We start from the raw sequence: 57,671 nt of genomic DNA, 5'->3' as shown, positions 1-57,671 counted from the left end.
CTTAGCCATACTTCCCTTCTGTATAAATCAGAGTTGACGACTTACGCTTCACAATAACTGCAAGCATCCATGCACATCTGCTCGCTGCGTATTTCTTGCTTCAACCCAGCCCCAAGCTCTACCCTAAGTTAGGTAAAATTCAGGTGTGTATGCTAGTCCACAAATCCTAATTACCGTGCTCCTCACGGCATTTCAAAGTACACTTAGTACTCTTAAATCAATGATTTTGTTCTCCAGATTTGAAATTTACGCTTTTTAATAGATAGCTATTAAATTTATAAAAAAAAATATATATTTTATCATCTAAAAATATTTTAAAAAATGGACAACCCTTCTAAATAGATTAGGTCTACTCGTAGGGTAGAGCTAAGCATTAAAATTTTGCTAATCTGTGGTACTAAACCAAAATGACTCCCTTGACGAATTCTTAGTTTATAAGTGTAGTATCTATAATTGTTTTATTTTTATGGTTTGCCCTCTTTGTATTTATATTTTTATTGAAAAACAAAAGATTATATTAATAGAAAATAAGAAGCTTATTTTTGAAGCACCTATTTCTACGGCTAAAAATGGAGTAGGTGAGCAAATAAACAGTGGATGTACCCCAAGAGGATGGCATCAAATACGAGCTAAAATTGGAGAAAAATGTCCTATAAATACCGTATTTAAAGGAAGACGACCTACTGGTGAAATTTACACATCAGCATTAGGGCAAACATATCCTAATCGGGATTGGATCCTTACTCGTATTTTATGGCTCAGTGGGTTAGAGCCTAGTAAAAACCGCTTTGGTTCTGTAGATACAATGAAACGCTATATTTATATTCATGGTACTCCTGAAGAAATTCCTATAGGCATCCCTAACTCTCATGGCTGTATTCGCATATATAATGAACCATTACTTAAACTATTTGATTATGTTCAGATAGGCACTCCTGTATTTATTGCAAAAAAGGATTAAATAATTACTATGATTGGCCCATTAATGATTGATCTGAAGGGAAAAATTATCACTCCAGAAGAGCGGATTATTCTCGCTCATCCTTTAATAGGTGGTGTGATTCTTTTTACTAGAAATTATGAATCCATAGTGCAATTAGAACGCCTTACTGCAGATATTCATAGTATTAAAAAAGATTCTAAACTTCTGATTGCGGTAGATCACGAAGGTGGGCGAGTACAGAGGTTTAGAGCACATTTTACCCAATTACCCCCAGCTAGAATCTTTGGGGAGATTTATGATCATAATTCTAAATATGCTTGTGACACAGCAGCTACAGTAGGTTGGTTGATGGCTGTTGAACTACAATCAGTAGGTGTAGATTTTAGCTTTGCTCCGGTTTTAGATATAGATTTGGGAATGAGCTCAGTAATAGGGGATAGGGCATTTCATACTGATCCTAAGATCGTAACTATTTTAGCTAAAGCCTATATTCAAGGAATGAAAAATGCCAGAATGGCTACAGTAGGTAAACATTTTCCGGGTCACGGTTCTGTAGTTGCCGATTCCCACCTTGAGTGCCCAATCGATACTCGCACTTTAGATGCAATTAAAGCTAGGGATCTCATTTCTTTTCGAGAACTAATCTCTAAGCTAGATGGGATCATGCCCGCTCATATACTTTATACATCTATAGATTCGCAACCTGCAAGTTTCTCAGAAGTATGGTTGAAAAGTATCCTGCGAAACGAATTGGGGTTTAAAGGAGCAATTATCAGTGATGATTTAACTATGGCAGGAGCTTCTACTATAGGTAATATGGTTGAACGTGTTTATAAAACATTAGCTGCTGGAGGTGATATGGCACTGATATGTAATTATAATGGAGGCTATAGTACCCTACTTAAAGAATTAGATAAAATTACTCCTAATTTAGAATCATCAAATCGGTTAGCTAAGTTTTACTCTCAAGAATTTATGAATCGTACTCAATTACAGCAGAGTCTCGCTTGGCATAAAGCAGTAGAGGCAATCACTAATTTACCTTTTAGGTAAATTAGGACGACGAAAGTTAACTAAAGTATCAGCTATCCCTATAATAGCTATCCCTATTACAAAATAGGGAGATAGAAAAAAAAGCCCTAAGTATACAGGAAATAGCCATAGTCGAGGTAAATTTCGAGCAGCAACTAGTCCATGAATAGCTGAAATCCCCTGAAATAAATACATCATAATCATGATTATCAATAAATCAGTGGTGATATGAGATTCTGCATTATGATCGTTAATTAATGCAACTATAGTCAACAGTATTGCTACCCAGCTTAACTGGTAGGGTAAGTGCAATCCATGGAATTCTCTTATAAATCCACTTGGATTATAAAGTAATCCCTGCCACCATCGTGCTAATAAAATAGTCATCATTAAGTTTAGACCAAAAAACATAGCAACTAAACCGTTCATGAGTACGAGCGATTTTCTTTGAGTGAATTGTTCTGCAGCTGCTCCTTTTATATTTGATTGCTGAATAATTTGTTCAATAATTTGTTGCCACCAAAGAACAACATCTCCTACCGCAAGGTGCATTCCTATAGCAAATGAGCTAGAAATTCCACCAATAGCAAGTAGGGTAAATGTTTGAGAGCGACTGATTCGTAAAATCCAGCAACCTAATAAACTAGGTAACCATAGCCCGATAAATAATAAAAAAGCTAAATCTATTTTTTTAATTACGATTAAAGAGGCTAGCCCTAAAAAAAAGGTAGCTCCAGAAATTACAATCAGCCCTTCTTTAACTCCCCGTTGTAAGGTAACTAACCCTACCGTGGCTCCGCTAAATAAAGATAGCGGGGGAATAATAATAGAGAATCTACCCAAAAGTGCAGCAATGCCTATAGCATAGGCTCTATTTTTCATAATAAACTGGGCAAAAGCATACATAGTTTTCAATCTTCTTTACCTAGAGTTAAATTACTTATTACCATTCTATTATGGAAGTATTTAAGATAAAAAATAATCCTTAATTTTATTTTTAACTCGTATACTTAATAAAACTATAGTGAATATAACTATTCTGATTTACATAATAGATAGGAAGATAAAATGGCTGTACATACCATCTTAAAGATGGGAAATCCTATTTTAAAAGAAATTGCTCAACCTATTACCCGCTTTAATCATAAAGACCTTGTCCAGCTAATTGAGGATATGTTTGAGACTATGGCTATATATAATGGGGCAGGGCTTGCTGCCCCTCAAATTGGTATTAGTCTACGGATTGTTATTTTTGGGGGAGAGGTTAGTTCTCGCTACCCAGAATCAGATCTTATTACTAGAACGGTACTTATCAATCCCGTTATTGAGTATTTAGGAAAAGATATGGAAGATGGCTGGGAAGGTTGTTTAAGTGTACCAGGACTACGTGGATTAGTACCACGCTACCTTAATATTCGTTATCATGGCTACGATCAAAAAGGAAATAAAATTACTCGAGAAGTAACGGGATTTCATGCACGAGTAGTACAACACGAATGCGATCATTTAGATGGAATTTTATATCCTCAACGAATGAAGGATTTTACCCATTTTGGATTTGAAGATGAGCTGAGGGGTAATAAATAAGTATATTAAATAGTACTTTTAACTAGAACTAACGGATTTCTTCTAAGGCTTTTCCTTCAGCGTCATAACCAAAAAACAAGGCAATAATTCCACCAAGAATCATAATACCTGCAGAGAAAAGATACCCAATGACAAGTGGTGTTCTATCAATTTCCCCCCCTGCAAGTAATACAAATGCTATATGCCCTTCCTTTAGCTCCTCAATTCCACCATTAATAAGCACACCAAAAATAAAAGGAGCAATTGCACCTGTTAATTGGGAAACAGAAAAGAAATAGGAAATCGCTTGACCTCGAATATTTAAAGGGAAGATTTCACTTACCGTGAGATAAGCTGATGCAGCGGCAGCAGAAGCAAAAAAGAATAAAGAGCCCCATAAAGCTGTTTGTGTTGCTGCAGAAAGCATATTTTTATAAAAAAGCATTGCAGAAACCGCTAGGATTAATCCAGAAATACTATAAGTAGTAAAAATCATTTTTCGCCTACCTATCGTGTCAAAATATTTTCCTAGAATAAGAGGACCCATCAAATTAGCAACTGCAAAAGGGAAAAAATAATATTGAATTGAGCTAGGATCTAAATCATAATAGTGTTTCAAAACAAGTGCATAGGAGAAAAAAAGAGCATTGTATAAAATAGATTGAGCTACCATTAAGGAAAAACTTACAAAAGTTTGTCGGGGATATTGATAAAAAAATAGCTTAAACAATGTGGTGCTTGAAATATTTTTTCTTCTATATACCGGTAATGCTTTATTCTTAGGCACTCTATTAAGTACGTGCCCTTGAGATTTGATTTGCGCTTCAATACTACTTACAATTTGCTCTGCTTCCTTTTCATAACCACGGCTGAGCATCCACCGTGGGCTTTCTGGAATATAGTATCGTAGATAAATAATTATTAATCCTAGGGCTGGTCCTATAAGAAACCCAATTCGCCAACCAATACCATCTGGGAATATATCCAAGTCAAGTAAAAATAAATTAGCACTCGCACCTAATACGGCACCACCCCAATGAGTCCCGTTAATAGCAAGGCTAGCACGCCCCCGATATTTGGAAGGAATAATTTCATCAATGGCAGAATTAATCGCAGCATGTTCTCCACCAAATCCAAAACTAGTGATAAATTGGGCAATTAAAAATATCCAAATAGAAAAAGATAGACTAACTAAAATACTACCAAAAATACAAATGCCCAAAGTAACTATGAAGATTTTCTTTCGCCCTAACCCATCTGCTAATCTCCCAAAAAATAGAGCACCTATTACTTGACCTAAGAGAAAAATACTTGCTGATAACCCCACTTCTTTAGGAGACATATGCAAAGATTGCTGAAATCCAGCAGAAGCAACCATTTGCGCACCTAACCCGTCTAAGGCCCATGCAGCACCCAGTCCAATCAAAACAATCCAATGAAATCGTACCCAAGGTAGCCGATCCATTCTTGCTGGAATTAAACTAGTCATAGGGAAAAAATTCTTATAATAATTAGTATGATGTATTAATTTATTCATATATGTTTCTAGGATAATAGATAAGCAGCAATCTAAATAATTTCTTCTAGGGATTTTTGCTCTGCATCGTAGCCAAAAGCTAATGCGATTAATCCACCAAGAATCATAATCCCTGCTGCAAAAAGATATCCTATAACTAATGGGCCTCTATCAATTTCACCACTTGCAAGTAATACCAACGCTATATGATCATCTTTTAAATTTTCAATTCCACTATTAATAAGTAAGCCGAAAATAGATGGAGCAATGGCACCTGTCAACTGAGCAATAGAGAAGAAATAGGAAATTGCTTGACTTCGTATATTTAAAGGAAAGATTTCACTTACCGTAAGATAAGCAGAAGATGCCGCAGCAGAGGCAAAAAAGAATGAAGCACTCCAAAGAGTTGTTTGCATCGCTGCTGATAGTATATTTTTATAAAAAAGAATTGCAGATACTATTAGAATAGTCCCAGAAATACTATAGGTAATGAAGATCATTTTTCGCCTCCCTACCGTATCAAAATATTTCCCTAAAACAAGAGGGCCAACTAAATTTCCTATAGCAAATGGAAAGAAGTAATATTGAGTTGAGCTAGGATCGGTATGATAAAAATTCTGCAACACTAAAGCATAAGAAAAGAAAATAGAATTATATAAGATTGATTGAGTAACCATCATAGAGAAGCTAACAAAAGTTTGTCTGGGATATCGCTTAAAAAGTAATTTAATTAATTCAATGACGGAGCTATCTTTCTGGCTAAAGATTTCTAATGCTTTATTTTTAGGTACTTTACTAAGCGTATACCCCTGAGATTGAATTTCAGATTCAATATTATTAACAATTTTTTCCGCTTCATCCTTATAACCATGACCTACCATCCATCGTGGACTTTCTGGAATATGACGACGTAAATAAACAATCATTAACCCTAAGACAGGTCCTAAAAAAAAACTGATTCGCCAACCTATATTGTCTGAAAAGACATTAGGATTTAGTAAAAACAAATTAGCACTAGCCCCTAGTGCTGCTCCACCCCAATAAGTGCCATTAATCGCAATACTAGCACGTCCTCGGTATTTAGAAGGGATAAGCTCATCAATCGCTGAATTAATCGCAGTATGCTCTCCACCAATTCCTAAACCAGAAATAAATTGTGCAATGAATAACTGCCATAAAAAAAAAGAAACTCCCGCTAAAGTACTGCCTACTAAGTAGATTCCTAAGGTAATAATAAAGAGTTTTCTTCGACCGAGTTTGTCTGATAGCCTCCCAAAAAATAAAGCACCGATTACTTGCCCTGCAAGATAGATGGTTGCTGATAGCCCTACTTCTTTTGGAGACATGTGTAAATATTGTTGAAATCCAGCAGAAGCAACTACTTGTGCTCCTAAACCATCTAAAACCCATGCAACACCTAGCCCAACAACTACAGTCCAATGAAACCTTGTCCAAGGTAGCCGATCTAGTCTAGCTGGAATTAGACTAGTTACAGGTAGATTCTTATGGAATAATTTAAAAATTCTTAATGCCATATAGGTAAAAAGTAACACTTATAGGGACTAAAATTAAGTAGTAATAAAGTTTATTCCAAAAATAGGAGACATAATTATGGCAAATAACCATGGCATTGTTTATATGGGAAATGGTAAAGTAGAAGTCCAAAGTATTGAATTCCCTAAGTTAGCTATTAATAATCGTAAGTGTGAACATGGTGTAATTGTAAAACCGATTGCAACTAATATTTGCGGAAGCGATCAGCATATGGTGCGAGGTCGTACCACAGCACCTATAGGTATGGTATTAGGTCATGAAATTACTGGGGAAGTTATTGAGTGTGGCAAAGACGTTGAATTTATAAAAAAAGGAGATATTGTCTCCGTGCCTTTTAATGTCGCTTGTGGTCGTTGCCGTAACTGTAAAGAGCGTCATACTGATGTATGCCTTCATGTTAATACGGAACGGGCTGGTGGAGCTTATGGCTATGTTGATATGGGGGGTTGGATTGGTGGACAAGCAGAATACGTCATGATTCCCTACGCAGATTGGAATGTATTAAAATTTCCAGATAAAGATCAAGCACTTGCAAAAATTCGAGATCTTGCTTGTTTAACCGATATTCTACCTACTGGCTATCATGGCTGCATTACTGCAGGAGTCACTACCGGATCAACCGTATTAATTTCTGGTGCAGGCCCTGTCGGATTAGCTGCTGCAGCCGCTGCTTTTTTATTAGGAGCAGCCGTTGTGATTGTAGCTGATTTTAATAAAGCACGATTAGAGCACGCTCGTTCATTTGGTTGCGAGACGATTAATTTAGGAATCCACGATAGTATTGCCGATCAAATTGAGCATATTCTTGGTGTACCAGAAGTTGATTGTGCGGTAGATTGTGTGGGATTTGAAGCGAAAGGTCATGGCAATACAGAAGCACCTGCAATTGTATTAAACCAATTAATGGAAGTTACAAGAGCAGCAGGAGCAATTGGTATCTCTGGACTTTATGTGACTGAAGATCCAGGAGCTAAAAGTGAAAGTGCTAGGTTAGGTACGCTTAGTTTAAAATTTGGTCTTGGTTGGGCCAAGTCTCACTCCTTTTTTACTGGACAAACCCCAGTAATGAAATATAATCGAGGCTTAATGATGGCAATCTTACATGATCGAATTCAAATCGCAAAAGCAGTCAATGTTGAAGTTATTTCGCTGATGTCAGCCCCGGAAGCTTATCAGGCTTTTGACTCTGGGGTAGCAAAAAAATTTGTAATTGATCCTCATGATATGATTCAGTAATTTTGTTTACCTGAAGTTTATTTAAATAAACTTCAGGTTTGTGTATTCTACAAAATAGAATTAGATGCTAACACCTATCTACCGTTTTCTCCAATCTCTACATGTTTATGTTCAATACCAGTTGGTGCTATGTGAGACATTTTTGTAGATACCTCATCTAATTTATCGCCAAGCATACGGCGAACAAAAGTATAAAATACGGGAATAAGTAGTACGCCAAAGAAGGTAGCAAATAGCATTCCTCCCATCACGCCAGTACCTACTGCATTGCGTGCATTTGCTCCAGCTCCCGTAGAAACAACTAAAGGAAGTACACCACCAATGAATGCAATGGAAGTCATAACAATTGGGCGTAATCGCAAGCGAGCCGATTCTACTACTGCATCACGCAAAGTACGTCCTGCATGTTGCGCTTCTACCGCAAATTCTACAATTAAAATTGCGTTTTTTGCAGCTAAACCAATCACAGTAATCATCCCAATTTTAAAATAGAGATCATTGGGCATATGTCGCAGCATAGTAAATACTACTGCTCCCAATAATCCTAAAGGAACAACTAATAATACTGATGCTGGAATAGACCAGCTTTCATACAGAGCTGCTAGTGCTAAAAACACAATAACGATAGATAAACCAATAAGTAATAAGGCTGCTTTTCCTGCAATAATTTCTTGATAAGATTGTCCAGTCCATTCAAGCCCAAATCCTTTAGGTAAATCATCATTAATAATTTTCTCTATTTCGTCCATTGCTTCTCCAGAAGCATGACCTGTAGCTGGCTCGCCTACAATTTCAATCGCTGAATAACCATTGTACCGAGATAACTTAGGTAGTAAAAACTCCCATTCTTCTCCCACTACATTGGCAAGAGGTATCATTTCGGGGACATTATCACTATCCATTTGAGTACTAGGCATATATACATGTTGAAGTGCCTCTTCTGGATTCATTCGAAAAGGCTCAGCAGCTTGTACATAAACCCGTTTTACTCGACCTGCATAGTTAAAGTCATTAATATATACAGGAGCTAGCACTAAACCAATAGTGTTATAAATATCTGCTACTGACAACCCCATAGATTCTGCTTGTATCCGATCTACTTTTAGCTGTAGCTGGGGGGAAGGATCTAAAGTATTTGGGCGTACTCCAAATAGTGCAGGACTCTGGTTGGCTTTACCCAATAATATATTTTGAGCTTGAAGCAGCTCTTCAATAGGCTGACCTATCCGTGCTTGAAGATATAAGTCAATACCGCCAAACTGGCTTAAACCACGAATGGTAGGCAAATTTACCGTAAATACTTGAGCATCTTTAATCGCTCCGAAAAGAAGCATATTAGTTTGATCGATAAATTGACGTGCAGTTACTTTACGATCCGACCAATCTTTAAGATTAATAAATGCCATACCCACGTTTTCTCCGTTACCTACAAAACTATATCCAGTAATTTGGAAAACGCCCCGAAAACCTTCTTCGTTTTTAACAATATTATAAATTTCAGACATTACCTTTTGAGTACGTTTAATAGAAGCACCTGGAGGTAACTGCACAATGACTAACGCAAACCCTTGATCCTCTTCTGGGACAAAACTTGCAGGTAACCGTGGATATAAAAGACCTACTAGAAGTACGATAATGGAAAATATAACCATACCTCGAGAAGTATGCTTGATCGAACTATCTGTATAACGGATATAAAGCTGTGTGAATTTGTCAAAAATAAAATCGAAGCCACGAAAAATAAAGTTCTTTTTATCCTTATCTCCATGAGTAGGTTTAAGAAAACTAGCACAGAGTGCTGGGGTAAAGGAAAGTGCTAAAAAAGCAGAAAACGCCATAGCGATTACCATGGTTAACGCAAATTGCTTGTAAATGATCCCAGAGGCACCCGGCTGAAAAGCAGAAGGCACAAATACTGCCATTAGCACTACGGTAATGGCAACGACTGCACCGCCAATTTGCTTCATGGCTTTACGACTTGCATCTCTTGGGGATAATCCCTCTTCAGTCATAATCCGCTCAACATTCTCAATAACTACAATGGCATCATCTACTACAATACCAATGGCAAGTACCATGCCAAATAAACTGAGTTGATTAATGCTAAATCCTAGAATTTTTAATCCAATGAAGGTACCGAATAGAGATACAGGAATAACTAAGGTGGGAATTATCGTAGCACGGAAGTTTTGCAAGAAAATCAGCATGACAAAAAAAACAAGTACTACGGCTTCGGCTAGGGTATGAACTACTCCTTCGATAGAACCTTTAATAAAAGGAATAGTGTCATAGGGTGCAAACCATCGTACACCATCAGGAAAGTCTTCAGCCAGTTCATCAAATTTTGCCCGTACTTTCTCACCCACTTCTAAAGCGTTTGCTCCAGGGAGTAACTGAATTCCTAATCCAGCAGCAGGTTTATCACTCCAAGCTGTATCCATTCCATAGATTTGCCGTCCAAAAGAGATTTGAGCTACATCCTTTAGTTTAACTGTTGTTCCGTTTGGATCAGCTCGTAAAATAATATTTTCAAATTGTTCCGGAGAATCAAGGCGTTTTTCAGCAGAGACAATGAAATTTAGTTTACTATCTTCTGTAGGATCTGCACCTAAAGAACCAGCAGAAAATTGCACGTTTTGAGCTTCTATCGCTGTGCGTACTTCTATAGGGGATAGTCCGTAACCTCGAAGTTTATCTGGATCTATCCAGACTCGCATCGCATATTCAGATCCTAGTTGTCTTGTGTTACCTACCCCAGAAATACGCCCTACCTGCTCAACAATCCGGGAAGCTACAATATCATTGAGCTGATCGCTATCAATACTTGGATTATCAGAAACCAATGCAGTAAACATAAGAAAATCAGGGTTACTCTTTACAACCGTGATTCCTTCTCTCGCTACTTGATCAGGAAGACGAGGCGTAGCAATAGTTACTTTATTCTGTACCTGTACTTGAGCAATATCTGGGTTTGTACCCACCTCAAAGGTTAGCGTAATACTTGCTTCACCATTAGAACTAGATTCAGATTGAAAATAGAGTAAATGATCAATCCCGACTAATTCCTGTTCAATGACTTGAGTTACATTTTTTTCAGTGGTACTTGCACTGGCTCCATTATATCTCGCAGTTACTACAACCTTTGGAGGTGCAATATTTGGATAGGATTCTATCCCCAAATTAAGAATAGCAAGCACCCCTGCTATACTAATTAAGATTGAAATAACCCAAGCAAAAATAGGACGATCAATAAAAAAATTAGGCATAGTCTAGAAAATTTTAGGAAAGCTAATTGCTAGAAGTATCAGTGGGTTGATTGTTATTTCCTTTCCAAGGAACTGGATTAACAGGTATTCCTGGCTGCACTTTTTGCAGTCCTGAAACGATTACCTGGTCATTAGTATTTAACCCCCCAGTAATCAGCCAACTGCCTTGGTGCATTCTTTCTGTAGTTACATTATGACGTACTACTTTCTCCTCTTGATCCACAACCATCACGTAAGCACTACTACCATCTCGGAGTACTGCTTCTTGAGGGATAAGAAAAGTATTATGTAATGTACCTAAACCGGCCTTTAAAGTAACATAAGTACCAGGTAATAAATCATAGTTTGCATTAGGTACTATCGCACGTAAATCTACTGCTCCAGTGGATGGATTGACCCTACTTGCAGAAAAATCAACAATACCAAGTTCTGGGTATATACGCTTACTAGGTAAAGTAATTTGTACTGTCACATCTTCTAGTTTTGATAGCGTAGCATCCTCACTTTTGGCACGGCGCATTTGCTCCATTTCGGTAATACTTACTGTGAAATTAGCATATAGAGGATCAATTTGATCCACTGTAGTAAGTAAGGTAGTATCAATTTGACCTACTAATGCTCCCTCAGTGACTTGCTGCCTATCGGCCCGACCCGTAATAGGAGCAACTACTCGAGTATAGTCAAGACTAATGCGAGCAGTGTGTACATTAGCTTTGGCTTCTTCTACTGCAGCAGCAGCAGTACGTTCGTTTGCTTCTGCGTTATCTAAATCAGCTTCAGTGACAAAGCCCTTAGCAACTAACTTACGAGCCCGCTCGGCTGCAATTTTATTATTAGTATAAGTAGCTTGTGCTTGGGCAAGTGCTGCTTTACTGGCATCTAAAGCAGCTTCAAATGGTTCTGGATCAATTTGGAATAATAAATCTCCCTTTTGGACAATATCTCCTTCCTTATAAGCTCTCCGTAAAACAACACCAGCTACCCTAGCTCGGGCATCAGCACTACGATAAGGAGATAAGCGACCTACATAATCTTTAGTTAAAGGGAAATCCTGAGATATAGCACTAATAATATCTACTTCAGGGGGGGGCATTTGAAATTGCTGGGCACCCTTGTCGCTACACCCTACAAGAATTAGAACACTAACACTCCATAAAGATAGACTAAGTGTTCTCTTTAACTTTAGAAGAGAAAAAAGACTAATATAGGATGACGAGGCTATAGGGTGCATATTTAGAGTGACTCAATAAGTAAATATCTTTAATCTTTTGCCCTAGTAGTAAGGGATTATTATTGTTTGAATGTTTGAGGAGATAAGCTACATAATCTCACTTATACATACATGAATGTATGTTACAAATATTTATAACGCTTGTCTAGGACAGAAATTAGATATAATAACCTGCTAAGCTTGGCTGTAACTCTAAATATTAAAAATAAACTACAATTAAAACTATGGGTTTTAAAGAATACGATCATCCTTTCCAAAATCAAACTACCCATGTAGGTATTTTACTAACTAGCCTAGGAACCCCTAATACACCTACCCCATCGGGAGTACGCCAATTTTTAAGGGAGTTTTTATCCGATCCTAAAGTAATAGAAATGCCCCGTTTACTATGGTTACCCATTTTATATGGGTTTATTCTACCTATTCGCCCTTATTATGTAGCTCGCCTATATCAAAGTATTTGGCGGGAAGATGACTCCCCTTTGCGCAGCTTTGCGAACAAAGTAGGTAATAGTTTGCAAAAAGAATTGAATCACCGGGGGCAATCTGTAAAAGTGGTTTTGGGAATGCGTTATGGTTTTCCCTCTATTGCACAAGCCCTTGAAGAATTACATCAATTACATATTAAGCGACTTATTATCCTTCCTCTCTATCCTCAGTACTCAGGAAGTACTACTGGATCTACGTTTGATGCAATTGCAAAAACTATTTCCAAATGGCGATGGTTACCAGAGCTACATATGATTATGCATTATCATAATGATCATGGTTACCTAGATGCACTTACTGAAAATGTTAAAGCTACATGGGAAAAAAGAGGGAGAGGAGAGCGGCTTCTAATTTCCTTCCATGGACTACCTAATCGATATTTTCTTGCAGGCGATCCCTATTATCACCAATGTTGCGAAACAGCACAGCTGTTAGCAGATCGCCTTCAATTAAAACAAGAGGACTGGCAAATTGCATTTCAATCTCGTTTTGGTCGAGAAGAATGGCTTAAACCCTATGCAGATCACCTACTCGTTGAATGGGCTAAGGCAGGGGTAAAGTATATTGATGTAGTGTGCCCTGGATTTGTTATCGATTGCTTAGAAACTTTAGAAGAAATGGCTGAACGAAATAAAAAACTGTTTTTACAAGCAGGAGGAGAAAGCTACCACTATATACCAGCGTTAAATGATAAAAAATCTCACATTTTTAGCCTAGCAAATCTAGTTGAGCAACATATTTAAGAGATAGTTAAGTATTACCTAAAAATATCCCCCTATTTCAATAAATCTTATTTAATGTATTTATTGTACATCTAATGTATTAGATGTATTGTATATATATATTTATAATACATCATCTTACCTCGGTATTTTACAGCTCTTGTATTTTCTTATTTATAGGAGGTAAGCATGGGTATAATACTCTCTAGTTTCAAAAAATGGCTTCTATCCTTAGTGGTGATGGCAATAGGATTTTTCCCATTTCTAGCTACTGCTGGTCCAATGTCATTTAATATTAGTGGACAGGCACAATACTTTCTAAGTGACACTAATAATAACCCTGTTTCTACTAATTTTACAGGTACGATGACTGTTGATCCAACTGGATTAAGTCAGAATTTTGGAGAAATTGGTCAAATTACTGCCATAGCATTTAATTTTCCTGATTTATCTATTCCTGTTTTTGATACGATAACTACTCAAGATCCATTGGTAGCACAGATTGATGAACCACTTGCATATAATGTGAATCTTAAAAATGCAAATAATGAGACAGCTTCACTTTCATTTACTACGCCTAATTCAAGCGGTACTTTGTTTGGCACTCAGTTTGGATCTCTAACTAGCTTTAGTGGTGGAACCATTTTTCAGGGACAAACTGACACTATCAGTACAGCAAGTGGTGATATTATCTTGCAAAATTTTACTGGCACAATTACTCCAAGTAACGCATCTAGTGTACCGGAGCCAGCTACCCTTGGAATATTTAGTTTAGGTTTATTGTTCCTTAGTGTTTTTATGAGCTTACGTCCACGTATGCAAATAAGTTTTTTTGAATAAAAGGAGGGAGGCAATTAATAATGAAAACAAAACTCTTTACAATGCTTATTAGCGGATCATTACTAGCTACACTTGGAACCATAAGCTATGGCTTAACTGGCACTAGCACTGGAGAAGGTGATTCAGGTCCGCTTGATCCAACTTTAGTAGCACAAGGCCAACAAGTCTTCCGTTTTGAGACTTTTGGGGATGAGATTTTCTGGACCAACCAACTGCATATGAATGAGGTGGTTAGCCAAAGCGTAGATCCAAAAACTGCCCTTGCCGTAGGCTTGAAAGTGGATGTGGATGCGCTGCCTCAAGCGGTACAAGAAGGTATCGCCGATGGTAGCGTAGATTTAACTAGCCCTGCCACAACCGTGACCTTATTGAAGCTCAATGCAGTTGTAGGTCTTCAGGGTGAAGTCAGTGATGATGGCACTTTAACTCAACTGGGGGTTAGCTGTGCTTTATGCCATTCTACCGTGGATAATTCATTCTCAGCAGGCATAGGTCATCGATTGGATGGCTGGCCTAACCATGATTTAAATCCTGGTGCGATTATTGCTTTATCTCCTGCACTTACTCAAGCACAAAAAGATGTTTATAATTCTTGGGGGCCTGGGCTATATGATCCTCGCTTTAATATTGATGGTTTGAATAACCATGTGGTTATACCGCCTGCTTACGGTTTAAAAGATATTAATAGTGTGGTTTATACAGGAGATGGCCCTTCTTTGTCTTACTGGAATCGTTATGTAGGCGTTACCCAAATGGGAGGGCAGGGGCTGTTTTCAGATCCAAGAATTGGTACTCACATCAATCCTGATCAACCTGGCCTAAAACCAGGCTGGAAGCCTGGTCTATTTGTAGTAAATGGTACTCAAGATTTAGTCACTGATAAGCTAGCTGCACTACAATCTTATCAGCTTTCTTTACCTGCACCACCTGCGCCTGAAGGAAGTTTTGATCCTGACGCTGCTAATCGAGGTGAGGCGCTATTCAACGGATCTGCTGGGTGTGTAAACTGCCATAGCGGAGAAAAGTTCACAGATGCAAATGAGCGATTACATTCACCTGAAGATACGGTAGCCGATGATAAGCTCTATGTGACTCGTACAGCTACTGGAATGTGGAGAACTACACCATTACGTGGTCTATGGCAACACCCTCCTTATCTCCATGATGGATCTGCTGCAACTCTTCAGGATGTTGTAAACAGATACAATACAAAGATGAATCTTGGACTTACTGAAGCAGAAATGAGCGACCTGGTAGAATATCTGAAGAAGCTATAGATTTTTATAGCTCTAAAGAATCACTAGAGAGATAGGGTTTTATTGTAATAGAACCCTATTGATCCTTCTAGTCATAATTTGCTGCATAAAATTGCAAAATACGATGGCTAATAAGTAAAAGAATTTTGATAGATATTCTTCTCCAAGAATATCTACTTAGTTAAGAGCAATATATTAAATATCTAACCCTAATTTTGACTATATGGCTGCTACCAAATAAACCGAGTAGCCTCGATAGTTCTGTAATAGCAGATAAAATCCATTGTTTTTTTTCATAGTTTCATACTAAAAAAAGCTATTTAAAATTTAATATATATGATAATTATTTAAATATAACTTCAATATATAGCTGAATATATAAAAAAGAAAAGGCAATTTATGGAGAAGCAACCTGCGGATTTAGCTCTTCTCTCACCTTCTCGATCTCAATCATTTACCACTATTCTAGTTATTGAAATGTGGGAGCGTTTCGGTTACTACGGGATGCAAGTACTGATTGTCTATTATATGGTACAGCAACTTGGATTTAGTGATCAGCAAGCTAATTTAAGTTGGAGTACTTGTGCTGCACTTATTTATACTACACCAGTTATTGGCGGATGGATAGGCGATAGGGTACTAGGTACACGTCGTACCTTGTTACTAGGAATAATAATACTTGCCATAGGCTATGGTCTAATGGCAGTACCTATGCAAAATACCTATTTCATATTTCTAGCCTTAGGAGTTATTATTGTAGGGAATGGTTTATTTAAACCTAATGCTAGTAATATGGTACGTAAAATCTACCAACAAGATAGATCTAACATAGAAAGTGCTTTTACCTTATATTACATGTCAGTGAATATAGGTTCTATGATTTCTATGCTACTTATACCATGGGTAAAAGATTATATCAATACCTATTCCCATAGTGATCTTGGGTGGCATATTGCATTTTCAATCAGTACTATTGGTCTTCTCTTAGGGTTAAGCTACTTTTTTATTATGCATCGGAGTATTGCACATATTGGCTCTTATCCAGACTTTCGACCAATAAAGTTGGATAGGCTGATTTTAGTGCTTATCGGAAGCATCATATTTATATTTTTTTCTGCCTTCATTATTAATAATGAATATGTTGCTCGCTGGTTCATATATATAGCTGGGATTAGTGTATTGCTATTTTTAATTTTTTTAATGACCACTAATCAGGGCAGAGAGCGATCTGGATTAATTATCACTTTCCTTTTAACTTTACAAATCGTTTTTTTCTTTATTTTTTATCAACAAATGGCTACCTCACTAGCCTTGTTTATCTTGCGTAATGTAGATTGGAGGTTTTATATTTTTGGAATCCATCTGTTCACTTGGGCACCTGCTCAATTCCAAGCTTTAAATCCTATTTGGATTTTTATTTTAGGATCTGCTCTTGTTTGGCATTATAATTGCGATAACCGAAAAAATGAACCTATTGCCACTAAATTTGTGATTGGTTTTATCGCTATAGCAGTAAGTTTTTTTATTTATAGTATTGCTATACATTTCTCTGATGCTGAAAGTAAAATACCTTCTTGGTTTATTATTTGGGGTTATGGCTTTGGGGCACTAAGCGAGCTACTGATTAGTGGTTTAGGATTAGCTGTTATTGCTCGTTATACTCCAGATCGGATGGGTGGATTAATGATGGGAGTTTATTTTATTATCACGGGTATTTCCCAATACTTTGGCGGATGGATTGCCACCTTAGCGGCTATCCCTAAGAATATAATTGCACCCCAAATTACCTTGCTTATCTATACTAATCTATTTAATTGGCTATGTATTGCAGCAATAATTTGTACTTTAATTGCCTTAGTATTATTACAAGTAATTAAAAGGTATTAATTTAAGTTAAAAAATATAGATTTCTACGAGAATAAATGAAAATACTGCCTAATAAAAATAACGCTAAACTACTTGGTTCAGGAACACTAGGTGGGGAAGGTTCACCTCCATTACCATTATTAGGTGGGGTTTGACCTCCATCGCCTCCATTATTAGTACTATACAAAGTATAACCAAGATCCTGCAAAATCCCTAAATCTACATTACTAAAAGTTCTTTTTTCCATACCAGGATTAATTAAATAGTACATTAAATCGCTTGGATCATTTAGGTGGACTAGGCTAGAGCCTTGTGCCCAAGTAGAAGGATCATAAACTTGAACAGGCATTCCTCCATTAGCTGCATTGGCATACTTACCACTGAAGTAAATATCATTGTCGATTAGATCACTCTGAGTGCCAAGAAAATTTCCTGCAGAATCAACAAGAGGAGTCCCATCTCCAAGTACTAAATAGCTATCATAGGTAGTATAAGCATTAATTCCATTACTCTGAGCAAAAATACTTGCTCCTGTTTCACTAATAAAGGAATCAAAACCTAAATCATGAGTAATCTCATGGAGAGCTACGGTGAAAAGATCGTATTGATCAGAGTCTGGCTGACCTAAACCACTATTCCAGTTTTGACTAAAATTAAATTGAATATCTGCATCAGGAACTCCTGGATAAAGGGTACTACCTGTAGTGATATCTTCAAAAGTAAGCCCACTATTAAATCCATTTTGAATGGCATAGTAAGATCCACCCTGAGCTAATATATCATCAGGACTGCTTTCTATAGATAAGCCATTATAGACTAAAGGGAACTGGGGAGCTACTATATTACTGCTATTAGGGTTATCTGGTAATAAAGAGCTATTAACTTCTAGGTTAAAAGTTCCAGTTTCGTCAATCACTGTGTTGAGGTAATTAAATACGGCTTGGAGGGTATTTTGACGCTCTTGACCTAACGTGAGATCATTAGGACCAACAATTGTTGGATCATCAAACCCAACCCCCGTATTGTTAATTACATCGTCATAAATCGCATTAAACATAATGCTAGCTTGAGCCGTAACGATATTACAGCCAAATAGCAGCGAGAGTAAGCATTTTTTAATTGAGGATAACATCATAATTCATATATATTTTTCTTGTTTTAAAAAACAAAGCAAAATATATGCCATATATTATATCTATAATAATATCAATTAGGTACAAGTATTTAGTTCTTATTGATATTTGATTTTATTCTATTTTTTGTCACATTTGTGCTCATTATTTTCACTTAATTTTCTCTATTTATAAGCTACAGAATAATTTCTTTAGCCTCCAAAAATTCTAGAGGCACATCTGAGTTTTTCCATCCGACTAAAGCAAAATAATAGAGTGGCTCTCCCTCAGTAGAGAGTCGGTGGCGATAACGCTCAATGCAGTAAATATTTAAGTATTTTGAAAAAACTAGCTCTCTTATCATGCGGGAAAATCCAGTATTATCCGTATGTTCAAGAAAGGTTTCTTTGATATTAAAAGCAACCCAACCTTGGTTTTGAATAATATTAAAGGCTTCAATAAATGCTTTAATAGAAATATCTCCAAAACCAAGGGCTGCTACAGATACCAAGCAATCAAGTTGCCATGAAGCAATTTCTTTTCTTGTTTTAGTATCTAAACGGCAAAAATCTTCAATATAATAGGAGTCATATAAGTTGGGTCTATCCCTAATCATTGCTTCATAGGCTTCTGGAATAATATCTACGCCAATCAGTCTAGATACCCCTTGTTTTTTTAATTCCTCCCCCATTATCCCGTTACCTGCTCCTAAATCTAGAGCGCGAAGTTCAGTAAAATTATAAGATGACTTTTGCTCAATGGCACTATGCAATATAGAAGTAACTTTACTAGGAGAATTACACTTTAGTCGATCATAGAACAATTGCTCATATAGGCCTGGAATCTTATAAATTTCATTGTAATCATGAAAGCGAATTTTTCTCTCTTTGTTTTCACTTTGAAGGAAAAAATAAGCCTCATCTTGATTTAAACTATGAGTACTATCTTTTGGAAAACGTATTCTATGTCTTTGCTGCATTATTTATTTTCAATATATTCTTTAGTTAGTTTTGCTTTCTATATAAATTATCCATCCTAACAAATCTGACAACTCATCGCTAAACATAATTGGATAAAATCTAATTATAGTACTAGGATGAGGCAGTAATTTGCTAATAGCTAGTTGTGTTAAAATTATATTTTTAAATTCTTCGCTTCAAAAAGCATAACGCTAGTTTCCATGCCAGATCATATTTATACAGAGCTTGCTTTACGATTGTTTATTGCTCTTATAATAGGAGCTTTCATTGGGCTTGAGCGTAGTTATCATAGCCGACCTGCAGGGTTTCGTACTTATGCTTTAGTATGTCTTTCTACTTGTCTTTTAATGCTAGTTACTACCTATGAAATGTATTGGCTCCCCCATGCGGCTCTAGAATATACAAGAATGGATCCTACTCGAATGGCTCAAGGGATAATCACAGGAATTGGCTTCCTTGGAGCGGGGGTAATTATGCAGCAAGGTGTATCCGTCCATGGATTAACTACAGCTGCCTCTATTTTGGCGACCGCTGCTATTGGAATTCTGATTGGAGTTGGTTTCTATTTTCCTGCATTTTTAGCTGCTTTTCTTACCCTCGGAGTTCTATCCTTCTTCAAATGGCTAGAAGGGAAAATTCCAGTTCAAACCTATGCCTATCTCTCAATTCGTTTTGTACCTCATGAAAAGATACCTGAAGCAGAAATCCGCTGTCTTACTGAAAGTCAGGGATTTTCTGTTTCTAATTTAAATTACCGTCTTAATAATAAAGAAGAATTTTTTGAATACAGTATGGTGATTCGTACTAACTATGTACACAACATTGGTGCTCTTGCTGCCATTCTCAGTCAAAATAAACTAGTTAAGGAATTTGTAATTTCACCCACTCCTACTAGTGATTGATAATCTTGGTTTATGTTATTAATCGTTAGTAGGATAAATTACGTATCACAATTTTTATTAAATCCTGCAAAAAAGTGATTCATCATAATAGGTACTTGCTCTTTTAAATTATAGCAAGCACTATTTCTAATATACTCTTGGGCAATTCCTGTTAAATAACAGAACAGAGATAGGGTAAGGATCTTAGGGTTGGCCTTAGTAGTTAAGTAATTTTTCTGCTGTGCACGCTCAAAATAATGGATAAGCAGACCAAAGCTTTCCTTTTTCTGTTTGTTTTGTTTTTTCAACACCTCCTCCATAGCTCCAGAATAATCACACTTTAGAAAAAAAATAGTTAGAATACGTTTTTTCTGGATGTTTTGTTCTAAATCAATTAATAAATTAGTGCATAGATCGGCAAGTTGTTTTAATGGATTGGGATGATCTTTTTCTAAATCTTGTAAAATCATATTCGTAAATGGCTGATATAGCTTATCATTAAGAGATTGAAAAATATCAATTTTATTTTTAAAATGCCAATATACAGCCCCACGAGTAACGCCTGCTTTTTGGGCAATTTCTTCAAGACTTGCTTTAGCCACTCCTTTTTCAACAAAAATAAGGCTAGCCGCTTCTAAAATATTTTCACGGATTTCTTGGGAATCTGCTTTCGTTTTTCTAATCACTAATAGCTCTTAAATTTAAGATATATAAACATACAACAATGTATGTTACAAACATAAGCTTATTTTGTCTAATAATTTTCCCATAGCTAGCTTTTTTAAAGCTAATCATTTCAACAAACTATATCAATAAATAATAAATTTTATCTGTACACTCTCTTATTTCTTTCTTAAGATTTATATGCAGGTATATTTACCTTAATTAAATTAAATCATTTTAACTAGACGAGACTAGATTATGACGAAAAAAATACTATTTTTAATGTTAGGTGCATTATCGTTTATCGCATTAAATGCAGAAGGTCATGGAGATAATGATAAACAACATGCTAGCCACGGAGGGCATAGCAGTGGCCATGATGAGCATGGTGGACATGAGCATAGTCATGATTCAGCAGCAGGAAAGCCAGGGAGTCCTTATAAAGTCAATCGAATTATTCAAGTAACTATGAATGATAGTATGCGTTTTGTGCCTGATCAAATCACAGTAAAGCCTAATGAAATCATTCGTTTTAATGTGAAAAATGATGGAAAAATCACCCATGAAATGGTGATTGGCACTATGGATGAACTTAAAGAGCATGCAGAAATGATGCGTCAAATGCCAGATATGGATCATGAAGATCCTAATGCAGTCTCAGTTGAGGCAGGGAAGAGTGGTGCACTTATATGGCAATTTAACGAATCTGGCACTGTAGATTTTGCTTGTTTGATTCCTGGACATATGGAAGCAGGTATGAAGGGACAAGTTAAAATAGCAGCTGAGTAACCCAAATTTTAGGCAGGGCATTCTTTATTATGAGGAGGTTTATATGTATGATTTCGACCCTGAAGGAAAACGACTACCTATAAAAATAGATGGCACCTCTAATGGTGAGTTTGCCCCCTATGAAATTACTGATACTCAGGAGAAAATTAAAGAGGAGGCTAATAAAAAAGTCTCTGAATTAGCTAAACACTTAGGCAAAACAAGGCGATCATTTTTAAAATCCGCCTGTGGGGCAGCGGCAACATTATTTGTAATGAATAAAGCTCATGCTTATTTAGGGCTTACTGGAGGGTTTTTTAATGTTTCTGCAGAAACCATCACTGATTCAGCATTAGCGGAAAAAACAGTGAATAGCCCTTATTTAGTGGTAGATATGCAAACCCATTGTGTAGAGCCTTCTGGAGATTGGGCAACAGGCAAAGAAGGGAAAATTTGGATTCAAACCTTAACTCAGGTCTTTGATCAAGCCCCTAAATGCTTAGGAAAATCAGCGGAACAAGAACGATTTCATTGCTATTCTGCTCAACAATTAGTTAAGGAAGTATTCTTAGATAGTCAAACAGATATTGCAGTAGTCTCTGCACTATGGGGAGCAAAAGGTCATAATCCCACCCCTACGGACTATGCAGCTGAAGTGAGAAACCTGACTGAAGCTCTTGGGGATCGTAACCGAGCATTAATCCATGGCGGTGTATTGCCTAATGAAGCAGGTGCTCTTGATTTTATGGATGAACAGATTGAAAAATACCAAGTAGATGCTTGGAAACTCTATCCCCAATGGGGACCTAGTGGGGTAGGGTTCTTTTTAGATGATCCAAAATACGGGATTCCAGCTATTGAGAAAGCCATTAAACTAAAAAAATCAATTATTTGTGTTCATAAAGGCTTATCTTTACCGGGGCTTGAATATAAATATTCTTCACCGGAAGATATGGGAAGAATTGCTAAGATGTTTCCTCAAGTAACCTTCATTACTTTCCATTCTGGGTTTGAAAATGAAGTGGCAGAAGGTCCTTATAATCCAAATAATCCTAAAGGTGTAGATCGTCTCATCAAAGCCCACCAAGATAGCAACTTTAAACCTAATCAAGGTAATTTATATGCAGAGCTAGGCAGTGTATGGCGCCATAGTATGTCCCATCCAAATCGGGCAGCTCATTTAATGGGGAAGTTATTGAAGTATTTTGGGGAAGATCGTATTTGTTGGGGTACAGATAGTATTTGGTACGGTAGCCCCCAAGATCAAATTCAAACTTTTGCTAGCTTTGAAATTTCAGAAGAATTTCAACAAAAATATGGTTACCCTCCATTAACAAAAACAGCAAAAGAAAAAATCTTTGCAGGTAATACACTGCGGATTCATAGCATTAATCCTAGTCGTATCCAGAAATTACAGCAGGACAAAGTCAAAAATTTCCGAGAGCAGTATGCTCTCTCTCCTAATCCAAGTTTTACAACTTTTGGTCCGAAAACTAAAGAGCAGTATGAATCTCTATGGAAAAGTAGAGACGGCTATCCTACTTAATTTTCACTCTCCTTTGAGCTGAACTAGCTTCGATAGGTGCCTTATGCTGTACAATTAAGGCACCTTTTTTTATCTATTATAACTAACCCTATGATAAATAATCCTACTAACTCATTAGGTCGGATACTGTTTGCAAGTATGGTAGGCACTACCATTGAGTTTTTTGATTTTTATATTTATGCTACTGCTGCAGTACTGGTTTTTCCCAAGTTGTTTTTTCCTGCATCGGATCCTACCTCGGGGGTATTACAATCTTTAGCCACTTTTGCTTTAGCATTTTTTGCTCGACCTTTAGGATCCGGATTATTTGGTCATTTTGGCGATCGGATAGGTCGTAAAGCTACCTTAGTAGCCGCTTTACTCACGATGGGTATATGTACTGTGTTAATAGGCATGTTACCTACTTATGAACAAATTGGAATTTTCTCACCCTTATTGCTTGCTCTATGTCGTTTTGGCCAAGGATTAGGATTAGGTGGAGAGTGGGGCGGTGCAGTATTATTAGCTACTGAACATGCTCCCTTAGGTAAGCGGGCATGGTATGGGATGTTTCCTCAATTAGGAGCACCTATTGGTTTTATAGCTGCTAGTGGTATTTTTCTAGTTTTATCTGCCTTATTAACAGATGATCAGTTTTTTAGCTGGGGCTGGCGAATTCCTTTTGTTGCCAGTGCAGGATTAGTAATTATTGGTTTATGGGTTCGATTAAAAATTACTGAAACCCCTGTATTTCAAAAAACTCTGGATAAAGAGGGGCGAGTACAAGTTCCTATGGTTTCTGTGTTTCGTTATCATACTCGTGCTTTAATTTTAGGTACAGTCATTTCTCTTGCAACCTTTGTTTTATTTTATTTAGTGACTGTATTTGCTTTAACTTGGGGTACTACCCAGCTAGGATACTCTCGAGAACAATTTTTGTTAATGCAGATTTTTGCAGTAATATTTTTTGGAGCCACTATCCCGCTTTCAGCACTCCATGCGGATAAACATGGTCGGCGCCATGCTCTTTTATGGATCAGTGGAATTATTGCTATCTTCGGAATGTTATTTGCTCATTTATTCTCAACAGGAATCTGGGGCGTATTGTTAGGGTTAGTGATTGGTCTTTCTTTAATGGGCTATACTTATGGTCCACTAGGAACTGTACTCTCTGAGCTCTATCCTACCCATGTACGCTATACGGGTACTTCTCTTAGTTTTAATTTATCTGGAATTTTTGGTGCTTCTTTAGCCCCTTACATCGCTACTTGGCTTGCTACTCACTATGGTCTTCAATTTGTAGGCTATTATTTAAGTATTGCAGCACTGCTAAGTTTTATAGCTACGCTCATGATTGGAGAAACAAAAGATATAGATTTAGCCTGATATTATTTTTCTTAAACTAGGTAATGGTAAAAAAACACGAACCTGTAAGCCACCCTCTAGTTTATTGTTTAAAAATAACTCTCCTTCATAGGCTTCTACTAAATCATTGACAATCCCGAGCCCAAACCCTTGTCCAGGTACTTGCTGATCTAAGCGAGTGCCTCGCTCAAGCATGGTTTTTTGATGTATAGGATCAATTCCGGGACCATCGTCCGTTACTGTGATCATTAATCCCTTAGGCTGACTCTCTAAAGTGAGGTTTACTGATTGATTTGCCCACTTACAGGCATTATCTAATAAATTACCTAGTAGCTCTAACATATCATCTCGATCAAAGGGAAGAGGTTCAGGTAATTTCCCTTCTATTTTCAGTTGTACCTTATTATCATAAGCTTGTCGTAGAGTACGAAATAATAGAGGAATATCTTCAGTAGGAATAAAACGATTTTTTGGAGCAAGCTCTGCAGCAATTCTCGCTCGACCTAATGCTCGCTTAATACTGGATTCCATTTGCTGAATTTGTTCACTCATATTTTTTGCAAGAGTTGGAGCAGTACCTTGTAACTGAGTTTGGCATTGGTTTCTTATTACTGATAGTGGTGTTTTTAATCCGTGACTTAAATCTCCTACCGCATGCCGAGATCGACGCAGTTGTCTTTCTGTATAATCTTGTAATCGATTTACTTCATCTACTAATGGTTTTAATTCTTGTACTACATTAGTATCTAACATAGTACGTTGACCATCTCGAAATTGCTTCAACTGTTGGTGAACAAGATTAAGGGGAGTTAAGCCACGGCGAATAAGCCACTGCTGAAGTAATGCTAAAAATATAAGAATAAAAATCCAAATTAAAATACCACGGGTTTTAATATAGGTAAAATCCTCCAACTGGGGAGCATAATCTAAAGCAACAACAATAGTAACAGGCTGATCAGCAATTTGGTAATGTGCTTGGTAGCGAAGTAGCTTCTGCTTTTGAGGACCTAGTACTAAATCAACACTGAGTCCATCTTCTTCAAGTGCCTCTAGTTGAAAATCCCATAAAGAGCGAGAACGCCAATACATATCTTTTGAAGATATAGTAAAGTAATGCCTAGAAAAAGGACGATGGTAGATAGGATTAATTGCTTGTTGATTTAAATAAATTTTTTTACTTTCTGGCAGGTGGTGTAAAGCAGCCAAAATGTTAATAGCTTCGCTATGTAAACTTGTAATTAATGATGTGCGTTGTCGTTGATCTAGCCACCAGATTGCTATTTCTCCCATGAGCACTCCAGGAATAAATAGGCTAATAAATAAGCTGATTCCTAACTGGCGCTTCATGGAGATCATAGCTTTATCCTAAAAAGCAGTAACCTTGACCTCGACGTGTTTCTATAATTTGCTCTCCTAACTTGCGACGTAAACGACTGACGTGGACTTCTAGCACATTGCTGTCCCGCTCACTTTCTCCATCGTATAGATGGTCATTGAGCTGCATACGGGTTAATACTCTGCCTGGGTTTAGCATAAAACAACGCAGTAAACGAAACTCACCACGAGTAAGCTCGTATTCTTGCCCTGATTGCCAGACACTTTGGCGTGACTCATCTAAGGCTAATTCCCCTACTTCAAGCCGTGGGTTATTCACGGTACCATGACTACGGCGTAATACTGCTTGTACTCGAAGTAGTAATTCATCTGGATGAAAAGGTTTACTTAAATAATCATCAGCACCTGCTCGTAACCCCTCTAAGCGCTCTGCCCAAGAATCTCGAGCAGTTAAAATAAGTACAGGTAAAGTTAACCCCTCTGATCGCCAACACTCTAGTACTTTTAGTCCATCTAAGCCAGGTAATCCTAAATCAAGAATAGCTAAATCAAAAGAATTATCATGGGGTGCAAGCACTGCATCTCGACCATCGACTAACCAATCAATAGCATAACCATGACCTTTAAATAGTGGCAGTAGTTGATCAGCAAGTGCTATATTATCTTCTACCAATAATAATCGCATCAATCATCTATTTGATCTTTAACAATTTGCCCATCACTTGCATTAATTTTAAGCTCCCGCACTACACCTGAGGTAGTAAGAATCTCTAACTCATAAATAAAGATATTTTTCCTTCTCTGCTCAAGATCTGATTCTAGCAATAATGCCCCTGGGTAACGCTTTAAGGCTGCTCCTAAAATCTCTTCAAAAGATAAAATTTTTCCTTCTTGGCGCAAGCGAAGCGCCTCATTATGCCCTAGATCCGCTTTTAAACTCCATGAGGCAGAAAAAAGGAGAGCGGCTAAAGCTACTCTCCATTTTATGGAATAATTCTGGCTTATCATTTTGCTATGCTATTACTTTCTTTTGATTTATTTTTTGGAGCTTTAGATTTTTCATTTATGACAGTACCATCTGCAGCGTTAATTTGAATTTTCCACTGCACCCCCTGATCATCCGTTAATTTAGTTTTATAACTGTAAACACTTCCTTTTCTCTTTAAGCTAGAATCACTCACCTTTGCATTAGGGTGATTTGCTAAAGCTGCTGCATCTAACTTCTTAAAAAGAGCTTCTATCTCTTGAGTATTATTTTGTCGGGTTTGTGCTACCTGCTCTTTACTAGAAATATTTTTTTCAATAGAATCAGCCACGTCAGCTTGAGAAAAATTCATAGCTAATCCTAAAAAAGCAACTATAAATAATTTATTTTTTTTCATAATATTATCCTTCTTTATTAAATGTTAATAATTGTTTAACCTTAAAAGGTTAAAACACTATTGGCAAATTAAATATAAACAAAATTATAATTATTTTTAGCTTTGCAGATTAAAAAGTATAGACAAATCGCATTCCTGTATTAAGAGAATCCTGATGCTTAGTTCGCTCTAATCCAACCCCAAACTGTAAGTTAATATGCTCTGTTAGTTCTTTATGTACTTCAGGCATAACAATAAGATTATCAGAATTACTAGGAAAGTTGGGTTTGTATACCCAATTTACCTCTAACCCCAATATTAATCCTGATGAAAATGTATAAAAAAGATTCTGATTAACTATCCCTTTATAAAATACATTAGAAAAAAAATCACTACGGCGTACGCCAGCCATACTGAAAATACTCCAATGTTTATTAAATTGGTACTCCAATAGGTATATTGCTGTATTTGAAAAACCCTTACCATCTGTAAAATACTCCCCAGTAAATTGCCACCCATGAGCAAAGTGGCTATTATGATAGCCAAAGGTACCTTGCAATGAAGGCTTATAGTCGGCAATTCTCATATTTCCTTCCGAATGACCAGGGCCTACGGGGATATTCGTATCTACTTCAAGTTCTACCGCATAACCATCCCAAAAAGCATATTCTATTTCAGGGCTAGGAGTTACCCCACCATCACTAGGATTATATTGAGTCAATGTATTGATTTCTAACTCTCCTCGAGAAGGGCAAAGCCCACGAACTAAATCATAAATCATAGGTTCAGGTACATGGGGGCAAGCTCTTCTAGGTTCGCTACCAGTAGCAAGAGACAGGCGAAAGAGCAAGATGGCTAGACCAATACATTTAAGTACCGTATCTCTTTTATTGTGTGTAGCACTTCGCCCCATAAGATGACTCCAGCTATAATTTATCCTTAGTTATAAGCCTAACGATCCAAGCTGAAGAAAAAATGAACTGAAGCTGAAAATTAGCTGAACCATAATTTCTTAAATGGATAATATCTAAGAAAGTGCGATTTCAGATCTAAAAAACATGTAATAGATCGCGGGGAAGTTTATACTGGATTAAAGGAAGTCCAAGCTATACTAAATTTAGTGAAGCAAGAAACCCAAAGAATTGATTCTTGGCTCTTAGAACCTGCCTGCGGTAATGGCAGTTTCTTAGCTGAGATGTTACGTAGAAAATTGAAAGCGGTTATAAAGCACTACCGAAGATCTCAGCTTAAGTTTGAGCGTTACGCTATTCTTGCTGTATTATCAATCAATGGTATTGATATTCAAAAAGATAATATAGAGCACGGCTAGGGAAAATATTTCATAGCCACTATGAATTTTTGTTTAAAACTAAAGTAAAAGCTGAATACCCTGCTGGAGTTGAATTTATTTTAAGTCTGAATATGATTTAGGGAGATGCACTTACTCTAATGACAGTAGAGAATTTCCTACAATCTATTGTGTTTCCAGAGTGGCCCTTCCTTAACTTCTTGATCTAGGAGGAAGATATATTTATTCCCGAATCTATAAATCTATAATAGAATATCTCTCTATTTATTTTTAACCTTTATCTCTTTTTACCAAGAGCTTATTACATAATTCTGATATTTTCCTTCGTTTAGCTAATTTAAGTAGTGATGAAGTTTTTACTCTACCCGATATTGCTAACAAAATTTTAGATTTACTATCTCAACATCTTTTTGAAGATAAAACGCTAAAGTTTCCTAATTTTTGCTGTAAATCTGGGATTTTTCTATCGTGGAAAATGTAAGAGGTAGAGACAGGAGAAAAGCCTTAATCATTACTCACCACACCTTAAAGGCTTTATTTTTGAGTCTAACCTGCAATATTTAATCGATTATACAGAAGCTCGCTGATGCAGAATATCGCAGGGATAAACAAAAACGACTCAAAGAGGCCGAAGTCGTGCATTTGTGCATCCTACAAATTAAAGAGCAAGAAACAATAAAAAAGCATTTTTTTTAATGAGGAATTTGCTTATATGCAAGGGTGTAAAACAGTCAAAAATCCACCGCTAAAAATTCCTGTAGAGTATAGTATAGAGGGGGCAATACTTGAGGTAAAGCATAGCAAACGACTGGACAGCCCAAAACTAAGCTGTTAGTTCTGGGTTTTGTTAAACTGATTCTCAATTTTTACAACCACATAAATAGGTTAGGTAATTAAAGGAGAGTTATATTGAATAAAAGGTTTTTAGCACTAGATGCATTTAGAGGTATCGCAGCAATTTGCATTGTTGTTTTTCATATGCATTTAGTTGGCGCTATTACAGAGCTAGGTTTTTTTAGAGGAAGTGATTTATTTGTTGAGTTTTTCTTTGTATTGAGCGGATTTGTTTTAGCTCACGCTTACGGCTTTAAAAATGTTTCTTTTAAGAGATTTTTTATAAGCAGAACATTTCGGCTGTATCCATTACATTTATTTATGTTCTTTTTATTTGTTCCTTTAGAGCTTGGGAAACTATTTGCTTTTAAAGCAGGCATTGTATTTAATACCGCACCTTTTACTGAATTAAAAGCACTAGATGAAATACTCCCAAATCTATTGTTTTTGCAGTCTTGGCTTCCTATGTATGAAGCATATAGCTGGAATTACCCCTCTTGGAGTTTAAGTGTTGAATACTATATGTATATGCTGTTTTTTTTAACCCTCTTCATTAAGCATCCTATTAAGTATGTTGTTTGGTTTATTATTTCAGTTGTATCTTTTTTTCTTTTAATGAATAAATTGGGTTTGAAAGAAGAAGCATTAAGAGGCTTGTCTTGTTTTTTTGCTGGCAGTCTTGCTTATCTTTTATATAAAAACATTTCTAACAAGTTAGATAGTCTAGGTGCTATATTTTTCAATATTGCAGAAATAGCTTTATTAATAATAATTTTCTTTGTGATTTCTTATGTTCAAGAATTAAAAGGAGTGATTGCTAGCTTTGTATTTGTAATAACTGTTTTTATTTTTGCTTTTGAAAGAGGATTTTTTGGAAAGTTGCTAACAAAGTCTATTTTTCAGGCTTTTGGTAGGTTGTCTTATTCAATTTATATGACACATGTGGCAATACTATTCTGTGTAACATCTATACCAATAGTTTTAGCAAAAATTACAGGTAGCAATATTGCTCCAATGATTGAAGATATAAGATATCTAGATTTCGGCTCTTCAATAGCTAACAACTTATTTATAGGCATTACAGTTTTAACTGTTATTGGATGTTCAGCCTTAACTTATAAATATATTGAAGTTAAAGGGCAGGAGCTAGGAAGAAAACTGCTTAAAAAATAATTTTTACAGTGTATTTTACTATAAAAAACGAAAATCAGCTTTTACAAACGCGACAAAATAAAGACTGCCAAAAGTAGAGTAAGTAATAAATAAGTTAGGATAGGAAGAGAGAGGGGAGTTCCCTCTCTTTGTTGGTTATTACCAAGGAATTTCTTCCCCTGTGTAGTTATAGAATTTTCCGCTATTTTCTAGCGTAAGCCGATTAATAACTTGACGTATTCCTGCTACACTTTTTTGGGCAGTAATTAAAGCATTAGCTCCACCCATTTCTGTTTGTACCCATCCAGGGTGAAGGACTGCAGTTGCTATTTTCTGAGAAGCTAAATCAATGGCTAGGCTTTTAGTAATCATATTAAGTGCAGCTTTGCTAGATCGGTAAAAATAGGATCCACCACTGGTATTGTCTGTAATGCTACCCATTTTACTCGTAATATTTATAATCTTCTTTTGTTGGCTTTGGGCAATTTGAGGGGCAAATAGCTGTGCTAGCTTAAGTGGTGCCATTGTATTAATTTTAAATCCTAATATCCAATTATCATCAGTAATATCTTGGGAAGATAGATTACTTTCTGGATAAACACCTGCATTATTAATAAGCACATCAATTTCTTCATCAAAAAGATCCGCAGCCAATTCTTCAATTTCTGTAAAATAGGAAATATCTAATTGATAGATACTTAATAAGTCAGAGTGTTTTGATTCGATCTGATTAAGTGCTTCTGCTTTATCTGGATTGCGGCAACAGGCGAGTACTCTCCAACCTGCTTGAATATATTGTGTAACAAACTCTAGACCAATTCCCCGATTAGCACCTGTAATTAATAATGTGGACATAGTGAGATTTCACCTAAAATTCTAGTATTTAACTCAATAACTATTTATTCTAGTTTATACCATATAGGTTTTTGGTTTTTATTTTTCCTAAGAGGGTAGGAGTAACTCATTGTGAACCATCAAGATTTTTTAGCACGAACTATAGCATTAGCCAGAGAAAATGTAGAAGAGGGTGGACGACCTTTCTCTACAGTCATTGTTCGTGATGGAGGAATTATCGCAGAGAGCCCAAATAAAGTAGCCCAAACTTATGATCCTACTGCCCATGCAGAAATATTAGCAATTCGAGAAGCTTGCACCAAGCTTAAGACAGAGCACCTAACTGATTGTACTATTTATATACTCACTAGCCCTTGTCCTATGTGTCTAGGTGCTCTTTATTATTGTAGTCCTAAACAGGTAATTTATATGACAACTCGAGAGGATTATGCACCATTTTATCGAGATAATCGTAAATATTTTGAACTAGAAACCTTTTATGATGAGTATACTAAGCCCATAGGGCAGAAAAGATTACCTATGGTTCAAGAACAATCTAAAGAAGTAATTGGAGTTTACAAACGTTGGAGTGAACTAAATAAACTTTAATGATTTATTCATTATATTAATTAAGAGGGGTTGAGAATGAACTGGGATTTAGGTATTGCTATTGGATTACATCTTTTAGGAGTAGTTTGGTGGATTGGTGGACTTGCTTTTGTCACTTTTGTATTTCTTCCCCTTGCTCGAGCTGGAAATTTAGGAGATATATTAGAAGTATTTCAACATATTGAATCTAGATTTGCACCTCAAGTAAAAACAGCCATTATTATTGTTGGCATTGCTGGCTTTTATTTACTTTATCGTTTGAATTTATGGAGCTCTTTTCATGATCCCCATAAGTGGTGGCTATCTTTAATGGTGTTTTATTGGCTTTGGTTTATGATGATGTTGTTTGTGTTACGCCCTATCGGGTTACTAAAGCGAATTATGAAAGGTAGTGGTGGCAATGCGGATAAAGCTTGGCGAAGACTCCATATCATTCATGGTGTACTGTTAACTATTGGATTAGTTATTATTGCAGGAGCTGCTGGAGGTACTTTAGGTTGGTTTTAATTATGGATGGCGCTCCCAAGGGGAATTGAACCCCTGTTACCGCCTTGAGAGGGCGATGTCCTAACCGCTAGACGATGGGAGCTAAGTATCTGCTATTATACATATCCAAGTAAATTGCTTAAAGGGTTAAGTTACTTAGTTATCGATCACTTTATATAATACAGGGCTACTATTCTTTAATTTATAAAAGTAAAGAGCTATCACTATTAATTCTCCAACAATTGTTTCTCAAATTAAGTACAGTATTTTCCGTGAGTGCATTAGTGAGTCTGCTTGCAAAGTTTTAGAGCATCTAAATAAATCAGGATTTAATGCTTACTTAGTTGGGGGATGTGTACGGGATTTATTGCTAGGTTATAAACCCAAAGATTTTGATGTAGCTACTGATGCTACTCCCGAGCAAGTTCGTGAACTATTCCCTAATAGCCGATTAATTGGGCGTAGATTTCGTCTTGCCCATGTACGATTTAAGCGAAATATTGTTGAGGTATCTACCTTCCGAGCTCCACCTTCAGAGAAATTATTAGATCATAATGGGCGGATTATAGACGATAATATTTACGGCACTTTAGAGCAGGATGCTTGGCGGCGGGATTTTTCTATTAATGCACTTTATTATGATATTAGAACTAATTCTGTAATTGATTATACGGGTGGCATAACAGATTTAGAAAATCACCAACTTCGCTTAATTGGCGATCCAATAGTCCGTTATCAAGAAGATCCAGTACGGATGCTACGAGCGGTACGATTTATGTGTAAGCTGAGTTTTCATCTTCACCCTGAAAGCAAAGAAGCTATTTATCAGCTTGCATCTACTTTGCAGAATATTCCTCCGGCACGGCTATTTGAGGAAGTGATTAAGCTATTTTTAAATGGTTATGCTGTACAAGCTTTTAATTTACTTCGTAACTTTGGATTATTTCAATGGCTCTTTCCAGAAACAGAAGCATATTTGGTGCAAGGAGATAGGTTCTCCCAATTTTTTTTAGAACAAGCCCTGATTAATACAGATAACCGAGTCCTAGAAGAAAAACCAGTAACTGCTGCCTTCTTATTTGCTGTTTTTTTATGGGTACCGATTAAAAAATTAATTGATCAATATCCGGATTCTAAAAAAATTGGAGAACTCATTAGAAGATCGGTTGAGAATGTTTTTATCAACCAATCTCGTCATATTACGTTACCACGACGAGTTTCCTTGCCTATGAAAGAAATATGGTATTTACAATCCCGTTTTAAATATCAACAAGGTATGCGAGCAGTGCGTTTATTGCAGCATCCTCGGTTTCGAGCTGCTTATGATTTTTTACTACTTCGTAATCAAGCCGGTGAACATCCCAATGGGCAAGATACAAACTTATGCCAGTGGTGGGATAAAGTCCAAAGTATGGAAGAAAAAGAGCAGTTAAACTATTTAAACCCTAAAAAAAGTAGATCAAACTGTAGCAAAACTAAAAAATTTAAACCTAAGCTAAACCAGCCGATAAGTGTAGATGGCTAGCGTATATATTGGGCTAGGAAGCAATCTTGATTGCCCAAAATCTCATATATCTCAGGGATTACTTGAATTAAATAATTTACCTAATACTAGATATATAATTTGCTCTAGTTTTTATCAAAGTAAGCCTATGGGTCCCCAAGATCAGCCTGATTATATTAATGTAGTTACTAAAATAGTGACCAATCTATCCCCAAAGGATTTATTACTTTCTTTACAGAAAATAGAGCAAGATCATCAACGGGTAAAAACTCGCTATTGGGGAGAGCGTACTTTAGACTTAGATATACTTTTATATGAAGATATAGAGCTACATACAGTACAACTTACGATTCCTCATCCTAAAATGTATGAACGGGGATTTGTGATGTACCCACTTGCGGAAATAGCCCCTCATCTTATAATACCTAGTATGGGGTACATAAGAGAACTAATACCCCATTGTATCTATACTGATGTAACAAAATTGGATGAAACGCCTTACCCTACCCCAACTTAAACAGCTAAAGCAGCAAGGTGAAAAAATTGCCATGCTTACCGCTTATGATGCAAGTTTTGCAATTCTATTAGAGCTTGCTGGAGTAGATGTGCTCCTAGTAGGGGATTCATTAGGAATGGTGATTCAAGGGCAGGAAAGTACAATTGCAGTGAATATAGAGGACATAATTTATCACTGCAAAAATGTAGTAAGAGGTAGTCAACGATCCTTTATCATTGCTGATATGCCTTTTATAACCTATGCAACACCTAATCAAGCGCTTCATAATGCTGCACGGCTTATGAGAGAGGGAGGAGCACATATGGTTAAGTTAGAAGGAGGATCTTTTTTAAAAGAAACTATTTATCAGCTAAGCACCTATGGTATTCCAGTATGCGCTCATTTAGGATTATTACCTCAATCTATTTATCAATTAGGTAGCTATCAAGTACAAGGTAAGGATCAGATTTCAGCGGATCGTATTTATGAAGATGCCGTCACTTTAGAGCAAGCAGGAGCAGATATGCTTATTCTAGAGTGCGTGTCTGCAGTCTTAGGAAAAAAAATTACTCAAGCTTTAGAAATACCAGTGATAAGCTGTGGTGCAGGTCCAGAATGTGATGGACAAGTGCTTGTTCTCTACGATATGTTAGGGATTACCCAAGGAAAAACTCCTAGATTTAATTATAATTTTTTAACTAATAAAGGGAGCGTACTTGATAGTGTTAAATCCTATGTGCATGCAGTAAAAAATAAGCAATTTCCTAGCTCAGCACAAAGCTATTGATGGAAATTATTCAAACTACAGCACTGATGGTAGAGCGGGTAAATCAGTGGCGATCTACTCACAAAAAAATTGCTCTAATCCCTACCATGGGCAATCTCCATGCCGGTCACTTAGCTTTAGTAAAAAATGCTACTGTTCTGGCTGATAGAGTAGTTGTTAGTATTTTTGTGAATCCTTTACAGTTTAATAATGCAAAAGATTATGAGTGTTATCCTAGAACTCTAGAAAACGATTTAAAAGTTTTAGCACCCTATAATATAGCTGCCGTATTTGCTCCTTCAATTTCAGAAATATATTCTCAGTCCTTAGAGCAAACTACTCAAGTTAGTGTACCTATCCTTTCAAATATTCTTGAAGGTGCTTATCGTCCAAGGCATTTTCAAGGAGTGACTACCATTATAGCGAAACTCTTTAATATCACTCAGCCTAAAATAGCTCTGTTTGGAGAAAAAGATTATCAGCAATTATTAATTATTCGCCGTATGGTGCTTGATCTAGCTATTCCGGTAACTATTAAAAGTATCTCTACAGTACGGGATTCAAATGGCTTAGCTCTTAGCTCACGAAACAGTTATTTGTCCGATCAGGAACGAACACAAGCTCCTTTCTTATTTAACACTTTAGATTACATCACTACAGAAATTAAGAAAAGAAAACAAAGCTTTATCCATTTAGAACAAGAAGGCTATAATTTATTAGCAAATCATGGCTTTCAACCTGACTATGTTAGTATTAAAAATATGAACCTACTTGATCCAAATAAAGAGGATCGCAATCTAATTGTTTTAGGAGCAGCTTATTTAGGTAAGACGCGCCTTATTGATAATATACCCATTCAGTTAGGATAAAACGAAATAAAGATAAACTCTCTATGTATTTAACTTTATTAAAATCAAAATTGCATCGAGCTTGCGTAACTCAAGTTGAGCTAGAATATGAGGGATCCTGTGCAATTGATAGTATTTTGTTGGATACCGCTGGAATTAAAGAGTATGAACAAGTGCATATCTATAATATAAATAACGGAGAGCGATTCATTACTTATGCAATGAGAGCTGATCCTAACTCTCAAACAATCTCCCTTAATGGGGCTGCTGCACGAAAGGCTTGCCTTAATGATCGGCTAATTATATGTACCTACGGCATGATCGATAGCGTGGAGGCTGAGCTTTTTAAGCCTGCCCTAGTCTATTTAAACCATAACAATAAAATTGTGGGTACCCACTATATACCTACTACAGAAAGATCGGTAGATAAGGGGTAAAAATATTTACCCCTTCTTGAATTTTTTAATACTCAATCAACCTTATCTTTAGGCTTTGCTGCAGTAAGGGTTGGATAATATTGGGTGAATACCCAATCATCCTGAGCGTTTTTCTCGTGGCAAGTATTACATTCAGCTGTAGGCTGAGCAGCAGTAGTTTGAGGCAAAGGATATTTGGTACCGAACATAAAATAAGCCCAATTACCTGGCTCATTTGGAAAGCGCTTTGAATCCTTAATAGCTGCTTCTAGTCCTGTATAGTTACCCATAAAGTAGCCATTACCAGTTAAGGCATTTTTAGTGCCTATATCTAGTAATTCTTTAATCACGACCGTACCATCACGAAACTCACCGGTTTTTTTCCAATAAGCAAAACTTTCTGGATCCACATAGACATTATGAAATCCATGAATAGCTGCTTTACCATCATTCATATCATTTGGGGTAACTTGAGTGCCTACATGAACCCATTCACGATAATCTTTGGGCTGGATAAGTTCACCTTTACTGGTGAAATGAACGGAAGTAGCAGGGGCACTGTAGGCAGTGCTAATACTTATACTTGTTAGGATTGCTGCTGAAATAAAAACTGCTTTTAGATTGAAATTAGATTGTTTCATTTAAGACTACCTTTTAAAAAATCTTACTATTCTATTTTCCACAAATAACTATATAGAACTATAAAAATATAACCTATCTAAGCAACTTATTATAAGTTTCCTATGTACTTGAGTGTATAAAAAAGTAATTAAAAATCTTACGGAAATAAATATAAGGGATACAAAGTACGATAGTGTCTTTGCTATCTCTAGCGAATCTTATTAATTAATACTCCCTCTCTCTAAGAAATTTAAATCATCCTGTTGAGTTTTAGAGCTTCAATTTTGCTGAGATAGATTTGGTAATTCGGTTTATACCTTCTTGAATCTGAACTTCATCGAGGGAAGAGTACCCAAGTACTAAGGTATGCTTGCTATATTCTTGATACCCAAAATCATGAGCCCCTCCTTTTTCTAAGGTATAAATTCCTACCCCTACTTGTTGGGCAATTTCTTGCATTTCAGCAGCTGTAGGAAGGTAAGAAGGTAAATGCCACACAATATGCATTCCTCCATCTAGCCCTGATAGAGATACTTTACCAAAATGGGATTTTAAAGCTGCGATGAGACAGTCTCTACGGCGAAGATAGGTGCGTCGTATTTGACGTAAATGCCTTGCATAACTTCCATTTGCAATAAAATCAGCCAATACTGCTTGATCAAGCCATGGATTACCGTTATCCAAAAGGGCTTTTACTGTCTTTGCAGGTGTTACTAATACTTCTGGAAGCACTAAGTAACCTAGCCTGAGTCCTGCCCCAATGGATTTAGAGACTGTTCCCATGTAAATAACACAACCATAGGGATCTAAGCCTGCCAAGGCAGTCAATGGTGAGCCATTATGGCGAAAATCGCTATCATAGTCATCCTCTATTAAATAAGCTCCTGTTTCTCCTGCCCAATCTAATAATTGAACCCTACGTTTTAGGGATAGGGTGGCACCTAAAGGATACTGATGAGAGGGGGTAACATAAGCTAGGCTTACTATTGTCGTATTAGGGAGTTTTTCTGTCTGTAATCCATGATGATCAACTGGAATAGGACAAAATTTTGCACCATAACTTTCAAATACATACATAGCCCCCTGATAACAAGGACATTCAGTAACTACAATACTTTCTTGGTTAATTAATAATCGGGCAATAATATTTAAAGCTTGCTGGCTACCACTAACTACAATGATCTGATCTGGGCTAACAGAAATCCCTCGGGCAGGACCTAGGTGATTAACAATAGCTTTTCTCAAAGCCATCAACCCAGTAGGATCACGATATTCAGTAATACCTCCACCGCTTTTATCTAAGTGTTTTAAAATTAGGCGTCGCCAAATCTTGACAGGAAAGGAATTAGGATCTAATCGACCTACTTTAAAATCAATCTCAATTTTACTTCGCTCTGTGTTAGTGAGTTTCTGAGCTCGGCCTTCAAATAATACTGGATGTCTTTTTTTATATATCTTAGTAGGTATTTTTGAGGATTGATTTGGTGTTTTTAACACTACAGAATCTATAGGTAGATTTAAATTAACGTAAGTACCTGCTGCTTTTTGGGTCTGTAAATAATCCTCAGCAATCAGCCGTTCGTAAGCAAGCATAACGGTATTGCGAGAAATACCTAGTTGTTCACTTAAAATACGACTAGCAGGCATCACCATTCCTGGTCTTAGTTTTCCACTTAGGATCAGATTACGAATCTGATCAAAAAGCTGATTTTGTAGCGTTTGGTGACTTCTATGTTTTAGCTTTAAAGGAATCTGCATACTATGCCACTAGTGCCTGTACTTATTCTTTACTACTTTTAGATACCATTATGTATTATTGAGCAACATAAATTTATCTTTTATACGATATAGTTTTGTGGAATTCCCTCTTTTATTGCTATACTGATGCCAATTACAGATATAGTGCATAGATGAAATTTTTAATCATTTTGTACAACCACTACAATAGCTACTGAATTGATTGTCTCTATTGTAGATACTATCTTGTAATAGTATTCTGATTTTGTGGTCTCCTCGCTTTTCAAGCAGTGCTTTACCATTAAAATCTAAACTAAGCGTTTTATACCTCGAGAATTCATGTGCGAGGGAGGTCAATTATGAGTGACAGTGCAATTTAGAGGTCAATATATGAGTAAGAACATAATTAAAAGGCTTTTGCAAGCTGTCGCTGCAATGATAGGCATGGGTCTATTATTTGCAGGAAGTGCAAATGCTGAAATTCCTGTAGAGCTTTACAAAGCTTTAGGAGTAGAACAGGGAGCTTCACCTAAAACACTATATGAAGCAATTACCAAGCGGTATTATGATCCAAAACAAGGTCATGGGGAAGGGAAATACGCCGAGTATTGGTCTCCACTTCCATTTATGCAATATTTGGATCCTGATAGCTACTATAGACCACCACGGGCTCCAGCAAAAGTTGCTACCAGAGAAGAGTGTATAAAATGCCATAAGGATGAAACTCGTGGTTGGGTTCATTCTTGGAAACAAAGTGTTCATGCTAATTTAGATGAGATTCGTAAACTCACTAAAGATGATTCCCGCTTTTACAAAAAAGAGCTCATTAAAAAAGTAGAAACTAATCTTCGCTCTTTAGGGAAACTTGGAGAAGGAGAAGAACTTAAAGAAGTTTCTTGTATTGACTGCCATATGGGTGTTGGTGTTCAAAAGGGTAGTCACAAAGAAGATTTAAGACTTCCTGATGCTGCAGCTTGTGGTGCTTGTCATTTAACAGAGTTTGCTGAAAGAGAAGCAGAGCGTGATACCTTAACTTGGCCAGATACAGATGTACATGGTAAAAAAATGGATCCTATTTGGCCACCAGGTCGCCCTTCCCATGCTTTGGATTATCAAGCAAATGTAGAGCTAGCCACTTGGGCAGCAATGGAAGATCGGGAAATCGCAGATGGTTGTACTATGTGTCATATTAACCAAAATCGCTGTGATACCTGTCATACTCGTCATCAGTTCTCATCTGCAGAGGCACGCAAACCTGAAGCCTGTGCCTATTGTCATAATGGTGCAGACCATAATGAGTTTGAAAACTATATGATGTCTAAACATGGTGCAGTCTATGAAACTCATGGTAGTGAGTGGGATTGGGAAGTGCCCCTTGAACGTGCTATTAGCGATAATAAACAAACTGCTGCTACCTGTGCTTTCTGCCACATGGAGTACAAAGGTAAATTTGCCCATAATTTAGTACGGAAGGTTCGCTGGGCATTCAACCCTCAAGAAGGCATTGCTAATAATCTTGAGCATCCATGGTACAAAGAACGTAGGGATGATTGGGTCGATACCTGTAGAAATTGTCACTCTAAGAAATTTGCTGAAAGTTATTTAACATTCTCAGATAATGGCACAATTTCCGGACTTAAGAAGCAGATTGAAGTAAAAGGAATAATGGAAGCCTTATATAAGGATAAATTATTACCTGGTCAAACTACCAATCGTCCAGCACCTGCAAAACCAGAAAAAGATGGTCCTGGTGAATTTTTCCAACTCTTCATGGCTAAAGATAATAATCCAACAACTGTTGAATTAGCTTATTCTAAGCTGTGGGAGCAAGATTTACTCCAAAACTATAAAGGGCTTTTCCATGCTTTCCCAGGTGGGTTTACCTATACTTGGGGTTGGGCACCTTTAATACAACACTATACTGAAATTCAAACTGAAAATACCAAACTGAGAGATTTTGCTAAATTAAAATCTCAAGTTGCTTCTTTAGAAGCTACCGTTGGTAAATTAAAAACTGCAAGCTTGTTAGAGTTAGATAGCAAAGTGAAACAAGCAACAGTAGGCGGCTTGGGAAGCGGTATGGTGCTTGTAGGTTTAGGATTAGTGGCTTGGCGTCGTAAACTGAAAACAGAAGGTTAATATTCTGTGTCTGTAGCGAATAAAGCTATACCATCACTTTCAGGAGTATATAAAGCACCTCTGCTTATTGGGAGTATCCTAATAACAGGGGGGCTTTCCCTCCTTATATGGCTTGGGTGGTCATTACTTCACCCCACCAGTAGTGAAGGTGCTCCCTATCAATATCAAAAAGTAGCAGAAGGAAAAATCGAGGATTTTTCAGATTTAGAAGATCTTAAAAACTATGAGAATCTAGGGATCAGTATTCTTAAGTATGAATTAACTGCTGAAAAGGTCCAAAAAACACCCCTAGCAGAGTTTTACACTGGTACTAGAGATAAAAAAGATTCACCTGTATTGCTTTTATGGAAAAATAATCTTAGAGAACCAATTATCACGATTACAAGTGGAGCTAAAGATCTAAATGATTTAGCTCAAGCTGTAATACAACATGTTCCTAAGACAGGAATGGTATTGAGCTGGTGGGATACTTCTCGCCGCCTTAATCTATTAACAGATATAACTACCTTGTTCCATACAAATAATATAGCTGAACCAATTATTATACCTGGTCCGTGGACTAATCAATCGAAAGGGATTAGAAAATTCGAAAATGAGTTCTGGCAAGTAAGTGACTCAAATAAGGAAAGAAAACAGCTAGGTGATCTTGTAGATGCTTTTTTGGCTGATGAAACTACAGGGGTTTCTATGCTAAGAAGCTTTACCAAGAATAAAGATGTATACATTGTGGTTCACTATTCTGATATATACAAAATAGGGGTCATGGAACCAAATCGATTAGGTATAGGGTTTAAGGATTTTCCTAATCAAGGACAAACCCATGCATTAATTCCCCACGTAAAAGAGTGGGTAGAGAAAAATGGTTATACATCTTATTTAGTGGAACGGCTGGATAAAGATGTTATTCGTGCCTATTTTCTCACTGATAATTCTTCTAAAGATACTTTGATAGCAAAAATGCTACCTTTTAACTCTTCAAATCCAGCGAGACTTCAAGAACTTCGTCTTCTTGCTCAGTATGGAGGTTATTGGGTGTATTCCTTGCCTATGGATAGCAACAAATAAGAAGTCCTATGTTGGATATTCTATATTTTTATTGTTGAGTGATTACCTTAAGTTGATGAGTATACGCTTTAAGCCTAAGTAACTAATCTAGGTTAAAATTTATAAACAATTTTTGTAGTGTGTTAATGATAAAGCAATATAAAACGTTTTGAGCAAGAGGCAATAAATATATTTTTGTATGGTTTATCCTTATCTAATCTATAAGAAGTGTAAGAACACACTATATCGCCCAAGGAGTAAATAGCTATGTTGTTGTCTAAGTTAACGCAATGGTGGCAAGCCATTCGTGAATATCTTGAAGTAAATTGGCGACCTGTACTAATTGGTGCAGGAAGCCTACTTGCTTTACTTATTGTGGTTTTTGGTGGAGAGGCAGCACTATCAACAACTACTTTCTGTACCAGCTGTCATTCTATGTCCTATCCTTATAAGGAATTAAAGGAATCCCCTCATTATGGATCCTATGGGTTAGATCCAGGTTGTAAAGATTGCCATATTCCTCGCGGGTTATCTAATTTCCATAAAGCAGTAGCTACTCATGTAGTTGATGGTGCTAGAGAGCTCTATCTGGAAATTTTTGAAGATTATTCTACGATTGATAAATTCGATGAGCGTCGCCAAGAAATGGCACAGCATGCACGTATGAATATCAAAAATTGGGATAGTCTTACCTGTAAAAGTTGTCATGTAAATCCACAACCTGTGCCAAAATCTGGGCAAAAAGCTCATAAAAAATTAAAGCAAGGATGGACCTGTATTGATTGCCATCAAAATCTTGTACATAAACACGTGAAGTTTACTGATCTGAATGAAAGTAAGAAACAAGGTAAAATGGTGATTATGGATAAGCCTATTGATTGGACAGATAAATACCCTCAGGATGATCGCTATTAGGAAAAAGCTATATTTTAGTTTATTTCTTAATTTGTTAGGAATAAAAAACCCCGGGACACCCTGGGGTTTTTGTTTTTTATAAGCCTAGGTTATTTATTAAGACGAATAGCTTAGATTTAAATGAGTTTTAAGTATTGAAGTTAAATCAGTTAGCTTTATTTGAATGCTTTCTTTATCTTGCCTTCCCTTATACTCTACGGTACCGGATTCTAATCCTCGTTCACTAATGACTAAACGATAGGGGATACCAATTAAATCCATATCAGCAAACATAACCCCTGGTCGTAATTCACGATCATCTAGCAGGACATCAAAACCAGCATCTTGAAGTTCTATATACAACTTATCTGCTGTTTCTCTCACTTGATCTGATTTATGCCTATTAATGGGAATTAAAGCTAGCTGAAAAGGAGCAATTGCAGCTGGCCAAATAATTCCATAATCATCGTAGTTCTGCTCAATAGTAGCAGCAACTATTCGAGACACTCCGATACCATAACAGCCCATAGTAAGACCTATAGCATGTCCAGTTTCATCGAGCACTGATACATCCATTGCTTGGGTATATTTATTGCCTAGCTGAAAAATATGACCCACTTCTATTCCTCGAGTAATAGATAAATATCCTTTTCCATCAGGACTAGAATCCATATCAACCACATTACGAATATCAGCAGTAACAGGTTTGGGTAAATCCCGACCCCAGTTTGCTCCAGTAAAGTGTTTACCTTCTATATTGGCACCGCATATAAAATTGATTAATGCTGCTGCACTATGGTCTGCAATAACAGGAATATTTAAACTTATAGGACCTATAGATCCTACTTTAATTTGACACATATCCCATATTTCCTCTGAAGTAGCAAATTTTAAGGGGCTGGCAATTTGAGGGAGTTTTTGTGCCTTGATTGCATTAAGATCATGATCACCTCGAAACACTAAAGCGACTAATTGGCTATCGATACCATGCACTAACAAGGTTTTGAGACATTGTTTTGGGGAAACATTTAGGAATTGGCTTACTTCCTCGATCGTATGTTGATTTGGTGTATCAACTAAAGTTAAATTCTCCTTAGGCAAGGTATTTTCTAAATTTGAAGGAGGTAATGCCTCCGCCAATTCAACATTGGCCGCATAGTCACTTTGATTTGAGACAGCAATGGCATCTTCACCAGAATCAGCAAGGACATGAAATTCATGGGAAGTATTACCCCCAATAGATCCTGTATCTGCTTGGACTGCTCGGAAATTTAAACCAATTTTAGTAAAGATGCGAGTATAAGTCTCATACATTTGCTGGTATGTATGATCTAATGATTCTTGATTTAAATGAAAGGAATAAGCATCTTTCATTAAAAATTCTCGAGCACGCATAATACCAAATCGAGGCCTGATTTCGTCTCGAAATTTGGTTTGAATTTGATAAAAAAGTATAGGTAATTGTTTATAGCTTTTTAACTCTTGGCGTGCTAAATCAGTAATAATCTCTTCGTGGGTAGGACCAAAGCAAAAGTATCGTTGATGCCGATCAATTAATCTTAGTAGCTCAGGTCCATATTGATCCCATCTGCCTGTTTCCTGCCAAAGTTCAGCTGGCTGTACCGCAGGCATAAGTACTTCTTGAGCACCTATCCGATTCATCTCTTCACGGATAATATTTTCAACTCTACGTAATACTTTTAATCCTAGAGGTAGCCAAGTATAGACTCCTCCTGTGAGGCGACGAATAAAGCCTCCTCTAAGCATCAGTTGATGACTAATAATTTCTGCATCAGTAGGAATTTCACGAGTAGTTGAAAGTAAGTATTGGGAAGCTCTCATAGTTTTTTAAATAAAATTTAATCTTTTTGTTGATTTCATTATGTATTTACTGCCAGGCTATCATTAAGTTTAATGATAGTGGTATCATTTTTATGTTTTTTTTGAAAAGCATAATGAAGTACTTAAGTTTAATGGAGTGTTTTACATAATGGCAATTGAACGTACGCTTTCTATTATAAAACCAGATGCAGTTGCAAAGAATGTAATTGGAGAAATTGATGCTCGCTTTGAAAAAGCTGGCCTTAGAATTGTGGCAATGCGAATGCTTCAGCTTAATAGAGAGCAAGCACAAAAATTTTATATTGTACATGCCCAGCGCCCATTCTATAGCGATCTTGTAGAATTTATGATTTCAGGACCTATTATAGTACAAGTTATTGAAGGAGAAGATGCCATTACAAAAAACCGTGAGCTTATGGGTTCAACAAATCCTAAAGAGGCAGCACTTGGCACTATTCGAGCAGATTTTGCAGAGAGCATCAATGCAAATGCAGTTCATGGCTCTGATGGACCAGATACAGCCAAAGTGGAAATTGAATTCTTTTTTAAGCCAGAGGAAATTTGTTGTAGAACTTAATTTTTAAGCTGTTGTGGTTAATAATCCAATTAATATTTTCGATTTAGATCGGATAAAGCTGGAGTCTTTTTTTATAAATCTTGGTGAGAAACCTTTTCGTGCTCGTCAAGTACTCAATTGGATACATCAGCGCTTTGTCACTGACTATAATCAGATGACAGATTTAAGCAGGTCTTTACGGGAAAAGTTGGCAGAATATACTGTTACAGATCTTCCTAAAATAGAGCACCAGTATGATTCAACAGATGGAACTCGTAAATGGTTACTACGTTTATCTTGTGGAAATTGTATTGAAACTGTTTTTATTCCTGAGGAGAACCGAGGGACACTTTGTATTTCTTCTCAAGTAGGGTGTATTTTAAATTGTTCTTTCTGTTCAACGGGGAAACAAGGATTTAATCGTAACTTACGAACTTCTGAAATTATTGGTCAATTATGGCTAGCAAATGAGTCATTAAAGCAGTCTAAGGCTAATTCTCAAGCGATTACAAATGTAGTAATGATGGGCATGGGAGAACCACTTGCTAATTTTAATAACGTAGTAACCGCTATGAATCTCATATTAGACGACTTTTCTTATGGACTATCTTGGCGGCGCGTCACTTTAAGTACGGCAGGTATGGTACCTGGAATCGATCGATTACGGGTAGTTTGCCCTGTCAGTTTAGCCATTTCCCTTCATGCATCTGATGATAAATTACGGGATGTGCTTGTCCCTATAAACAAACAATATCCTTTGCAAGAATTACTTGCTGCATGTCATCGTTATGTTATTGGGAATAACAAACGAATTATTACCTTTGAATACGTTATGTTGGCAGGGGTAAATGATTCACCATATCATGCCCAACAGCTTGCAAAGCTTTTAAAAGATTTTCCAGCTAAGGTAAATTTAATTCCCTTCAATCCTTTTACAAATAGTCTGTATCAACGCTCTAGTATGGATGTAATTAATGTATTTAGAGAAGTGTTATTAAAAAAGGGAATTGTTACTGTAACAAGGAAAACTCGTGGTGATGATATTGCTGCTGCCTGTGGACAACTAGCTGGTCAAGTAAAGGATAGAACTCACCGTTTCAATTAAAGAATAAGAATTAAACAATAAATGATGTCTTACCATGAAATTTATACGCATTTTTATTACTATCGTAGTAGTTACTCCCCCTATAACAGGCTGTTTTACCCCCTCTACTAAGATGAAAGAGGCTGCTGAGATTAATACCCAAATGGGAATTGAGTATTTTAAACAAGGGGATCTTAAGCAAGCATTTCAAAAACTAAACCGAGCGATTGAGGAAGATCCCACTCTAGCAAATGCTTATAGCAGCTTGGCTTTGCTTGATCAACGATTAGGAAAAAATAAAGAAGCAGAAAAAAATTTCTTAAAAGCAATTAAATTAGATTCGGATAGTCCAGAAACTCAAAATAATTATGGGGTTTTTCTTTATCAGCAAGGACGTTATCAGGAAGCTGAAAGGCATTTCTTAAATGCAGTAAAAAATCCATTTTATAGTACACCTGCCTTAGCCTATGAGAATGCTGGAATAGCCACTCAAAGATTAGGAGACTATAAAAAGGCTGAGAAACACTATTTAAGTGCACTTCAAATTCAAAAAAACCTTCCAGTTTCTTTATACCATATGGCAGAAATTAAATTTCAGTTAAAGCAATATAATGAAGCCCAAGAGTATCTGCAACGTTACCAGAAAATTGCTAATAATACAGCACAATCTTTATGGTTAGGAATAAATATTGAAAGAAGTCTTCATAATGAAGGGATGGCTGCTCAATATGCCTTATTTTTAAAGCAGAATTTCCCAGATTCGGTAGAAAATCAAATGGCTCAGCAAAGTATAGAGCAAGTGCCATAGTTTTTACATATTGTTAGGATATATTAAGAATTTAGCTAACTGATAAATTGTGACTAAAAAAATACAAGCTATTCGAGGCATGAATGATATCTTGCCAAAGCAAACTAAAGACTGGCAGAAAGTAGAAGATACTCTGCATAGAGTGTTAGCTAACTATGGCTATCAGGAAATTAGATTGCCTCTACTAGAAATGACTGATCTATTTCAACGTTCAATTGGTGAAGTAACTGATATTGTTGAAAAAGAAATGTATACTTTTCAAGATCTTAATGGGGATAGCTTAACATTAAGACCTGAGGGTACAGCAAGCTGTGTTCGTGCAGTACTACAACATAATTTACTTACACAAGGAATACAAAGGCTTTGGTATTATGGTCCTATGTTTCGTCATGAACGACCGCAAAAAGGTCGATATCGCCAATTTTATCAGTTTGGGGTAGAAGCCTTAGGTGTACCAGGACCTGATGTAGATGCAGAATTGATATTTATGACTGCTCGATTTTGGCAGGAACTTGGGTTAAAAGGGTTGCAGCTTGAACTTAATTCTTTGGGATCACCAGAATCAAGGACAAATTATCGAGAGGCACTGGTTGCATTTTTTACTAAACATCAATCTGCCTTAGATGAAGACAGTCAGCGTCGGATGCGTACTAACCCTCTAAGAATATTAGATAGTAAAAATCCACAAATACAAGATCTAATTAATGAAGCTCCACGAATTCTAGACTATTTAGATGATAAATCTCGTGAGCATTTTGATTTATTGCAAAACTTACTTAATAAGGTTGGGATAGCCTATAAAATTAACCCACGATTAGTGCGAGGCTTAGATTATTACACTCGAACTGTATTTGAGTGGACAACAGATCAATTAGGAGCTCAAGGCACTGTTTGTGCGGGAGGGCGTTACGATGGGCTAATCGCACAATTAGGTGGTAATACTACTCCAGCTGCAGGATTTGCTCTTGGTTTAGATCGATTAGTTGCTTTGCTCAAAGATAAAGGATTGATTGAGTCACAAACATCCGTCGATGCTTACTTAGTTGCTGTAGGTATACAAGCAGAAAAGCAAGCACTATATTTAGCCGAAGAGCTACGAACAAAGATACCTACTATTCGATTACAAACTAATTATAATGGCGGTAATTTTAAAAATCAGTTGAAAAAGGCAGATCGCAGTGGTGCTCGCTGGGCATTAATTCTTGGCGAGGATGAAATTACTCAAAATACTGTAGGTATAAAAGATTTACGTGGTACACAACCCCAGCAATTTATTCCATGGAATAAATTGCCTGATCATATTAACCAGCAATTGAAAGGTTAAATTTTATGAATACTCCTGTAACACATACTTCCACTTGGGAAAAACTCTCTAAACATTATGAAGAAGTAAAAAACCTCCATATGCGGGATTTGTTCGCTTCTGATCCTCAAAGATTCGAGCGATTCTCTTTAACACTTAAGGATATTCTTTTTGACTATTCAAAAAATAGAATTACTCAAGAAACTATTAATTTACTGGTTGATCTTGCCCGTGAGCGAGATATAAAGCGATGGATTGCACGGATGTTTTCAGGTGAGGCAATTAACATTACAGAAAATCGATCTGTGCTTCACATTGCTCTGCGTAATCGATCTAATACACCCATCATTGCTAATGATGGTGAAGATGTAATGCCAAAAGTGAATGAGGTATTAAAACGTATTCGAGAGTTTTGTAATGAAATTCATAGCCATAAATGGTTAGGTTTTAGTGGGGCTCCTATAAAAGATATTGTAAACATCGGAATTGGTGGCTCAGATTTAGGACCGGTTATGGTAACTGAAGCATTACGTCCCTATGCTAAACAAGGAATTCGTGCTCATTTTGTTTCAAATATTGATGGTACTCAATTAATTGAGGTGCTCAAGAATATTCAACCAGAAACTACTCTATTCATTATTGCATCAAAAACATTTACAACCCATGAAACACTGACTAATGCCCATAGTGCAAGAGAATGGCTACTGCGAGTAGCACCAGATGAGAGTGCGGTTGCGAAACACTTCGTCGCCATATCTACAAATAAAAATGAAGTAGAAAAATTCGGTATCGACTCTCGTAATATGTTTGAGTTTTGGGATTGGGTAGGTGGTCGCTACTCTTTTTGGAGTGCCATTGGTTTATCTATTGCCCTTTATATTGGTATGGATAACTTTGAATCTATATTGGAAGGAGGTCATGCAATGGATAAACATTTTGAAGAAGCACCTCTTGAAGAAAATATGCCAGTAATTGCAGGTATGTTGGATGTCTGGAATATAAATTTTTTAGGGGCAAGAAGTCATGCTGTTTTACCCTATGATCAATATCTACATCGACTACCTGCTTATCTACAGCAATTACAGATGGAAAGTAATGGTAAAAGCGTGACTCGAAATGGAGAATTTGTAGACTATGCTACAGGAGATGTTATCTGGGGAGAACCAGGTACTAATGGACAACATGCTTTTTATCAGCTTTTACACCAAGGAACTCCTTTAATTATAGGAGATTTTTTGGCACCCATTGAGACTCATAATCCAGTAGGCGTACATCATAAAATTTTGCTCGCGAACTTTTTTGCCCAAACTGAATCTCTAATGAAAGGAAAGACGGCAAATGAAGTCAGGGCTGAATTAGAGGCAGCACATTACGATAAAGACAAGATAGATCAATTAATCCCTCATAAAGTATTTAAGGGTAATCATCCAAGTAACTCTATTCTCTTCTCTAAATTAACTCCCTACATGTTAGGTTCTATTGTTGCTTTCTATGAACACAGAGTATTTGTGCAGGGTATTATTTGGAATATAAATTCATTTGATCAATGGGGTGTGGAGCTAGGAAAACAATTAGCAAAGGTTATTTTACCAGAGCTTCAAACAGAAGGTACGGTAACTAGCCACGATTCTTCTACTAATGGGCTGATTAATTATTATAAATATATGACCCAAGATTAAAAAACCTTCTAATAAGATATACTATTCAGTAGGTATTGGAGTTTTCTGATGCCTACTGATCTTTTATTTTCTGTAATTGCTAATTATAGGGGAGGCTAGAGTCATGGTTGAAAATTATAATGCACGGTTTATTAGCCGCTTAACTCGAGATACGGTAGCCCTTGTATTAGCGGGAGGGAGAGGATCACGACTTAAGCAGCTAACGAATTGGCGTGCTAAACCGGCTGTACCTATTGCAGGTAAATTTCGTATTATTGATTTTCCTCTTTCTAATTGTATAAATTCCGGTATTAGAAAAATTGGCGTACTTACTCAATATAAGGCTCATTCTTTGATCCGCCATATTCAGCAAGGCTGGGGATTTATGCGAGGTTATTTTGGTGATTTTATTGAATTATTACCTGCTTCGCAACGTACTGGAGAAGGTAGTTGGTATGTAGGTACTGCAGATGCAGTTTACCAGAACTTAGATATTATTCGCTCCTACCAACCTAAGTATATCCTGATCCTAGCAGGAGATCATGTCTATAAGATGGATTATGGGGAGATGCTTGCTTATCATGTAGAGCGGGAATCTGATGTTACTGTAGGGTGCATCCATGTACCACTTAAAGAGGCTTCAGCTTTTGGGGTAATAGAGATAGATGAAAATTTACGGGTAACCTCGTTTATAGAAAAACCTGAAAATCCTCAACCATCACCAGGGAAAACTGATGAAACCCTTGCTTCTATGGGTATTTATATCTTTAATGCAGATTTTTTATATGAACAATTAGTACGAGACTCCGATTTTACGAATACTTCCCATGATTTTGGAAGGGATATTGTACCTAATATTATCCGCAATAATTATCGAGTTATGGCTTTCCCTTTTCGAGATGTACAGGGAGGTGACCCTGGTTATTGGCGAGATGTGGGTACTATAGACGCTTTTTGGAAAACCAATATAGAACTAGTAAGTGTTAGGCCAGAGCTTAATCTTTATGATAAAGATTGGCCTATATGGACTCACCAAGTACAGTTACCTCCAGCTAAATTTATTTTTAATACAGCAGATAGATGTGGTATAGCTATAGATTCTATGGTATCTGGAGGGTGTGTGATTTCTGGATCTAAGGTGTATCACTCCTTGTTATTTTCTAATGTCTCTATTCATTCTTATAGTGAAATTAGAGATAGTGTGATATTACCTGATGTAGTTATAGGTCGGCATTGCCGTATCAGCAAAGCAATTATAGATAGAGGTTGCTATATTCCAGATAATACAATTATTGGAGAAGATATAGAAAAAGATAAGGATCGCTTTTATGTGAGTGAAGAAACCGTAGTTTTAGTAACCCCAGAGATGTTAGGACAAAATCGTATTTATTAAATACTATTTTTTTCTTTATTGCTAAAAACTATAGATTTACGTTTAATCTGTTTGGTAGATTGGTGCTCCTTTTATTAAAAAGTAACTTTTATAAAGGAGTATGTACTATATGAATGATGGTACACTCCAGAAAAGATGTGCTGGAGTCTTACTTCATATTACCTCCCTTCCCAATAGAGATTTAGGAGCAGATGCTTATAGGTTTGTAGATTTCCTAGCCCAATCAGGCATGAGTCTATGGCAGATTCTTCCACTTGGGCCTACTCAAGGTAATTTATCCCCATATCAATGTTTGTCAGCTCATGCAGGCAATCCAAAACTTATTTCACTACAGAATTTAGCAAATGAGCCTTGGTTTAACTTTAAACAATCTACATCATCCCGTAATCGGAGGAAAATTCTAAAACTAGCCTATCAAGTGGCTAATCAAGATAAAAAGATTCAACAAAATTTTCTGTCTTTTTGTAATGAGCATGCTTTTTGGTTAGAGGATTATGCAATATTTAGTACGCTATTAGAGATTCATGGTAATAAACCTTGGTTTAAATGGCCTAAAAGATTACGAAATCGGGATATAAAATACTTAAAAGAGATCAAACTAGAGTTTACTGATCGTATAAACCAATTTTGTTTTGAACAGTTTATATTTTTTCAACAATGGCTGAAGCTAAAGGCTTATGCTAATCAAAATGGAATTTTTATTATTGGGGATATGCCTATCTTTATTGCTCATAACTGTGTTGATGTATGGGCACACCCAGAATATTTTACTTTAGATCAAGACGGTCAGTTAACCTCAGTAGCAGGTGTACCTCCAGATTCTTTTTCTAAAATGGGGCAGCGTTGGGGAAATCCTTTATATTGCTGGGATAAAATGGAAGCTGATGGGTTTCAATGGTGGATCCAGAGAATGGGTACTCAATTTAAACTCTATGATATAGTAAGGGTCGATCATTTTCGTGGTTTTGAGTCTTATTGGGAAATTCCAGCAGCTTATAGAACAGCAATGAAAGGGCATTGGGTAACTGCCCCTGGAGAAGCGTTATTTACAGCATTAAAGTCCTATTATGGTACTTTGCCTATTATCGCTGAAGATCTGGGATATATTACCCCTGAAGTAGAGACGTTGCGAGATCAGTTTTATTTACCTGGAATGCGAATTTTACAATTTGCATTTGATGGTAATCCGAACAATTCATATCTTCCAGCTAATCATATTGAAAACTGTGCTGTGTACACAGGCACTCATGATAATGATACTACCTTAGGATGGTTTAATAGTTTATCTAAAAAAAAGCAGCAAACTATTTATAAGTATCTAGGAGATTCCAAAAAATCTATGCCATGGGATTTAATTCAAAGTGGATTAAATTCAATAGCTCAATATATTGTTATTCCTATGCAAGATATTCTAGAACTTGGTAGTGAAGGACGTATGAATGTACCGGGCACCATTAGAGGTAATTGGCGATGGTATTTTAATTGGCAGCAAATTAAGTCAGGATTACAAGAAAAGCTTTATGGCTTACTAGCGAATAGTAATCGATTATAAACAACAGATAAGGGTTAAAAATAAATTAGGGAGAATTTTAATGAGTAATGTTCCTTCAGAATTAAAATATAGCAAAACCCATGAATGGGTTAAAAAAGAAGGAGGAGATCAAATTACAATAGGTATTAGTAATCATGCACAACAATTGTTAGGAGATATAGTATATGTTGAATTACCTGCTGTAGGCACTAATATTCAGAGTGGATCAGAGTGTATGGTAGTAGAGTCAGTAAAAGCAGCTTCGGATATTTATGCTCCTATAGATGGGGAAGTTATTGAAATTAACACGCTGCTTGCAGATCGTCCTGAACTTATTAATCAAGATCCTTATGGCAATGGTTGGTTATTTCGATTGCAAATAAATAATATGGAAGGCTTTGAGCAATTATTAGATTCTGAGGCTTATATACAATTTGTTGCTGATGAAAATCATTAATTAAGAGAGATATTGATTATGCCATTTATTCCTCATACTCACGATGATATTCAAGCAATGCTCACTAAGATTGGTGCAGCTAATATAGATACTCTCTTTGATGAAATTCCTGCTAATTTAAGAACTACAATTAGCCATTCAGTACCTCAAGGATTAAATGAAATAGAAGCTACTCAGCTGCTGATAAAAAAAGCGACAGAAAATATACCGCAAATATGTTTTGCTGGAGGAGGTGCTTATCAGCATCATATTCCTGCCGCTGTATGGGAAATTGTCTCCCGTGGAGAATTTTATAGTGCATATACACCTTATCAGGCAGAAGCAAGCCAAGGTACTCTGCAAATTATTTATGAATATCAGAGTATGATTACCTCTCTAGCCGGTATGGATGTGAGCAATGCTTCAGTTTATGATGGAGCCTCTGCATTAGGAGAATCAGTATTAATGGCTGTTCGTCTTATGCGAAATAAACCAGCTACTATTTTACTACCTGATACTATCCATCCAAACTATCGTAAGGTAACAGCCACTTTAGTAGAAGATCAAAAGATTACCTTGCAAAAGGTACCCTATAGTTCATCAGGAACGATTGATTTTGATACATTAAAATCTTATGGAAATGATTTTGCGGCTCTAGTAATTCCTCAGCCAAACTATTTTGGTTCTTTAGAAGAAGTAGACACACTAACTAATTGGGCACATGATCAAGGTAGCTTAGTAATTAGCGTAGTCAATCCCATATCTCTAGCATTGCTTAAGCCACCGGGGCAGTGGGGTAATAAGGGAGCAGATATTGTCTGTGGAGAAGGGCAACCTTTAGGTATACCCCTAGCAAATGGAGGACCTTATTTTGGATTTATGGCCTGTAAGCAAGCACATATTCGTCAAATGCCAGGTCGAATTGTAGGGCGTACTGTAGATATGGAAAATAAGCCGGGATATGCCCTTACTTTACAAGCTAGAGAGCAACATATTCGCCGTTCAAAAGCAACGTCAAATATTTGTACAAATCAAGGATTAATGGTTACTGCTGCAACCATACATATGTCTCTTTTAGGCTATAAAGGATTAGCACAAGTAGCCATATCTTGTCATAGCAACATATCTTATTTAGTGAAAAAATTAGCAGCTATTTCAGGTATTCAATTAGTATTTAATAAGCCATTTTTCCATGAAGCGGTACTAAAACTTCCAATTCCTGCTAGAGAGATTTTATCTTACTTAGGTCAGAGAGGGATTTTAGCTGGAATAGCACTAGGAGGAGATTATCCTGAATTAGGTGATAACGCACTGTTAGTGTGTGCTACTGAGATGCGTACACATGAGGAGATGGATCTTTATGCAAAAGAACTAGGTAATTTTTTAGCAGGATAAATAGCTCCTAAAATTACTGACCTTTTTGCACCAGTTACAGTAGGTATGTTCCCGGGTAGTCCTTCTAGGGTTTGTTTGGCTAACCAAGCAAAAGCACAAGACTCTACCCATTTAGGAGGAATTCCATAATCTGTGGTGGTAGTAATTTTGCAGTGAGGTAATACCCTTTGTAGATTCTCCATGAGAGTTTTATTATATGCTCCGCCCCCACAAACTACTAGCTCATTAGGCTGAAAGTGAGAACTAGTGACTGCTAACTGAATGCTCTTTGCAGTTAAAGTGCATAGAGTAGCTTGAACATCTTCAGGAGAAATTTTTTTATTTACTTTATTTAAGATGTCTTGTAACCAAAATAGATTGAAATATTCCCTACCTGTACTTTTAGGTGGCTTTAAAGAAAAATATGGATCGTCCAACAGCATATGTAGTAATTCATCATTCATTCGTCCAGAGGCTGCCCAGATTCCATTTTGATCCATAACTTGATCTTGATGCTCGGCTATCCATTGATCCATAAGGGTGTTACCAGGACCCGTATCGAATCCCCATATTGGAAGATCTTGATTAGCAGGTAATAAGCTGATATTGGCTATACCACCAATATTTAATACAGCAATATCTTGATTAAATATTTTTTTCTGTAGGAGAGTAGCATGAAAAGCGGAGGTAAGCGGTGCTCCTTGCCCTCCAGCAGCCATATCACGACGACGAAAATCAGCTACTGTAGTAACTCCTGTAATCTCTGCGATTATATTAGGATCTGCTAATTGTAAAGTAAAGGGATAAGAAGTTTGGTTAGGATAATGATAGATAGTTTGACCATGGCTTCCTATACCTTGAATTTTAGTAGGAGAAGTATTTGCTTTTTTTAGTATTTCTGTTGCTGTTTCTGCAAACAAGTATCCAAGCTTAATATCTAAAGTACCTAGGTCTTTTAGGGAAATTTTATGATTTTTTACTAATTCAGAAAGCTGATTTTTTAAAGATTGAGGAAAAAGAGTAGTATGGGTTGCCTGAATTTCAAAAGATTCTGATTTAATTAATACACCGTCTATAGAGTCCATACTTGTACCAGACATAAGACCTATATAAAGGGGCATAATAAATTTACTTTTTAATCTAATATTGCAAGATCTGTATCTGCCATTTCTAACTGCGTGATAAGTTCATGGGCAGTATTTTGAAAATCCTCCATAAAAGCGGCAGGAATATTCTCTGCTTTAGGTAATTCTACAGTAAGAGGATTACGTGGAATACCATTTACTTGAATTTCATAATGCAAGTGAGGTCCGGTTGCAAGCCCAGTTTGACCTACATAGCCTATAGTTTCTCCCTTTTTAACCTTTTTGCCTCGCTTTAACCCTTTTTTAAAACGAGATAAATGGGCATAGAGTGTACGATACTTTTCGTTGTGTTTTAAGATAATAGCATTACCATATCCGCCTTTTTTTCCGAAAAAAATAACTTTACCATCACTAGCAGCCTGAATTGGTGTGCCTGAAGGAGCAGCATAATCTACACCATTATGTGCACGAACTTTTTGTAAAACAGGATGTTTACGTTTTGCATTAAAGTAGGAACTAATACGAGTATAGTGAACCGGTGCTCTAGAGAAATCCCTACGTAGACTCTCCCCTTCTGGAGTGTAGTAGCTACTATTACCATAAAGATCAGTATAGCGAATAGCACGAGAAATTTTACCTCGATTAATAAACTCAGCGGCTATAATCGTTTCTTTTCCTATTACTTTATTTTGTAAATAGCTTTCTTCTAATAGGACCTTAAATGTATCCTTAGGTTGCAAATCTGAGGTAAAATCAATATTTTCTCTAAAAATATGTGCTAAATTCATGATCTGAGTATTTTTAAGCCCAGCATGAAGTCCATCTTTAACTAGAGAATGCTTAATAGTTCCTATAACTAGTTTATGATGGATCTCTGGCTCTTGTGTTATTTTATGAGCTTGGAGCTTATTATCCTTTAGATAAATCTCTAAGTAATCAGTAGTGTTAATACTAGTATGTAATTTAGATAACTTACGAATACCTTCACTTTCTGTATATGCTATTTTTAATAGATTCCCAGGCATTAAATAAGCTAGCGGAGAAGCTATTTTTCCTAGAGCAATAATCTCATAGGATTCACGTGGATCTAAGCCTAAATTTGAAAAAATGACCGATAAGCTATCGCCTTTACCAACAATAACTTCTTGCCAAATCTCACTATTAGCTACCCTCTGTACAGGAGGGACAGTAATCGCATTTTCCCTGTCTTTAGGAAATGGAGAGGTGGATTCTCCGGTATTAGTTGATGGATTTAGCAGTGTTTCAGGCTGAGTTTGAATATTGTAATCTAGATTCTTAGAGAGATCTCTATCATAGAGTGCTAAACTAGCTCCAGTGCCTAAAATACCAATACACCCTAATAGAACCAGCCAAGGTGTATGGTTTCTTTTACGCCTATAAGTTT

Annotated in this window: 52 protein-coding genes, 1 tRNA gene and 1 pseudogene (2 of these 54 running past the window's edge); 33 read left to right on the top strand and 21 right to left on the bottom strand. The window is 36.6% G+C overall.

Features of this window, described 5'->3' with window-relative positions:
- Window positions 1–9: the beginning of an MFS transporter gene (locus tag NSCAC_RS05720; RefSeq protein ID WP_197743882.1), read on the bottom strand. The gene continues 1,617 nt to the left of window position 1, outside the view; only the first 9 of its 1,626 coding nucleotides appear in the window; the start codon lies at window positions 7–9; its stop codon lies beyond the left edge, outside the window.
- A gap of 382 nt (window positions 10–391) precedes the next feature.
- Here NSCAC_RS05720 and NSCAC_RS05715 point away from each other — a divergent pair, with 382 nt between their 5' ends.
- Window positions 392–961 (top strand): L,D-transpeptidase, encoded by a 570-nt coding sequence (locus tag NSCAC_RS05715; protein ID WP_232085895.1) that lies wholly within the window; start codon window positions 392–394, stop codon window positions 959–961.
- A 9-nt stretch (window positions 962–970) separates the two neighbouring features.
- Window positions 971–1,996 carry a beta-N-acetylhexosaminidase gene (gene nagZ / locus NSCAC_RS05710; protein WP_232085894.1) on the top strand — a complete coding sequence of 342 codons (1,026 nt, stop codon included), beginning with the start codon at window positions 971–973 and terminating at the stop codon, window positions 1,994–1,996.
- Here the strand turns inward: nagZ and NSCAC_RS05705 are convergent.
- Entirely contained in the window at window positions 1,982–2,881 is a 900-nt protein-coding gene (locus NSCAC_RS05705; RefSeq protein ID WP_197743881.1) for a DUF2232 domain-containing protein, read from the bottom strand. The two genes, nagZ and NSCAC_RS05705, sit on opposite strands and share 15 nt — an antisense overlap.
- Before the next feature lie 162 nt (window positions 2,882–3,043).
- On the opposite strand from NSCAC_RS05705, the gene def reads away from it, so the two are divergent.
- The gene (gene def / locus NSCAC_RS05700) at window positions 3,044–3,562 is read left to right on the top strand and encodes a peptide deformylase (protein ID WP_197743880.1); all 519 of its coding nucleotides are present in this window, start codon (window positions 3,044–3,046) and stop codon (window positions 3,560–3,562) included.
- 28 nt (window positions 3,563–3,590) lie between these two features.
- Here the strand turns inward: def and NSCAC_RS05695 are convergent, their stop codons facing one another.
- Together NSCAC_RS05695 and NSCAC_RS05690 are read right to left on the bottom strand one after the other, a co-directional pair.
- Window positions 3,591–5,030: an MFS transporter gene (locus NSCAC_RS05695; RefSeq protein ID WP_197743879.1), complete on the bottom strand. Its 1,440-nt coding sequence runs from the start codon at window positions 5,028–5,030 to the stop codon at window positions 3,591–3,593.
- An 80-nt stretch (window positions 5,031–5,110) separates the two neighbouring features.
- Entirely contained in the window at window positions 5,111–6,592 is a 1,482-nt protein-coding gene (locus NSCAC_RS05690) for an MFS transporter (protein WP_197743878.1), read from the bottom strand.
- A gap of 76 nt (window positions 6,593–6,668) precedes the next feature.
- On the opposite strand from NSCAC_RS05690, the gene fdhA reads away from it, so the two are divergent.
- On the top strand, window positions 6,669–7,847 hold the full coding sequence (gene fdhA, locus NSCAC_RS05685) for a formaldehyde dehydrogenase, glutathione-independent (RefSeq protein ID WP_197743877.1): 1,179 nt from the start codon (window positions 6,669–6,671) through the stop codon (window positions 7,845–7,847).
- A gap of 74 nt (window positions 7,848–7,921) precedes the next feature.
- Here fdhA and NSCAC_RS05680 read toward each other — a convergent pair whose 3' ends face one another.
- Both NSCAC_RS05680 and NSCAC_RS05675 read right to left on the bottom strand, forming a co-directional pair.
- Complete coding sequence (locus tag NSCAC_RS05680; protein ID WP_197743876.1) at window positions 7,922–11,113, bottom strand: multidrug efflux RND transporter permease subunit; 3,192 nt, start codon at window positions 11,111–11,113, stop codon at window positions 7,922–7,924.
- A gap of 22 nt (window positions 11,114–11,135) precedes the next feature.
- The gene (locus NSCAC_RS05675) at window positions 11,136–12,206 is read right to left on the bottom strand and encodes an efflux RND transporter periplasmic adaptor subunit (protein WP_197743875.1); all 1,071 of its coding nucleotides are present in this window, start codon (window positions 12,204–12,206) and stop codon (window positions 11,136–11,138) included.
- Window positions 12,207–12,568: 362 nt separating this feature from the next.
- Here NSCAC_RS05675 and hemH point away from each other — a divergent pair.
- From hemH to NSCAC_RS05655, 4 genes and pseudogenes are all read left to right on the top strand, one after another.
- A pseudogene (gene hemH, locus NSCAC_RS05670) lies at window positions 12,569–13,573 on the top strand (ferrochelatase); the annotation flags it as partial.
- 171 nt (window positions 13,574–13,744) lie between these two features.
- A complete protein-coding gene (locus NSCAC_RS05665) occupies window positions 13,745–14,395 on the top strand; it encodes a PEP-CTERM sorting domain-containing protein (RefSeq protein ID WP_197743873.1) in 651 nt (216 codons plus the stop codon).
- Between the two features lie 20 nt (window positions 14,396–14,415).
- Complete coding sequence (locus NSCAC_RS05660) at window positions 14,416–15,672, top strand: c-type cytochrome (protein WP_197743872.1); 1,257 nt, start codon at window positions 14,416–14,418, stop codon at window positions 15,670–15,672.
- 378 nt (window positions 15,673–16,050) lie between these two features.
- On the top strand, window positions 16,051–17,538 hold the full coding sequence (locus NSCAC_RS05655) for a peptide MFS transporter (protein ID WP_197743871.1): 1,488 nt from the start codon (window positions 16,051–16,053) through the stop codon (window positions 17,536–17,538).
- Window position 17,539: 1 nt separating this feature from the next.
- Here the strand turns inward: NSCAC_RS05655 and NSCAC_RS05650 are convergent, their stop codons facing one another.
- On the bottom strand, window positions 17,540–18,652 hold the full coding sequence (locus NSCAC_RS05650; protein ID WP_197743870.1) for a PEP-CTERM sorting domain-containing protein: 1,113 nt from the start codon (window positions 18,650–18,652) through the stop codon (window positions 17,540–17,542).
- Between the two features lie 173 nt (window positions 18,653–18,825).
- On the bottom strand, window positions 18,826–19,608 hold the full coding sequence (locus NSCAC_RS05645; protein WP_197743869.1) for a class I SAM-dependent DNA methyltransferase: 783 nt from the start codon (window positions 19,606–19,608) through the stop codon (window positions 18,826–18,828).
- 201 nt (window positions 19,609–19,809) lie between these two features.
- Here NSCAC_RS05645 and NSCAC_RS05640 point away from each other — a divergent pair, with 201 nt between their 5' ends.
- Window positions 19,810–20,511 (top strand): MgtC/SapB family protein, encoded by a 702-nt coding sequence (locus tag NSCAC_RS05640; protein WP_197743868.1) that lies wholly within the window; start codon window positions 19,810–19,812, stop codon window positions 20,509–20,511.
- Window positions 20,512–20,549: 38 nt separating this feature from the next.
- On the opposite strand, the gene NSCAC_RS05635 is transcribed toward NSCAC_RS05640, so the two are convergent.
- Complete coding sequence (locus NSCAC_RS05635) at window positions 20,550–21,176, bottom strand: TetR family transcriptional regulator (protein ID WP_197743867.1); 627 nt, start codon at window positions 21,174–21,176, stop codon at window positions 20,550–20,552.
- Between the two features lie 235 nt (window positions 21,177–21,411).
- Between NSCAC_RS05635 and NSCAC_RS05630 the strand changes: the two genes are divergently transcribed.
- The 3 genes from NSCAC_RS05630 (at window position 21,412) to NSCAC_RS05620 (ending at window position 24,832) form a co-directional block, all read left to right on the top strand.
- On the top strand, window positions 21,412–21,942 hold the full coding sequence (locus NSCAC_RS05630; RefSeq protein WP_197743866.1) for a cupredoxin domain-containing protein: 531 nt from the start codon (window positions 21,412–21,414) through the stop codon (window positions 21,940–21,942).
- Between the two features lie 43 nt (window positions 21,943–21,985).
- Window positions 21,986–23,467 carry an amidohydrolase family protein gene (locus NSCAC_RS05625; protein ID WP_197743865.1) on the top strand — a complete coding sequence of 494 codons (1,482 nt, stop codon included), beginning with the start codon at window positions 21,986–21,988 and terminating at the stop codon, window positions 23,465–23,467.
- A 90-nt stretch (window positions 23,468–23,557) separates the two neighbouring features.
- Window positions 23,558–24,832, top strand: coding sequence for an MFS transporter (locus tag NSCAC_RS05620; protein WP_197743864.1), 1,275 nt, complete (start codon window positions 23,558–23,560; stop codon window positions 24,830–24,832).
- On the opposite strand, the gene NSCAC_RS05615 is transcribed toward NSCAC_RS05620, so the two are convergent.
- The 5 genes from NSCAC_RS05615 to NSCAC_RS05595 all read right to left on the bottom strand — a co-directional run bounded on the left by NSCAC_RS05615 (window position 24,824) and on the right by NSCAC_RS05595 (window position 28,420).
- Window positions 24,824–26,167, bottom strand: a complete 1,344-nt coding sequence (locus tag NSCAC_RS05615) for a sensor histidine kinase (protein ID WP_197743863.1) — start codon at window positions 26,165–26,167, stop codon at window positions 24,824–24,826. The two genes, NSCAC_RS05620 and NSCAC_RS05615, sit on opposite strands and share 9 nt — an antisense overlap.
- Window positions 26,168–26,171: 4 nt before the next feature.
- Window positions 26,172–26,831, bottom strand: a complete 660-nt coding sequence (locus NSCAC_RS05610) for a response regulator transcription factor (protein WP_197743862.1) — start codon at window positions 26,829–26,831, stop codon at window positions 26,172–26,174.
- Complete coding sequence (locus NSCAC_RS05605; protein WP_197743861.1) at window positions 26,831–27,154, bottom strand: PepSY domain-containing protein; 324 nt, start codon at window positions 27,152–27,154, stop codon at window positions 26,831–26,833. The genes NSCAC_RS05610 and NSCAC_RS05605 overlap by 1 nt, the downstream gene beginning before the upstream one ends.
- Window positions 27,151–27,528: a PepSY domain-containing protein gene (locus tag NSCAC_RS05600; protein WP_197743860.1), complete on the bottom strand. Its 378-nt coding sequence runs from the start codon at window positions 27,526–27,528 to the stop codon at window positions 27,151–27,153. Before NSCAC_RS05600 ends, NSCAC_RS05605 begins: the two co-directional genes overlap by 4 nt.
- Before the next feature lie 109 nt (window positions 27,529–27,637).
- Window positions 27,638–28,420 (bottom strand): hypothetical protein, encoded by a 783-nt coding sequence (locus tag NSCAC_RS05595; protein WP_197743859.1) that lies wholly within the window; start codon window positions 28,418–28,420, stop codon window positions 27,638–27,640.
- A 207-nt stretch (window positions 28,421–28,627) separates the two neighbouring features.
- Here NSCAC_RS05595 and NSCAC_RS05590 point away from each other — a divergent pair, with 207 nt between their 5' ends.
- Window positions 28,628–28,837, top strand: coding sequence for a hypothetical protein (locus NSCAC_RS05590; protein WP_197743858.1), 210 nt, complete (start codon window positions 28,628–28,630; stop codon window positions 28,835–28,837).
- A gap of 888 nt (window positions 28,838–29,725) precedes the next feature.
- Window positions 29,726–30,823: an acyltransferase family protein gene (locus tag NSCAC_RS05585; RefSeq protein ID WP_197743857.1), complete on the top strand. Its 1,098-nt coding sequence runs from the start codon at window positions 29,726–29,728 to the stop codon at window positions 30,821–30,823.
- 138 nt (window positions 30,824–30,961) lie between these two features.
- On the opposite strand, the gene NSCAC_RS05580 is transcribed toward NSCAC_RS05585, so the two are convergent.
- Window positions 30,962–31,657, bottom strand: a complete 696-nt coding sequence (locus tag NSCAC_RS05580; RefSeq protein WP_197743856.1) for an SDR family oxidoreductase — start codon at window positions 31,655–31,657, stop codon at window positions 30,962–30,964.
- Window positions 31,658–31,768: 111 nt separating this feature from the next.
- Between NSCAC_RS05580 and NSCAC_RS05575 the strand changes: the two genes are divergently transcribed.
- Window positions 31,769–32,245 (top strand): nucleoside deaminase, encoded by a 477-nt coding sequence (locus NSCAC_RS05575; protein ID WP_232085893.1) that lies wholly within the window; start codon window positions 31,769–31,771, stop codon window positions 32,243–32,245.
- A gap of 36 nt (window positions 32,246–32,281) precedes the next feature.
- Entirely contained in the window at window positions 32,282–32,752 is a 471-nt protein-coding gene (locus NSCAC_RS05570) for a hypothetical protein (RefSeq protein ID WP_197743855.1), read from the top strand.
- 7 nt (window positions 32,753–32,759) lie between these two features.
- On the opposite strand, the gene NSCAC_RS05565 is transcribed toward NSCAC_RS05570, so the two are convergent.
- Window positions 32,760–32,834 (bottom strand) — tRNA-Glu (locus NSCAC_RS05565).
- Between the two features lie 117 nt (window positions 32,835–32,951).
- Between NSCAC_RS05565 and pcnB the strand changes: the two genes are divergently transcribed.
- The 5 genes from pcnB to panD are packed head-to-tail and all read left to right on the top strand — an operon-like array spanning window position 32,952 to window position 36,782.
- On the top strand, window positions 32,952–34,256 hold the full coding sequence (pcnB, locus tag NSCAC_RS05560) for a polynucleotide adenylyltransferase PcnB (protein ID WP_197745315.1): 1,305 nt from the start codon (window positions 32,952–32,954) through the stop codon (window positions 34,254–34,256).
- A complete protein-coding gene (gene folK / locus NSCAC_RS05555) occupies window positions 34,249–34,752 on the top strand; it encodes a 2-amino-4-hydroxy-6-hydroxymethyldihydropteridine diphosphokinase (RefSeq protein ID WP_197743854.1) in 504 nt (167 codons plus the stop codon). Before pcnB ends, folK begins: the two co-directional genes overlap by 8 nt.
- Window positions 34,724–35,518, top strand: coding sequence for a 3-methyl-2-oxobutanoate hydroxymethyltransferase (panB, locus tag NSCAC_RS05550; protein ID WP_197743853.1), 795 nt, complete (start codon window positions 34,724–34,726; stop codon window positions 35,516–35,518). Before folK ends, panB begins: the two co-directional genes overlap by 29 nt.
- A complete protein-coding gene (panC, locus tag NSCAC_RS05545; RefSeq protein ID WP_197743852.1) occupies window positions 35,518–36,366 on the top strand; it encodes a pantoate--beta-alanine ligase in 849 nt (282 codons plus the stop codon). Before panB ends, panC begins: the two co-directional genes overlap by 1 nt.
- 23 nt (window positions 36,367–36,389) lie before the next feature.
- Window positions 36,390–36,782 carry an aspartate 1-decarboxylase gene (gene panD / locus NSCAC_RS05540; RefSeq protein ID WP_197743851.1) on the top strand — a complete coding sequence of 131 codons (393 nt, stop codon included), beginning with the start codon at window positions 36,390–36,392 and terminating at the stop codon, window positions 36,780–36,782.
- 32 nt (window positions 36,783–36,814) lie between these two features.
- On the opposite strand, the gene NSCAC_RS05535 is transcribed toward panD, so the two are convergent.
- Both NSCAC_RS05535 and pdxR read right to left on the bottom strand, forming a co-directional pair.
- Window positions 36,815–37,402, bottom strand: coding sequence for a cytochrome P460 family protein (locus tag NSCAC_RS05535; protein WP_197743850.1), 588 nt, complete (start codon window positions 37,400–37,402; stop codon window positions 36,815–36,817).
- Window positions 37,403–37,652: 250 nt separating this feature from the next.
- Window positions 37,653–39,140, bottom strand: coding sequence for a MocR-like pyridoxine biosynthesis transcription factor PdxR (gene pdxR, locus NSCAC_RS05530; protein ID WP_197743849.1), 1,488 nt, complete (start codon window positions 39,138–39,140; stop codon window positions 37,653–37,655).
- A gap of 369 nt (window positions 39,141–39,509) precedes the next feature.
- Between pdxR and NSCAC_RS05525 the strand changes: the two genes are divergently transcribed.
- From NSCAC_RS05525 to NSCAC_RS05515, 3 genes are all read left to right on the top strand, one after another.
- Window positions 39,510–41,258, top strand: coding sequence for a multiheme c-type cytochrome (locus NSCAC_RS05525; RefSeq protein WP_197743848.1), 1,749 nt, complete (start codon window positions 39,510–39,512; stop codon window positions 41,256–41,258).
- 6 nt (window positions 41,259–41,264) lie between these two features.
- Window positions 41,265–42,323 carry a hydroxylamine oxidation protein HaoB gene (gene haoB / locus NSCAC_RS05520; protein ID WP_197743847.1) on the top strand — a complete coding sequence of 353 codons (1,059 nt, stop codon included), beginning with the start codon at window positions 41,265–41,267 and terminating at the stop codon, window positions 42,321–42,323.
- A gap of 246 nt (window positions 42,324–42,569) precedes the next feature.
- Window positions 42,570–43,217 carry a NapC/NirT family cytochrome c gene (locus NSCAC_RS05515; protein ID WP_232085892.1) on the top strand — a complete coding sequence of 216 codons (648 nt, stop codon included), beginning with the start codon at window positions 42,570–42,572 and terminating at the stop codon, window positions 43,215–43,217.
- Between the two features lie 96 nt (window positions 43,218–43,313).
- Here NSCAC_RS05515 and NSCAC_RS05510 read toward each other — a convergent pair whose 3' ends face one another.
- On the bottom strand, window positions 43,314–45,038 hold the full coding sequence (locus tag NSCAC_RS05510; protein ID WP_197743846.1) for a proline--tRNA ligase: 1,725 nt from the start codon (window positions 45,036–45,038) through the stop codon (window positions 43,314–43,316).
- A gap of 148 nt (window positions 45,039–45,186) precedes the next feature.
- Between NSCAC_RS05510 and ndk the strand changes: the two genes are divergently transcribed.
- The 9 genes from ndk to gcvPA all read left to right on the top strand — a co-directional run bounded on the left by ndk (window position 45,187) and on the right by gcvPA (window position 55,202).
- Window positions 45,187–45,615: a nucleoside-diphosphate kinase gene (gene ndk, locus NSCAC_RS05505; protein WP_197743845.1), complete on the top strand. Its 429-nt coding sequence runs from the start codon at window positions 45,187–45,189 to the stop codon at window positions 45,613–45,615.
- A 13-nt stretch (window positions 45,616–45,628) separates the two neighbouring features.
- A complete protein-coding gene (gene rlmN / locus NSCAC_RS05500; protein ID WP_197743844.1) occupies window positions 45,629–46,699 on the top strand; it encodes a dual-specificity RNA methyltransferase RlmN in 1,071 nt (356 codons plus the stop codon).
- Window positions 46,700–46,733: 34 nt separating this feature from the next.
- Window positions 46,734–47,486 (top strand): type IV pilus biogenesis/stability protein PilW, encoded by a 753-nt coding sequence (gene pilW / locus NSCAC_RS05495; protein ID WP_197743843.1) that lies wholly within the window; start codon window positions 46,734–46,736, stop codon window positions 47,484–47,486.
- A 49-nt stretch (window positions 47,487–47,535) separates the two neighbouring features.
- Complete coding sequence (hisS, locus tag NSCAC_RS05490; RefSeq protein WP_197743842.1) at window positions 47,536–48,810, top strand: histidine--tRNA ligase; 1,275 nt, start codon at window positions 47,536–47,538, stop codon at window positions 48,808–48,810.
- Between the two features lie 5 nt (window positions 48,811–48,815).
- Window positions 48,816–50,468 (top strand): glucose-6-phosphate isomerase, encoded by a 1,653-nt coding sequence (gene pgi, locus NSCAC_RS05485; protein ID WP_197743841.1) that lies wholly within the window; start codon window positions 48,816–48,818, stop codon window positions 50,466–50,468.
- A 103-nt stretch (window positions 50,469–50,571) separates the two neighbouring features.
- Complete coding sequence (glgC, locus tag NSCAC_RS05480; protein WP_197743840.1) at window positions 50,572–51,840, top strand: glucose-1-phosphate adenylyltransferase; 1,269 nt, start codon at window positions 50,572–50,574, stop codon at window positions 51,838–51,840.
- Window positions 51,841–51,949: 109 nt separating this feature from the next.
- Window positions 51,950–53,392, top strand: coding sequence for a 4-alpha-glucanotransferase (gene malQ / locus NSCAC_RS05475; RefSeq protein ID WP_197743839.1), 1,443 nt, complete (start codon window positions 51,950–51,952; stop codon window positions 53,390–53,392).
- A 40-nt stretch (window positions 53,393–53,432) separates the two neighbouring features.
- The gene (gene gcvH / locus NSCAC_RS05470; RefSeq protein WP_197743838.1) at window positions 53,433–53,828 is read left to right on the top strand and encodes a glycine cleavage system protein GcvH; all 396 of its coding nucleotides are present in this window, start codon (window positions 53,433–53,435) and stop codon (window positions 53,826–53,828) included.
- 18 nt (window positions 53,829–53,846) lie between these two features.
- Window positions 53,847–55,202 (top strand): aminomethyl-transferring glycine dehydrogenase subunit GcvPA, encoded by a 1,356-nt coding sequence (gene gcvPA / locus NSCAC_RS05465; protein WP_197743837.1) that lies wholly within the window; start codon window positions 53,847–53,849, stop codon window positions 55,200–55,202.
- On the opposite strand, the gene NSCAC_RS05460 is transcribed toward gcvPA, so the two are convergent.
- Window positions 55,166–56,302, bottom strand: coding sequence for an anhydro-N-acetylmuramic acid kinase (locus NSCAC_RS05460; protein ID WP_408609555.1), 1,137 nt, complete (start codon window positions 56,300–56,302; stop codon window positions 55,166–55,168). The two genes, gcvPA and NSCAC_RS05460, sit on opposite strands and share 37 nt — an antisense overlap.
- 14 nt (window positions 56,303–56,316) lie before the next feature.
- Window positions 56,317–57,671, bottom strand: the 3' portion of a protein-coding gene (locus tag NSCAC_RS05455) for a M23 family metallopeptidase (RefSeq protein ID WP_197743836.1). It continues 49 nt past the right edge of the window; 1,355 of the gene's 1,404 nt are visible here — the last part of the coding sequence; its start codon lies beyond the right edge, outside the window; its stop codon occupies window positions 56,317–56,319.

Source organism: Candidatus Nitrosacidococcus tergens (assembly GCF_902810445.1).
In the GTDB taxonomy this organism is placed as follows: domain Bacteria; phylum Pseudomonadota; class Gammaproteobacteria; order Nitrosococcales; family Nitrosococcaceae; genus Nitrosacidococcus; species Nitrosacidococcus tergens.
This window is presented reverse-complemented; position numbering and strand designations above follow the sequence as displayed.

Coding starts and splice junctions, on each gene's coding strand:
- nagZ (WP_232085894.1), top strand. CDS start 971: ATGATTGGCCCATTAATGATTGATCTGAAGGGAAAAATTATCACTCCA.
- NSCAC_RS05705 (WP_197743881.1), bottom strand. CDS start 2,881: ATGTATGCTTTTGCCCAGTTTATTATGAAAAATAGAGCCTATGCTATA.
- def (WP_197743880.1), top strand. CDS start 3,044: ATGGCTGTACATACCATCTTAAAGATGGGAAATCCTATTTTAAAAGAA.
- NSCAC_RS05695 (WP_197743879.1), bottom strand. CDS start 5,030: ATGACTAGTTTAATTCCAGCAAGAATGGATCGGCTACCTTGGGTACGA.
- NSCAC_RS05690 (WP_197743878.1), bottom strand. CDS start 6,592: ATGGCATTAAGAATTTTTAAATTATTCCATAAGAATCTACCTGTAACT.
- fdhA (WP_197743877.1), top strand. CDS start 6,669: ATGGCAAATAACCATGGCATTGTTTATATGGGAAATGGTAAAGTAGAA.
- NSCAC_RS05680 (WP_197743876.1), bottom strand. CDS start 11,113: ATGCCTAATTTTTTTATTGATCGTCCTATTTTTGCTTGGGTTATTTCA.
- NSCAC_RS05675 (WP_197743875.1), bottom strand. CDS start 12,206: ATGCCCCCCCCTGAAGTAGATATTATTAGTGCTATATCTCAGGATTTC.
- NSCAC_RS05665 (WP_197743873.1), top strand. CDS start 13,745: ATGGGTATAATACTCTCTAGTTTCAAAAAATGGCTTCTATCCTTAGTG.
- NSCAC_RS05660 (WP_197743872.1), top strand. CDS start 14,416: ATGAAAACAAAACTCTTTACAATGCTTATTAGCGGATCATTACTAGCT.
- NSCAC_RS05655 (WP_197743871.1), top strand. CDS start 16,051: ATGGAGAAGCAACCTGCGGATTTAGCTCTTCTCTCACCTTCTCGATCT.
- NSCAC_RS05650 (WP_197743870.1), bottom strand. CDS start 18,652: ATGATGTTATCCTCAATTAAAAAATGCTTACTCTCGCTGCTATTTGGC.
- NSCAC_RS05645 (WP_197743869.1), bottom strand. CDS start 19,608: ATGCAGCAAAGACATAGAATACGTTTTCCAAAAGATAGTACTCATAGT.
- NSCAC_RS05640 (WP_197743868.1), top strand. CDS start 19,810: ATGCCAGATCATATTTATACAGAGCTTGCTTTACGATTGTTTATTGCT.
- NSCAC_RS05630 (WP_197743866.1), top strand. CDS start 21,412: ATGACGAAAAAAATACTATTTTTAATGTTAGGTGCATTATCGTTTATC.
- NSCAC_RS05625 (WP_197743865.1), top strand. CDS start 21,986: ATGTATGATTTCGACCCTGAAGGAAAACGACTACCTATAAAAATAGAT.
- NSCAC_RS05620 (WP_197743864.1), top strand. CDS start 23,558: ATGATAAATAATCCTACTAACTCATTAGGTCGGATACTGTTTGCAAGT.
- NSCAC_RS05615 (WP_197743863.1), bottom strand. CDS start 26,167: ATGATCTCCATGAAGCGCCAGTTAGGAATCAGCTTATTTATTAGCCTA.
- NSCAC_RS05610 (WP_197743862.1), bottom strand. CDS start 26,831: ATGCGATTATTATTGGTAGAAGATAATATAGCACTTGCTGATCAACTA.
- NSCAC_RS05605 (WP_197743861.1), bottom strand. CDS start 27,154: ATGATAAGCCAGAATTATTCCATAAAATGGAGAGTAGCTTTAGCCGCT.
- NSCAC_RS05600 (WP_197743860.1), bottom strand. CDS start 27,528: ATGAAAAAAAATAAATTATTTATAGTTGCTTTTTTAGGATTAGCTATG.
- NSCAC_RS05595 (WP_197743859.1), bottom strand. CDS start 28,420: ATGGGGCGAAGTGCTACACACAATAAAAGAGATACGGTACTTAAATGT.
- NSCAC_RS05580 (WP_197743856.1), bottom strand. CDS start 31,657: ATGTCCACATTATTAATTACAGGTGCTAATCGGGGAATTGGTCTAGAG.
- NSCAC_RS05570 (WP_197743855.1), top strand. CDS start 32,282: ATGAACTGGGATTTAGGTATTGCTATTGGATTACATCTTTTAGGAGTA.
- folK (WP_197743854.1), top strand. CDS start 34,249: ATGGCTAGCGTATATATTGGGCTAGGAAGCAATCTTGATTGCCCAAAA.
- panB (WP_197743853.1), top strand. CDS start 34,724: ATGAAACGCCTTACCCTACCCCAACTTAAACAGCTAAAGCAGCAAGGT.
- panC (WP_197743852.1), top strand. CDS start 35,518: ATGGAAATTATTCAAACTACAGCACTGATGGTAGAGCGGGTAAATCAG.
- panD (WP_197743851.1), top strand. CDS start 36,390: ATGTATTTAACTTTATTAAAATCAAAATTGCATCGAGCTTGCGTAACT.
- NSCAC_RS05535 (WP_197743850.1), bottom strand. CDS start 37,402: ATGAAACAATCTAATTTCAATCTAAAAGCAGTTTTTATTTCAGCAGCA.
- pdxR (WP_197743849.1), bottom strand. CDS start 39,140: ATGCAGATTCCTTTAAAGCTAAAACATAGAAGTCACCAAACGCTACAA.
- NSCAC_RS05525 (WP_197743848.1), top strand. CDS start 39,510: ATGAGTAAGAACATAATTAAAAGGCTTTTGCAAGCTGTCGCTGCAATG.
- NSCAC_RS05515 (WP_232085892.1), top strand. CDS start 42,570: ATGTTGTTGTCTAAGTTAACGCAATGGTGGCAAGCCATTCGTGAATAT.
- NSCAC_RS05510 (WP_197743846.1), bottom strand. CDS start 45,038: ATGAGAGCTTCCCAATACTTACTTTCAACTACTCGTGAAATTCCTACT.
- ndk (WP_197743845.1), top strand. CDS start 45,187: ATGGCAATTGAACGTACGCTTTCTATTATAAAACCAGATGCAGTTGCA.
- pilW (WP_197743843.1), top strand. CDS start 46,734: ATGAAATTTATACGCATTTTTATTACTATCGTAGTAGTTACTCCCCCT.
- pgi (WP_197743841.1), top strand. CDS start 48,816: ATGAATACTCCTGTAACACATACTTCCACTTGGGAAAAACTCTCTAAA.
- glgC (WP_197743840.1), top strand. CDS start 50,572: ATGGTTGAAAATTATAATGCACGGTTTATTAGCCGCTTAACTCGAGAT.
- malQ (WP_197743839.1), top strand. CDS start 51,950: ATGAATGATGGTACACTCCAGAAAAGATGTGCTGGAGTCTTACTTCAT.
- gcvH (WP_197743838.1), top strand. CDS start 53,433: ATGAGTAATGTTCCTTCAGAATTAAAATATAGCAAAACCCATGAATGG.
- gcvPA (WP_197743837.1), top strand. CDS start 53,847: ATGCCATTTATTCCTCATACTCACGATGATATTCAAGCAATGCTCACT.
- NSCAC_RS05460 (WP_408609555.1), bottom strand. CDS start 56,302: ATGCCCCTTTATATAGGTCTTATGTCTGGTACAAGTATGGACTCTATA.